Source organism: Candidatus Amarolinea dominans (assembly GCF_016704685.1).
In the GTDB taxonomy this organism is placed as follows: domain Bacteria; phylum Chloroflexota; class Anaerolineae; order SSC4; family Amarolineaceae; genus Amarolinea; species Amarolinea dominans.
Genome location: NZ_JADIZS010000002.1, coordinates 1 through 57,671 on the forward strand (window position 1 = coordinate 1; position 57,671 = coordinate 57,671).

Annotated in this window: 47 protein-coding genes, 1 other RNA gene, 3 pseudogenes and 1 riboswitch (1 of these 52 running past the window's edge); of the genes and pseudogenes, 15 read left to right on the top strand and 36 right to left on the bottom strand. The window is 62.7% G+C overall.

Going from position 1 to position 57,671, the window contains the following annotated elements:
• The 8 genes and pseudogenes from IPF85_RS01600 to IPF85_RS01635 form a co-directional block, all read right to left on the bottom strand.
• Nucleotides 1–480: pseudogene (locus tag IPF85_RS01600) on the bottom strand (hypothetical protein); the annotation flags it as partial.
• Nucleotides 481–535: 55 nt separating this feature from the next.
• Nucleotides 536–811 (bottom strand): hypothetical protein, encoded by a 276-nt coding sequence (locus IPF85_RS01605; RefSeq protein ID WP_343406312.1) that lies wholly within the window; start codon nt 809–811, stop codon nt 536–538.
• A gap of 269 nt (nt 812–1,080) precedes the next feature.
• Entirely contained in the window at nt 1,081–1,329 is a 249-nt protein-coding gene (locus IPF85_RS01610) for a hypothetical protein (RefSeq protein WP_343406313.1), read from the bottom strand.
• Between the two features lie 82 nt (nt 1,330–1,411).
• Entirely contained in the window at nt 1,412–1,861 is a 450-nt protein-coding gene (locus IPF85_RS01615) for a hypothetical protein (protein ID WP_343406314.1), read from the bottom strand.
• A 158-nt stretch (nt 1,862–2,019) separates the two neighbouring features.
• Nucleotides 2,020–2,694: a hypothetical protein gene (locus IPF85_RS01620; RefSeq protein ID WP_343406315.1), complete on the bottom strand. Its 675-nt coding sequence runs from the start codon at nt 2,692–2,694 to the stop codon at nt 2,020–2,022.
• Nucleotides 2,691–3,275, bottom strand: a complete 585-nt coding sequence (locus IPF85_RS01625; RefSeq protein WP_343406316.1) for a hypothetical protein — start codon at nt 3,273–3,275, stop codon at nt 2,691–2,693. Before IPF85_RS01625 ends, IPF85_RS01620 begins: the two co-directional genes overlap by 4 nt.
• An 8-nt stretch (nt 3,276–3,283) precedes the next feature.
• Nucleotides 3,284–3,658, bottom strand: coding sequence for a hypothetical protein (locus IPF85_RS01630; RefSeq protein WP_343406317.1), 375 nt, complete (start codon nt 3,656–3,658; stop codon nt 3,284–3,286).
• 75 nt (nt 3,659–3,733) lie between these two features.
• On the bottom strand, nt 3,734–4,396 hold the full coding sequence (locus tag IPF85_RS01635; protein ID WP_343406318.1) for a hypothetical protein: 663 nt from the start codon (nt 4,394–4,396) through the stop codon (nt 3,734–3,736).
• 275 nt (nt 4,397–4,671) lie between these two features.
• Here IPF85_RS01635 and ssrA point away from each other — a divergent pair.
• From ssrA to IPF85_RS01655, 4 genes are all read left to right on the top strand, one after another.
• Nucleotides 4,672–5,095: a transfer-messenger RNA gene (gene ssrA / locus IPF85_RS01640) on the top strand.
• A gap of 86 nt (nt 5,096–5,181) precedes the next feature.
• The gene (locus tag IPF85_RS01645; protein ID WP_343406319.1) at nt 5,182–5,973 is read left to right on the top strand and encodes an SDR family oxidoreductase; all 792 of its coding nucleotides are present in this window, start codon (nt 5,182–5,184) and stop codon (nt 5,971–5,973) included.
• Nucleotides 5,974–5,980: 7 nt separating this feature from the next.
• A complete protein-coding gene (locus IPF85_RS01650) occupies nt 5,981–7,723 on the top strand; it encodes a CapA family protein (RefSeq protein ID WP_343406320.1) in 1,743 nt (580 codons plus the stop codon).
• Nucleotides 7,724–7,734: 11 nt separating this feature from the next.
• Nucleotides 7,735–9,477: a dynamin family protein gene (locus IPF85_RS01655; protein ID WP_343406321.1), complete on the top strand. Its 1,743-nt coding sequence runs from the start codon at nt 7,735–7,737 to the stop codon at nt 9,475–9,477.
• 225 nt (nt 9,478–9,702) lie between these two features.
• On the opposite strand, the gene IPF85_RS01660 is transcribed toward IPF85_RS01655, so the two are convergent.
• The 3 genes from IPF85_RS01660 to IPF85_RS01670 all read right to left on the bottom strand — a co-directional run bounded on the left by IPF85_RS01660 (nt 9,703) and on the right by IPF85_RS01670 (nt 12,101).
• Nucleotides 9,703–9,861 carry a hypothetical protein gene (locus IPF85_RS01660; protein ID WP_343406322.1) on the bottom strand — a complete coding sequence of 53 codons (159 nt, stop codon included), beginning with the start codon at nt 9,859–9,861 and terminating at the stop codon, nt 9,703–9,705.
• 132 nt (nt 9,862–9,993) lie between these two features.
• Nucleotides 9,994–10,638, bottom strand: a complete 645-nt coding sequence (locus IPF85_RS01665) for a response regulator transcription factor (RefSeq protein ID WP_343406323.1) — start codon at nt 10,636–10,638, stop codon at nt 9,994–9,996.
• The gene (locus tag IPF85_RS01670; protein ID WP_343406324.1) at nt 10,635–12,101 is read right to left on the bottom strand and encodes a sensor histidine kinase; all 1,467 of its coding nucleotides are present in this window, start codon (nt 12,099–12,101) and stop codon (nt 10,635–10,637) included. The genes IPF85_RS01665 and IPF85_RS01670 overlap by 4 nt, the downstream gene beginning before the upstream one ends.
• A 162-nt stretch (nt 12,102–12,263) precedes the next feature.
• Between IPF85_RS01670 and IPF85_RS01675 the strand changes: the two genes are divergently transcribed.
• Nucleotides 12,264–14,786, top strand: coding sequence for a DUF3656 domain-containing protein (locus IPF85_RS01675; RefSeq protein WP_343406325.1), 2,523 nt, complete (start codon nt 12,264–12,266; stop codon nt 14,784–14,786).
• A gap of 9 nt (nt 14,787–14,795) precedes the next feature.
• Here the strand turns inward: IPF85_RS01675 and IPF85_RS01680 are convergent, their stop codons facing one another.
• The 3 genes from IPF85_RS01680 to IPF85_RS01690 all read right to left on the bottom strand — a co-directional run bounded on the left by IPF85_RS01680 (nt 14,796) and on the right by IPF85_RS01690 (nt 19,233).
• Nucleotides 14,796–15,542 carry a thioredoxin domain-containing protein gene (locus IPF85_RS01680; protein ID WP_343406326.1) on the bottom strand — a complete coding sequence of 249 codons (747 nt, stop codon included), beginning with the start codon at nt 15,540–15,542 and terminating at the stop codon, nt 14,796–14,798.
• 71 nt (nt 15,543–15,613) lie between these two features.
• Nucleotides 15,614–18,202: a phenylalanine--tRNA ligase subunit beta gene (gene pheT / locus IPF85_RS01685; RefSeq protein ID WP_343406327.1), complete on the bottom strand. Its 2,589-nt coding sequence runs from the start codon at nt 18,200–18,202 to the stop codon at nt 15,614–15,616.
• Nucleotides 18,202–19,233: a phenylalanine--tRNA ligase subunit alpha gene (locus tag IPF85_RS01690; protein ID WP_343406328.1), complete on the bottom strand. Its 1,032-nt coding sequence runs from the start codon at nt 19,231–19,233 to the stop codon at nt 18,202–18,204. The genes pheT and IPF85_RS01690 overlap by 1 nt, the downstream gene beginning before the upstream one ends.
• Before the next feature lie 536 nt (nt 19,234–19,769).
• Here IPF85_RS01690 and IPF85_RS01695 point away from each other — a divergent pair.
• Complete coding sequence (locus IPF85_RS01695; protein WP_343406329.1) at nt 19,770–22,220, top strand: hypothetical protein; 2,451 nt, start codon at nt 19,770–19,772, stop codon at nt 22,218–22,220.
• A gap of 111 nt (nt 22,221–22,331) precedes the next feature.
• On the opposite strand, the gene IPF85_RS01700 is transcribed toward IPF85_RS01695, so the two are convergent.
• From IPF85_RS01700 to IPF85_RS01785, 18 genes and pseudogenes are all read right to left on the bottom strand, one after another.
• Nucleotides 22,332–22,547 (bottom strand): dodecin family protein, encoded by a 216-nt coding sequence (locus IPF85_RS01700; protein WP_343406330.1) that lies wholly within the window; start codon nt 22,545–22,547, stop codon nt 22,332–22,334.
• Nucleotides 22,548–22,716: 169 nt separating this feature from the next.
• Nucleotides 22,717–23,049: a DUF4351 domain-containing protein gene (locus tag IPF85_RS01705; protein ID WP_343406331.1), complete on the bottom strand. Its 333-nt coding sequence runs from the start codon at nt 23,047–23,049 to the stop codon at nt 22,717–22,719.
• Between the two features lie 126 nt (nt 23,050–23,175).
• Nucleotides 23,176–23,538 (bottom strand): DUF3467 domain-containing protein, encoded by a 363-nt coding sequence (locus tag IPF85_RS01710; protein WP_343406332.1) that lies wholly within the window; start codon nt 23,536–23,538, stop codon nt 23,176–23,178.
• A gap of 66 nt (nt 23,539–23,604) precedes the next feature.
• Nucleotides 23,605–24,111, bottom strand: a complete 507-nt coding sequence (gene ssb / locus IPF85_RS01715; RefSeq protein WP_343406333.1) for a single-stranded DNA-binding protein — start codon at nt 24,109–24,111, stop codon at nt 23,605–23,607.
• 135 nt (nt 24,112–24,246) lie between these two features.
• Nucleotides 24,247–25,308 carry an ABC transporter ATP-binding protein gene (locus tag IPF85_RS01720; protein WP_343406334.1) on the bottom strand — a complete coding sequence of 354 codons (1,062 nt, stop codon included), beginning with the start codon at nt 25,306–25,308 and terminating at the stop codon, nt 24,247–24,249.
• Between the two features lie 7 nt (nt 25,309–25,315).
• Complete coding sequence (locus tag IPF85_RS01725; RefSeq protein ID WP_343406335.1) at nt 25,316–26,980, bottom strand: iron ABC transporter permease; 1,665 nt, start codon at nt 26,978–26,980, stop codon at nt 25,316–25,318.
• Nucleotides 26,981–27,043: 63 nt separating this feature from the next.
• Nucleotides 27,044–27,376: pseudogene (locus IPF85_RS01730) on the bottom strand (ABC transporter substrate-binding protein); the annotation flags it as partial.
• Nucleotides 27,264–28,121, bottom strand: coding sequence for a thiamine ABC transporter substrate-binding protein (locus IPF85_RS01735; RefSeq protein WP_343406336.1), 858 nt, complete (start codon nt 28,119–28,121; stop codon nt 27,264–27,266). The pseudogene IPF85_RS01730 and the gene IPF85_RS01735, both read right to left, overlap by 113 nt.
• A 14-nt stretch (nt 28,122–28,135) precedes the next feature.
• Nucleotides 28,136–28,786: a thiamine diphosphokinase gene (locus IPF85_RS01740; RefSeq protein WP_343406337.1), complete on the bottom strand. Its 651-nt coding sequence runs from the start codon at nt 28,784–28,786 to the stop codon at nt 28,136–28,138.
• Nucleotides 28,787–28,845: 59 nt separating this feature from the next.
• Nucleotides 28,846–28,972, bottom strand: a riboswitch (TPP riboswitch).
• A gap of 29 nt (nt 28,973–29,001) precedes the next feature.
• Nucleotides 29,002–31,515, bottom strand: a complete 2,514-nt coding sequence (locus tag IPF85_RS01745) for an ATP-dependent Clp protease ATP-binding subunit (protein ID WP_343406338.1) — start codon at nt 31,513–31,515, stop codon at nt 29,002–29,004.
• A gap of 83 nt (nt 31,516–31,598) precedes the next feature.
• A complete protein-coding gene (locus tag IPF85_RS01750) occupies nt 31,599–32,840 on the bottom strand; it encodes a S1 RNA-binding domain-containing protein (protein ID WP_343406339.1) in 1,242 nt (413 codons plus the stop codon).
• A 158-nt stretch (nt 32,841–32,998) separates the two neighbouring features.
• A complete protein-coding gene (gene secA, locus IPF85_RS01755; RefSeq protein WP_343406340.1) occupies nt 32,999–36,010 on the bottom strand; it encodes a preprotein translocase subunit SecA in 3,012 nt (1,003 codons plus the stop codon).
• Nucleotides 36,011–36,230: 220 nt separating this feature from the next.
• On the bottom strand, nt 36,231–37,328 hold the full coding sequence (locus IPF85_RS01760; RefSeq protein WP_343406341.1) for a ribose-phosphate pyrophosphokinase: 1,098 nt from the start codon (nt 37,326–37,328) through the stop codon (nt 36,231–36,233).
• A 79-nt stretch (nt 37,329–37,407) separates the two neighbouring features.
• The gene (gene meaB / locus IPF85_RS01765) at nt 37,408–38,418 is read right to left on the bottom strand and encodes a methylmalonyl Co-A mutase-associated GTPase MeaB (protein ID WP_343406342.1); all 1,011 of its coding nucleotides are present in this window, start codon (nt 38,416–38,418) and stop codon (nt 37,408–37,410) included.
• A gap of 2 nt (nt 38,419–38,420) precedes the next feature.
• Nucleotides 38,421–38,831 carry a cobalamin B12-binding domain-containing protein gene (locus IPF85_RS01770; protein ID WP_343406343.1) on the bottom strand — a complete coding sequence of 137 codons (411 nt, stop codon included), beginning with the start codon at nt 38,829–38,831 and terminating at the stop codon, nt 38,421–38,423.
• A 63-nt stretch (nt 38,832–38,894) separates the two neighbouring features.
• On the bottom strand, nt 38,895–40,583 hold the full coding sequence (locus IPF85_RS01775) for a methylmalonyl-CoA mutase family protein (protein WP_343406344.1): 1,689 nt from the start codon (nt 40,581–40,583) through the stop codon (nt 38,895–38,897).
• Nucleotides 40,584–40,806: 223 nt separating this feature from the next.
• On the bottom strand, nt 40,807–42,081 hold the full coding sequence (locus IPF85_RS01780) for an aconitase X catalytic domain-containing protein (protein WP_343406345.1): 1,275 nt from the start codon (nt 42,079–42,081) through the stop codon (nt 40,807–40,809).
• 72 nt (nt 42,082–42,153) lie between these two features.
• On the bottom strand, nt 42,154–42,339 hold the full coding sequence (locus IPF85_RS01785) for a hypothetical protein (protein ID WP_343406346.1): 186 nt from the start codon (nt 42,337–42,339) through the stop codon (nt 42,154–42,156).
• 237 nt (nt 42,340–42,576) lie between these two features.
• Between IPF85_RS01785 and IPF85_RS01790 the strand changes: the two genes are divergently transcribed.
• Nucleotides 42,577–43,497, top strand: coding sequence for an FAD-dependent oxidoreductase (locus tag IPF85_RS01790; protein ID WP_343406347.1), 921 nt, complete (start codon nt 42,577–42,579; stop codon nt 43,495–43,497).
• 23 nt (nt 43,498–43,520) lie between these two features.
• On the opposite strand, the gene IPF85_RS01795 is transcribed toward IPF85_RS01790, so the two are convergent.
• Together IPF85_RS01795 and aspS are read right to left on the bottom strand one after the other, a co-directional pair.
• Nucleotides 43,521–43,970 (bottom strand): GNAT family N-acetyltransferase, encoded by a 450-nt coding sequence (locus IPF85_RS01795; protein WP_343406348.1) that lies wholly within the window; start codon nt 43,968–43,970, stop codon nt 43,521–43,523.
• A gap of 57 nt (nt 43,971–44,027) precedes the next feature.
• Nucleotides 44,028–45,833 carry an aspartate--tRNA ligase gene (aspS, locus tag IPF85_RS01800; RefSeq protein ID WP_343406349.1) on the bottom strand — a complete coding sequence of 602 codons (1,806 nt, stop codon included), beginning with the start codon at nt 45,831–45,833 and terminating at the stop codon, nt 44,028–44,030.
• A gap of 173 nt (nt 45,834–46,006) precedes the next feature.
• Between aspS and IPF85_RS01805 the strand changes: the two genes are divergently transcribed.
• Entirely contained in the window at nt 46,007–46,756 is a 750-nt protein-coding gene (locus IPF85_RS01805; protein WP_343406350.1) for a glycerophosphodiester phosphodiesterase family protein, read from the top strand.
• A gap of 6 nt (nt 46,757–46,762) precedes the next feature.
• Here IPF85_RS01805 and IPF85_RS01810 read toward each other — a convergent pair whose 3' ends face one another.
• Together IPF85_RS01810 and IPF85_RS01815 are read right to left on the bottom strand one after the other, a co-directional pair.
• Nucleotides 46,763–47,398, bottom strand: a complete 636-nt coding sequence (locus tag IPF85_RS01810; RefSeq protein WP_343406351.1) for a hypothetical protein — start codon at nt 47,396–47,398, stop codon at nt 46,763–46,765.
• Nucleotides 47,395–49,524 carry a thioredoxin domain-containing protein gene (locus tag IPF85_RS01815; protein ID WP_343406352.1) on the bottom strand — a complete coding sequence of 710 codons (2,130 nt, stop codon included), beginning with the start codon at nt 49,522–49,524 and terminating at the stop codon, nt 47,395–47,397. Before IPF85_RS01815 ends, IPF85_RS01810 begins: the two co-directional genes overlap by 4 nt.
• A gap of 297 nt (nt 49,525–49,821) precedes the next feature.
• Between IPF85_RS01815 and IPF85_RS01820 the strand changes: the two genes are divergently transcribed.
• The 7 genes and pseudogenes from IPF85_RS01820 to mdh all read left to right on the top strand — a co-directional run.
• Complete coding sequence (locus IPF85_RS01820; protein WP_343406353.1) at nt 49,822–50,739, top strand: hypothetical protein; 918 nt, start codon at nt 49,822–49,824, stop codon at nt 50,737–50,739.
• A gap of 28 nt (nt 50,740–50,767) precedes the next feature.
• Nucleotides 50,768–51,538, top strand: coding sequence for a hypothetical protein (locus IPF85_RS01825; RefSeq protein WP_343406354.1), 771 nt, complete (start codon nt 50,768–50,770; stop codon nt 51,536–51,538).
• Nucleotides 51,539–52,069: 531 nt separating this feature from the next.
• A pseudogene (locus IPF85_RS01830) lies at nt 52,070–53,293 on the top strand (Glu/Leu/Phe/Val dehydrogenase); the annotation flags it as partial.
• 358 nt (nt 53,294–53,651) lie between these two features.
• The gene (locus IPF85_RS01835; protein WP_343406355.1) at nt 53,652–54,278 is read left to right on the top strand and encodes a hypothetical protein; all 627 of its coding nucleotides are present in this window, start codon (nt 53,652–53,654) and stop codon (nt 54,276–54,278) included.
• On the top strand, nt 54,178–55,881 hold the full coding sequence (locus IPF85_RS01840; RefSeq protein WP_343406356.1) for a PEP/pyruvate-binding domain-containing protein: 1,704 nt from the start codon (nt 54,178–54,180) through the stop codon (nt 55,879–55,881). Before IPF85_RS01835 ends, IPF85_RS01840 begins: the two co-directional genes overlap by 101 nt.
• A gap of 144 nt (nt 55,882–56,025) precedes the next feature.
• Entirely contained in the window at nt 56,026–56,958 is a 933-nt protein-coding gene (locus tag IPF85_RS01845; protein ID WP_343406357.1) for a DUF1385 domain-containing protein, read from the top strand.
• Between the two features lie 87 nt (nt 56,959–57,045).
• A protein-coding gene (gene mdh / locus IPF85_RS01850; protein WP_343406358.1) for a malate dehydrogenase crosses the window boundary here: on the top strand, nt 57,046–57,671 show its 5' portion. It continues 310 nt past the right edge of the window; 626 of the gene's 936 nt are visible here — the first part of the coding sequence; the start codon lies at nt 57,046–57,048; its stop codon lies beyond the right edge, outside the window.

The window sequence follows — 57,671 nt, forward strand, 5'->3', positions numbered from 1 at the left end:
CTGGGTTTGGCTGCCGCCATACGCCGCTGCATCGGCAATAGCCTGGATGTTGCCATCGTCGTCGTAGGTGTAGCTGATCTTCTGCTGGTTGTCGTAGTTCGGACTCGTACCCGCCTTCAGGCTGACCAGGCGGAAGTTCTCGGCCGCACTGTAGGCATATTGTTGCTTTACCACCCCCGTCGTGCTGCCCAGCCGACGTTCCGTCACCTGCCCGCGCACGTTGTAGAACGTGTCGCCCACATAGGTGTTCCAGCCGCTGACGCTCTTCAGCAAGCCCTGCGCCGTGTACGCGTAGCTGACCTGCTCGCCGATCTGCCCGCCGTTGCCGCCCGGGTATTTCTGCCACATCGGCCGATCCGCCGAGTCATACCCCCACTGCGTCACGAACGTGCCGCCGCCCGTGCCGTTGATCACCCGGCTTTCCTGCGTCACTCGCCCGCGGGCGTCCCAGGTTCCAGGCCACGCGGTTGTTGAGCGCACCGCCCGCATTGTAGATATCCGCCCGCGTCGCCGCCCCAGCCCATTCGTGCCCCCGTCAGTGAGATATGCGACCAGCAAGCCGTTCGTTCCATAGGTCGCTGGCTTTGTTGCGAGGGCAACTCTGATCGTTGCGGTAGTGCTTGCCCACCAGCCGGTTGTGCGAGTCGTAGTAGAAGCAAATCTGTTGCCCCCGCGCATCCGCCTGCCGCTTGAGGTTGCCTGCCCCATCGTACGCATAGCTCCATGCGCCCATGTCCGGGTCGCTCATGCTCGTCTTGCGCCCCAGTAGATCGTACCCGATCGTCGTCACCGCCCCGTCCGGCCTGGTCATCGCGTCAGCCGGTCGGCCACGTCGTAGCTATAGCTGGCCTGCCCGTAGACCGTCGCACCCCATCCGGCGCAGCCCCTGCTGCCAATGTCAGATCGTACTGTTGACGCTCACCAGCCGCCCAAAAGCATCGCTCTCCGAGATCGCCTGATGGTTCGCCGCATCAATCACGGCCGTCTGCGCCTATGGTAGTAGGTGCATCGTCGTGCCGTCCGCCTGCACCACCTGGATCACCCGCCTAACCCGTCATAGGCGGTTTCGTGCTGACCAGGCTACCCCCAGTGCTCCACCGGCTCGTAGGTCCCCAGCCCAACGGTCAGGGTGTAGGGCACGCTCTGCTGCACCACCAGCCCCAGGCGGGTTGGCGTGAGCTGACCACGCTCGACGCCTCCTTCCGCCCTCCACCTGCAGCGCCTGCCCCCAGGCCATCGTAGAAGTTGTAGTCGTAACGCAGACCGTCGCCCCGGACCGTCGTCGCGCAGCCAATGCTCGATCTTGAACGGCTGGTTAACGCCGGCCATATCGGTGTAAGGTGTAACGCTCGCTGGCGCCCTCGCTGAAAGTCACGTTGGGCCGACGCAGGCTACCCCACGCCCGAACGCATCATAGGTGTGGCGCGTCATCGCCGCCCGTTGGCGTCGGTCTCCTTCTGCAACTGGCCCTCAGCCCCACGCCGCCTGCTTCAGCGTTGATGCCGTAGTAGGCATAGCTGGTGGTCAGCGTCACACCGCCCAGGCTCGCAGTCGGTATCACGGTCACGCTCGTCGCATAGGTGGCGAAGGTGGTATCGTAACTGGTGCTGGCAACCGTGCCGTTGGCTGCGGTTTCGCTGACCAGGTTGCCCGTCGCCGCATCATAGCCGTAGAGCGCCGGCCGCAGCCAATCACTCGCGCTGGCGCTGGCGCACACCTTCGCCTGCCAAACCTCCTCAGGAAGACCCTGCGTAGGCGGCGCCTGGTGTTGGTCGAAGCCAGTGGTATCGTAGATGCGTCGCGTCCGGCCCCGGCACACATTGCCCGCGTCCCACAGCTTCTCCTGGCCCAGCCGGTTCACGATGTCACTTGCCGGCGCCGGTGTCCACTTTGGGATAATACCAGCGCTCCGTGCTGCGATAGAGCGTCGTGCTGTCGCTGTACTCCTTGATCCGCGCTCAAATTGCCGGACCTTGCGCCGCCCTGGTGGTCAGGCTCGTAGAGGTACTCGGTCTTGCGTCACGGGGTTGGCCCGTCCTTGTCGTAGGTCGTTTGCAGTTCCTGGCCCAGGTAAACGAACTGCGCGCCGCCATAGACGCCCACCGTGGTTCCGCTCCAGGTGCGCACCCGCTCCGTCTGCTTCTGGTTCCCGCTCGTGCCTATCTGCCGAATCTCCTTGCGCGGAACCTCGCCGGCACTCGCATCCTGATACTGATAACTGGCCCAATGGCCGGTTCCCAGGCTGGAGGGCAGTGTCTCCGTGACATAGCGATAACCCGCGGCGTCAATCTTGCCGACGTAGCTGTAGCTCAGGTGTTCGCCTGCCCTGTCACGGTGTCGGTGACGGTGCGGGTGGCAATGACGTTGTCTGCTCCATACCCCAGGCGCACGCTGCCCCCCGTAGCCGTTGTTCATTTGCTGCACCTGGCTACGTGTGTTGCTGAAAGTCGTCGCCGGCAGGCAATTGCTCAGAGCATCGTCGCTGCAACGCTGCATGCTGCGCAAGGCGTACAGACGCCGGTCGGCCACCCCGTCGTCGAAGAAATCATACCCCAGCTTGTAGGCCGCGACCAAGCTGCCCCCTGTTCCACCTTCACCGCGGTCAGCAAGCGTGGTGTAGTGCGCCCAGGCGCCGGTGTCGGCCGGGTCGCTCAGCGCGGCATCGGTGCGTGTGATGGCGTAGGTGGAAGTCAATCACACTCTGATCGCTCCCGTTGTTGGGATTGTAAGCTGATGCGCACCAGATTCAGCTGCGACAGGTAAGTGACGGTCTCCTCGCCGCCTGCGCCGCCGTTGGCGCATGGCGAAGCTGATGCGCCGCCGCCGCACGCGATCGCCATAGTTGCCGCGGCTATTGACATCCACCGGCCTACCGGCAGGGCCGTATCGTAGGTGTAGTTGATGCGGTTGCCCACCGGGTCCAGCACATACTGCAGCGCCCACTTGTCGCCGCGCTGCTGCCAGGTTGTGCCGCTGCAAAACCAGTCACTCAGCGCACGCTCGAAGTGATAGCGCGTGCCATCCGGCGCATAGGCATCCGCCCCTGTGCCAGCGTACAGGATGCGCCATGTGGGCGCTTCCTTCAGGTACACCGCGCCGCCGGAGCCTGCCTCGCTAAACGCCGCGCCCGCCACACGCCAGGTGTTCGGCGCACTGCCCATCAACCACGGTGTACCGTAGATGAAGCTGTCCGCGCTCAGCTTCCAGCCCGCACCCACGACCGAACTGTGGCCGCCATCTTCCGACCGGCTGCGGCTGTTGAACTGCAGCGCCACGTCCGGCGTCAGCCCACCCGCCCCGGTGGCAGACTGAGCGGGTAATCGTAGCTGGCTGAGCCGCTGAACAGGTCGTTCTGCCAGCCGCGCAGACTGGGCATGATCTCAGGGGCGAAGTTGTTGCCTTCCGCCGTCTGCGATAGGTGCGGCACAACAGCCACCAAGGCTCCTTCCATGGCATCCCAGGTCGTCGGCAGCATCTCCCACGCGCCCGTGTCCGCCGCGGCCACGAACAAGCGCCCGCCGACCGGCTCGCCCTCCGGGTAATGCACGGTCAACGTCACCGGCTGGCTGAAGGTGTGGATCTCGTCGCCGCCCCGCCCGCGCACCACGAACTCATGGCTGCGCTGCACATTTCCCGGCGCATTGATCGGTCGTCCCAACGACCGCGCCCACCATCACCGTTTCCGCCACTGCACCGGGCGCAAAGGTCAGCATGACCCGACCCTCCTCCAGTATCACATGGCCGCCTTCCGGCCCGATGCGGGTGGCTTGCGCGGCTGGAGGCAGCACGCGTACCCCCGCCTCGGCGCTGGAAACCACCGTCCGTCAGCCAGGCGCAGTTCTGCCCGCACCGTCACCACATCCCCCACCCGCCGACCGCTCAGCCGCACCGGAAGCGTCACTGCATCAACGCCGCCCGCAGGCAGCGGGGCCATGACCCAGGTCAGGCGGCGGGTGGCTGCATCGTACACCAGGGGAGGCGGTACTTCGGCCGGCGTCACCAGCAACCCGTCAGGCAGATCCGCCTGAAACGTGATACCCTCCACCACCTGGCGGTCGAGATTCATCACCTCCCAACGCAGCAGCACCCGCTCCCCGGCCGCAGCCGCCTCCGGACTGACCGTGGCCGCCAGGCTCAAGAACGGCTGTGGCTGGTTCGTGTCTGTTGCCGATGGCTGCGTGCGCGCCGAAGTCCGCTGCGTCGCGTCAACCGCGCGCGAGCCAAGCTTGCTCAGTGGCATCGCCGCCGCTGTCGTTGAAAACAGCAGACTGACGATGACCAACAGATGGACGACCAGCAGCGGACGCGGCGCGAGCCGGCCGCGAGCAGAATGTCGGGAGGAGAGAGGAGAGAAAGCAGTAGATAGAAAAGAGAAAATAGAAGAGCGGCGTAACATAACAACGGACTCCTTTCGCACAGCAATCGAAACGGCTGGGGTCAGGGACATTTTCCTGACTGCTGTAAGGAGGTCGCGGGCGGGAGAGAGAACTCTCGCCAGGGACTTCCGAAGGCGGGAGGCGACTCGGAAGGCGGGGGGCAGACTTGTGGCTGGTCACAGCATACCACGGCCGCGGCGCTCTGTCAAGAGGCAAAATATCGAGGGTTGTTTGACCCACTGGCCCTCGCCCGTTTTGAACTCAGACGCGGGATGTGCTATAATACGCGTGCTTTGGGGATGAATGGTTTCGACGGGGCAGGCTGGTTGCAAGTCGCAAGCCGAGGCGCTCTCTCCTCGTTAACAAAGAGCAAAACAATAACTGCCAACACTGGCAAGGCCTTCAACTTCGCTCCTCGTTTCGCTGCTGCGCCCGCAATGGCGCTCGCTGCCTAATCGAGTAGGGAAGCGGCCACTCTCCTCTCGTTAGAGAGGACGGCGTATGGGGCGTGGCGCCGCCTGGTGCTTCATACACCGACACACACAGGAGGGCTGCTGCCGATTCTACACCGATAGAATCGGCCTAAGACTCATCGGTTAGCTTGCATGGCACGCTGTCGTTAGTGGGCCGGCGAGCGAAACTCCAAAATGACGACTAAGCTTGTAGAGACTTTCGGTCGAATGTTTCGGACGCGGGTTCGATACCCGCCATCTCCACCAGATTGTGACACCAGCCTTCGGTTCTCGCTCTTGAGAATTGGGGCTGGTGTCCCTTTTTTTGGGATGCTTTACATGCAGGAGGCGCAATGGATCTTGAACTGCGAGACAAAGTAGCGTGCGTCGTCGGCGCCAGCAGTGGCCTGGGACTGGCGGTGGCCCACTTGCTGGCCGCGGAAGGCGCGCGCGTCGCGATTGTGGCCCGCCGGCCTGACCCGCTCAAGGCCGCGGCCGAACGCATCCGCCAGGGGACTGGCGCCGAGGTGCTGTCCATCACCGCGGACGTCACTTTGCCGATTGCCTGCCAGCGCGCGGTGGATGCCACCGCGGCCCATTTCGGCGGCCTGGACATCCTCATCGCCAACGCCGGCGGGCCACCTTCCGGCGCCTTTACCGAACTGCGCGACGAGCAGTGGCAGCAGGCGGTCAACCTCAACCTGATGAGCAGCGTGCGCCTGGCCCGCGCCGCCATTCCGCACCTGAAGCAGCGCGGGGGCGGCCGCATCATTGTCATCGCCTCGCTGTCAGCCAAACAGCCGCTGCCCAATCTGATCCTCTCCAACTCCATCCGCGCCGGGGTCCTGGGCCTGACCAAGTCGCTCGCCAACGAATTGGCGCCCTTCAACATTTTAGTCAACGCGGTCTGCCCCGGCTGGACTCAGACCGAGCGCGTGCAATACCTGGTGGACGACCGCGCTCGCCGCCAGAACATGACTGCCGAGCAGGCGGCCGCGGCCATCGTCAGCGACATCCCCCTGCGGCGCATGGCGCAGCCGGAAGAATTCGCCGCGCCGGTGGTCTTCCTGGCCTCCGCACGCGCCAGTTTCATCACCGGCATTGCCCTGCAGATTGACGGCGGGCAAATTCGCAGCACATTCTGAGCCATTCATGAAATCATCTCGCCATCAACTTCTGTTCGGCCTGCTGGCCGTCGGCTTACTCGCCCTGGGCGTCGTCTTGATACGAACGCCCGGCGCCCGCCTGGCTGCTGCACCCGTTACTCCCGTTGTCAGCCAACCGACCGCCGCGCCGGCCAGCACGGCCACACCCCTGCCCCCCACCGCGGCGCCGCCCACGTCCACGCCTGCGCCGACCTCCACGCCATCCCCCACGCCCACGCCAACGGTCATCACCCTGGCGCTGGATCTCAGCGCGCCGGCCGGCCTGCGCGCCGTCATCGCAGACTGGGCCGCGGCGCAGGGCATGGTCCTCGTCACAGACACCGTTACCGCCACGCTCAGCGTTGGCCCCCGCGCCGGCGACCAGGCCGTGCTGCTGGCTGAACAGGTCTACGCGGCCGCCGATTGGTTCGCCACGCTGCGCAGCGGCATCTCCAGCGCCGCGCTGCAAGCCTTGTGGCAGGGCCAGCCAACCGACGACGGCCTGCAGGTGCTGCTGGTGAGCGAAGAGACGGCCGCCGCCTTGACCGGGCTGTGGGGCACACCGGGGTCAACCGTAGCGGTGGTCACGCCGGCCGATCTCCTGACGCGTCTGTGGAAAGAAAAAAGCGCGCTGGCTCTGGTTCCCTTCGATGCGCTCATGCCGCAAATGACCAATCTGCTGATAGACGACATGAATGTGCTGGCGCGCGATCTGCCGCTCGATCACTACCCGTTGGTGGTGCGCACCTGGGCCAGCGGGGATGCTGCCCTGGCGCAGGCGCTGGCGCAGGCCATGCAAGCCGATCTGCCGCTGCGCAATCGTCACCCGGAGCACTTGACCAGCCTGGTGATGACCGGCGTGACGGCCATGGCGCGCAACACCGCCTATGCCATCGAGCAGCGCGGGGACCCGGCCTTCCCGGCGCGCCAGATCGCCGAGGTGCTGAGCGCCGCGGACATCACGCACATCAGCAACGAAATTCCCTTCTACGTGGGCTGCGAGGCCCGGCCCATCAGGAACCTGCTGGTGCTGTGCAGCAAGCCCGCGTATATGGCCGCGATCAAGCTGGTGGGCACGGACATCATCGGCCTGACCGGCAACCACATGCTGGACTACGACATCGAGCCATTCCTGTACACCCTCGACCTGTACGACCAGGAGGGGCTGCCCTACTACGGCGGCGGCCGCACCGATGTGGAAGCCAGCCGGCCCTTGACCATCACCGATCACGGCAACAAGCTGGCCTTCCTGGGCGCCAACAGCTTTGGGCCGGAGTGGAACTGGGCCGACAGCAAGTCGCCCGGCGCGCGGCGCTATGACCCCGCGGCCATGGCGCAGTCCATCCGCGACATCCGCGCCTGGACCGATATCGTACTGGTGGAATACCAGGCCGAAGAAACTTACGAGTACGAGCCGAGTTTCAACAACCAGGCGCAGTTCCGCGCCACGTTGGCCGCGGGCGCGGACATCGTCACCGGCGTGCAAGCGCATCAGCCGCAGGCCGTCGAATTCAGTCAGGATGGCCGCGGGATCATCCTCTACGGCCTGGGCAACCTGTTCTTCGACCAGATGTTTGCCGAGAACGTGCGCCAGGGCTTGATCCCGCGCCACACGATCTACGAGGGGCGTCTGCTGCAAACCGAACTGCTGACCACGATCCTGGAAGATTACGCGCAACCGCGCTGGGCCACCGCGGCCGAGCGTGAGCGAATTCTCAAGCTCGTGTTTGGCGCCAGTGGATTCAAATAGAGGGGACCGCCATGTTACGCAACCTGCTCGATCAACAACAAGCCGACCTGCTGCAAAAGGAGCGGGCGCTGCTCGAAGACCTGCGCGTCACCCTGGCACGCCTGGATGCCACGCCAGAAGATCAGCGGCGCCTGACGCTGGCCCTGCGCCAGTTGGAAGAGCTTTTCCTGCTGGTCATCGTGGGTGAATTCAACGCCGGCAAGTCGGCTTTCATCAACGCCTTGCTGGGACAAAAACTGCTTGCCGAAGGGGTGACGCCGACCACCAATCGCATCAATGTCCTGCGCTATGGCGCCGAGCAGTCCCAGACCCTGCGCGAGGAAGATGTGCTGGTGTTGACCCTGCCGGTGGCCTGGCTGCAGGAGATCAACGTCGTGGATACGCCCGGCACCAACGCGGTCATCCAGCGCCACCAGGAGATCACCGAGGACTTCGTGCCGCGCAGCGACCTGGTGCTCTTCATCACCTCGGCCGACCGCCCCTTCTCCGAATCGGAGCGCACATTCTTGAGCCGCATCCGTGACTGGGGCAAGAAAGTGGTGATCGTCATCAACAAGATTGATATCTTCGAGCAAGAGGATGACATTCAGCAGATTACGCAGTTCGTCGAGGACAACGCGCAGACGCTGCTGGGCGTGCGGCCGCAAATCTTCCCGGTGTCGGCCCGCCTGGCGCAGAAGGCCAAGACCGTGACCGGCGTCGAGCGCACGGCGCTGTGGCAGGCCAGCCGCTTCGGTCCGCTGGAAGAGTTCATCCTGAGCACGCTCGATCAGCGCCAGCGTGTGCGCCTCAAGCTGGAAAACCCCCTGGGCGTGGCCGCGCGCCTGCAGGAGCAGTACCAGGCCACGACGCAGGCGCGCATCACCCTGCTGACCGAGGACTTCCGCACGATTGACACGATTGACAGCCAGTTGGGCGCGTACGAAGAGGACATGCGTCACGACTTCAAGTATCAACTGAGCCACGTGGACAACGTGCTGCACGAGATGTCGGCGCGGGGCATGGAGTTCTTCGACGACACCGTGCGCGTGGCGCGCGTGTTCGATCTAGTCAACACCAGCAAGGTCAAAGGCGAGTTCGAGGAGAAGGTCATCGCCAACGCCGTGCAAGAGATCGAGACGCAGGTCGGCGAGCTGATTGATTGGCTGGTCGAGCGCGACTTCAAGCAGTGGCAGGGTGTAATGGACTATCTCAATCGCCGCGCCGAACAGCACCAGGATCGCATCGTTGGGCAACTGGGCGGCCAGTTCGAGTTCAATCGGCGCGAGCTGTTGGCCTCGGTGGGACGCGCCGCCCGTGAGGTGGTGGCCGGCTATGACAGGATCGGCGAGGCGCGACAACTGGCCGATTCGGTGCAGATGGCGGTCGCGCAAACGGCCATTGCCGAGGTGGGCGCGCTGGGGTTGGGCACGGTGTTGGTGGTGATTCTGCACACCACGCTGGCCGATGTCAGCGGCGTGCTGGCCGCGGGGGCTGTGGCTGCGCTTGGGCTTTACATCTTGCCCACGCGACGGCGCAAAGCCAAGGCCGACCTCAAAACGAAGATGGAAACCTTGCGCGGTAATCTGGCTGCTTCCTTGAGCACCGAGTTCGAGCAAGAACTGAGCCGTTCCGTGCGCCGCATTCGCGAGGCCATGGCGCCCTACACGCGCTTCGTGCGCAGCGAGCGCACCAAGTTGAGCGAGATCGAAAGCCATCTCCTGCAAGCGGCCTCTGACCTGCGTGCCTTGCGCGCGCAGGTGCAGGAGCTGTGAGCGCCGGCGGGGAAGATGGGGCAGCGAAGCTCGTATATTCGTATGCAGTTTCGTGGATGGCTTGCCCGAAGTAGTGACCGCAGGACAAAAAATTCAGGGGTTGTGTGAGAGGGTTCCGAACTCACACAACCCCTTTGGTTTGGGGGGTAGTTATCTGAACTGCACCGGTGTGCCATCAAGCCGGTGCAGCCGGACGGCGTCGAGCGCGTCTGCGACCCGCTTTCGTTACCTTGCCGGGGCCTGGCGAGCAGCATCCGCTTCGGCCTGCCAGCGTGCGTCCAGGCGGCTCAACGCGTAACCGAGTGCAATCATGACCAGCAGCGGCACGCCCACCCGCACCAGGAACATACCCAGAATCAGCAGACCTTCCATGAACGTCAACATAGTAACCTCCTGAGGCGGCCCGAACCCGGTTGGGGTCCGGCTGCCTTTCTGCCTCAAGTGTACTCCTGCTGGCCAGGCAATTCAATTGGGTAAATCACCCATCCTGGTTGTGGGTGAGGGGTGCGGGATGCCTTACGCCACCCCCTTCTCCATCGCGTAGCGCGTCAACTCCACGCGCGTGTGCAGGTTGAGCTTGCGCATGATGTTCTCGCGGTGCCGGTCCACGGTCTTGACGCTGAGGACCAGGCGCTCGGCGATCTCCTTGTTGGAAAAACCGTCGGCGATCAGAACCAGGACCTCCCGTTCACGCGCGGTGAGTTCGTCCAGGCTGTCGCCGCGGCCGGCCGCGGAACGCTGTAAGAAATCGTTGACCAGCAGCCGGGCCAATGAGGGGTGAATGAAGACATCGCCCTGACTGACCGTTTGAATGGCCGACATCAACTCATCGGGCGCGGCGCGCTTGGGCACGTAGCCGGACGCGCCGGCGTCGAGCATGGCAAAAAAGTAGCGCTCATCTTCGTGCATGGTGAGCGCCAGCACCGCCACGTCGGGAAAGGCCTCCTTGATGCGCCGCGTGGCCTCCATCCCGTTCATGTCCGGCATGGCCGCGTCCATCAGCACAATGTCGGGCCGGCAGCGGGCCACCGCGGCCAGGGCTTCCGCGCCGTTACTGGCCTCGCCCACAATTTCAACGCCAGGCTCGGCCATGAACAACATACGCAGGCCGGCCCGCACGATCTCGTGATCGTCCACGAGTAGCAGTTTGATCTTAGTCATGGGTGACTTCCTGCAACACCGGCAGCTTGACCTCCACAAGGGTGCCATGTCCCGGCGTCGCGATGATCGAGCAGTCGCCGCCCATCAGGATGGTGCGTTCTTGAATTCCCAGCAAGCCCCAGGCCGTGCGTGAGGCGTTGCTGGCCAGCAGTTTGCGCATCGAAGCCTATGCCATCGTCCTCGATGACCAATGAAACCCGGGTCGGTGCCATTTCTAGTTGCACCGTAACCTGGCTGGCGCGCGCGTGCTTCGCCACGTTGGTCAGGGCTTCTTGCGTGATGCGAAAGAGCACCGTTTCATACTCGGATGGCAGGCGTTTGATCGAACCCTGCACATCCAGGAATGTTCGAATGTCGTGGCGTCGTTGAAAATCTTGAATGTACCAGTCCAACGCGGCTTCCAGCCCCATATCGTCTAGCAACGCCGGCCGCAGGTCGGCGATGATCTGGCGCAGCTCGCCGATGGCATCGGTGCTGAAGTTCTTCAACTCACGAACTTGGGGCAGCAGCGTCGCGGGAATGGCTGTCCCCGTTGCCAGCAGCGTTTCCACGCCCCGCAGACCGAGGGCAATGGCCGTCAACGATTGGCCGGTAGCGTCGTGCAGTTCACGGGCCACGCGTTGGCGCTCCGATTCCTGGGCATTGACCACCTGGTGCAGAGCCTGCAAACGGGCCTCATTGGCTTTGACCAGGCGCAGACGACTCTCCAACTTGAAGGCTTCCAGCGTGCGCACCATGAAGAACGCCCACAACGCGGCCATCATCCCGCGGAAGAGCTGCACCGGGATGCCAAACCAGCGTAAGAACAGGGCTGTGTTGATCACGGTCGAAGGAAAGAGGGCGGTTTGACGCACAAAAATCTGGCCGAGGACGCCATAGAGCAAGAGGGCCGTGGCACACCACACCAGGTTGCGACCAAATTGAGGCATGCCGTAATCGCGGAATTCGTGCTGTTGGGACATCATCGCCCACGCGCCAATGACGGCGCCAGGCATCGCCAGCACGTAGCGTCCCAACACGTCGGCCAGGGCCACAAGCTGCGGCAACGTCGGTTTGGCAACCAGTTGCACCATCAACACGCTGATCGCCCAAACACCAACGAGCAGGCCCAACGGTTGCGCGACGCGCCGCCAGTTTGGCGCCTCGCGCCGCAAGAGCACGATGCCAAAGGCGTCCAGGGCCACAAACGATACGATCAGGAGCAAGAGGCGCATGATCTCATGGCTGACCGGCGCCTGATAGCCGTCGGTTACCGCGGCGATCTGCTGAAACATCTCCACCCACTCGTGCGCGCCGTGCAGCAGGCCGAAAACGGCCAGCGGCCCGATGGCGCGGGCAAAGCTCAGCTCGGACGTGCGCCGGCTGGCGAGCGCCAGCGCCAGCCCCATCGTGAAGAAGGCCAGGCCGTAGAAAAAATAAACCTCGATGATGTTGTCCACAAAGAACTGCGTAATTGGGTTCATGATGCTCATTAAAACCTGCAAGCGGGCACGAATTGCGCCTGTTTCCGTAGGCGGATCAGTGAAGTCCATTCCCGCTGACAGTATAGCAGACGCCGGGCCGCAGCGTAATGCTCTCAATCATGTTTTGCCTATCGCTCTCTTTTCTTCTACAATTACCCTGTCATGAACCAACCAATCCGCCTTGTCAAACCAGAAATCATGAGCCCGGCCGGCTACTGGCCGCAGATGCAGGCCGCCATCGAAGCGGGCGCCGATGCAGTCTACTTCGGTCTCAAGCACTTCAGCGCGCGGGCCAAAGTAGGATTCGCCCTGGCCGAGCTGCCTGAGGTCATGTCTACCCTGCACCGCCGCGGGGTCAAGGGTTATGTCACCTTCAACACCCTGATCTTCGATCATGAGCTGGCCGAAGCGGTGCAGACCCTGACCGGCATCATCGAGGCCGGCGCGGATGCCATCATCGTGCAGGATGTGGGCATGGCTCACCTTGCGCATCAGATTGCGCCGGCGCTCGAAATCCACGGCAGCACGCAGATGAGCCTGACCAGCGCGGAAGGCATCCGCCTGGCGCAGCAGTTTGGGGTCAGCCGGGTGGTCATGGCGCGGGAACTTTCGCTGGACGAGGTGCGCGTCATCCGCAGCCAAACCGACTGCGAGCTGGAGATGTTCGTGCATGGCGCGCTCTGCGTTTCCTACTCCGGCCAGTGTTTTTCGTCCGAAGCCTGGGGCGGCCGCAGCGCCAACCGCGGTCAATGCGCGCAGGCCTGCCGCCTGCCCTACGAGCTGCTGGTGGATGACCGCCTCACGCCGCTGGGCGCTGCGCGCTATCTGCTCTCGCCGGGCGACCTCTACGCCTTGCAGCAGATGCCGGAGATCGTGCAGATTGGCATTGCCGCGCTCAAGATCGAAGGTCGCTACAAGGACGCCAACTACGTGGCGCTGACCACCGCCGCCTATCGCAAGGCCGTGGACGAGGCCTGGGCCGGCCTGCCGCTCAGTGTGACGCGGCGCGAGGAATTGCAGTTGGAACAGGTCTACTCACGCGGGCTGGGCGCCCATTTCATCACCGGCGTCAATCACCAAACTGTCGTCAGCGGCCGCGCGCCGCGTCACCGCGGGGTGTTGATGGGCCGCGTGGCGGGTGTGCTGGCCGATCGCATCCTGCTGACGCCCTCTGCCGACGCGGCCGTGGCGCCGCTGAAGCCGGGCGATGGCGTGGTTTTCGATGCCGCAGACTGGCGCAGCCCGCAACTGACCGAGGAAGGCGGCCGCGTCTACCAGGTCAGCCCGGACCGCGGCGGTCAATTGGAAGTGCAGTTTGGCAACGGCGCGCTCGATTTTAGCCGCATTCGCCCCGGCGATTGGCTCTGGCGCACGCACGATCCGGGGCTGGACAAGGTCGTGCAGCCGTTCATCGAACCGGCATCTCCGCGGCGCAAACAGCCGCTGGCCGTGCAGGTGTGGGCGCACGAGGGTGAACCGCTGCGCCTGACCTGGACGCTGCCAGCGCGGCCGGGCCTGGCGGTCAGCGTGCAGAGCGACAAACCGCTGGTCGCGGCGCAGGAGCGGGCGCTGACAGAGGAGTACTTGCAGGCGCAGTTGGGCCGCCTGGGGCAAACGCCGTTCACCCTGGCCGAGCTGCGCCTCGATGTGCAGGGCAACCCGTTCGCGCCCAGTTCCCTGCTCAACCAACTGCGCCGGCAGGCGGTGGAGCAGTTGAGCGAGCGCCTTAGCCAGCCGCGCGTGCCGGAGATTCACGATCCGCAGGTCATGCTGGCCGCAGCCCTGGCGCAGATCGCGCCGGCGCCCGCACTCAACCTGGCGCCGCAGCTGCATCTGCTGGTGCGCACGCCGGAACAGCTCGCCGCCGCGCTGGAACTGCGGCCGGCCAGCATCACGCTGGACTATCTCGATCTCTACGGGCTGCGGCCAGCCGTGGAGCGGGTGCAGGCCGCGGGCATCACCGCGCGCGTCGCCAGCCCGCGCGTGCTCAAGCCCAACGAGCAGCGCATCGTCAGTTTCCTCCTGCGCCTGGAGTGCGCCATCCTGGTGCGCTCAACCGGCCTGCTCATGGCCTTGCAGGAGGGCGCGCATCCATCGCTGATCGGCGACTTCAGCCTGAACGCGGCCAACGTCTTGACGGCCGACGCCTTTTTGCGCCGCGGCTTGCAGCGCCTGACCCCCACGCACGATCTGAACGCCGCGCAGGTGGCCGATCTGGCCCGCGGCATCGGCGCGGACAAGATCGAAGTGGTAGCCTATCATCATCTACCGGTTTTCCACACCGAACACTGCGTCTTCTGCCGTTTTCTGTCCAGCGGCACCAGCTACAAGGATTGCGGCCATCCATGCGAAACCCACCGCGTGGCCCTGCGCGACGTGGCCGGCCGCAGCCATGCCGTCATGGCCGACGTCGGCTGCCGCAACACCGTGTTCGGCGCGGAGGCGCAGGAAGCCAGCCAGCACCTGGAAGCCTGGCGCCAAGCCGGCATCCAGCACTGGCGCCTGGAGTTCGTGCATGAGACAGCCGACCAGGTGACGCGCATCGCCGCCGCGTTCAACGCCACCCTGGCCGGCGCCGCCTCAGCCTTCGATCTCAACCGGCAACTGGCGCACCTGGCCCCGCAAGGCACCACCCAGGGCAGCCTCTTCATCCCGGATGATTATCTGAACTTGCCGCTGCTGTAATCAAGGAATTCAGCCGGGGGGCGTGATGCCCTTTTCTTGCAGCTTGCGGTTGATCACTTCTTTGAACTGCTCGACGGATACCGCACCCAGCACCCGTTCATCGTTGATGAACATCGTGGGCGTTGAATTGATCTGCTTGGCCACGCCTTCGCGCGCATCTGCGTCCACCTGCGCCTTGCCCTGTTTCCCATCGAAACAGGTATCGAACGCGGCCGTGTCCAATCCCAAGTCCACCGCGTACTGCTTCAGCTTGGCGGCGCTCAGCTCACTGCCCTGTTGGTTCTTGAACAGGACATCGTGATACTCCCAGAACTTGTCCTGGCCGGCCGCACATTCGGCCGCGATGTGCGCGCCGTAGGACGAATCGCGCAGCGGGAAGTGCTTGAACTCGATGCGCAGCAGCCCTTTGTCCACGTAATCCTTCACCAGTTCCGGCGCACGATCCAGCGCGAAGTCACGGCAGTGGCTGCAATAGAAATCGGAGAAATCTTTCAGCACCACCGGGGCATCGGCCGGCCCCAGGGTGGCGCCCTTGCCCGAACGGGCGATGCCGCCGCTGTTGCGTGAGGCATTGCTGATCAGCACCACCGCCAGCACACCGACGATCGCAACGCCCACGATGATCAGGAGCAGATTGCGACGCTGTTCCTGCTGTCGCCGTTTGCGCGTCGCCTCGCGCGCGATCTGCTTGGACGTTTTCTCCCGCTGTCCTTCCAGTTTCTGTGGGGGCGGGGGTGTGCCAGGTTTGTTTGCCACGTGTCTTGTCCTCCAGTAAATTGATTTCTTCTCGTTGCTCTGACCAGTCAGCAGGCCTGGTCAACTACTCCTCAGTTTGCCGTGCGCAGCCTGCCGCCGATGGTCTCTTGCAGGCGGCGCACGATCTTGGCCCGCACCCTGGCCGCATCGGCATCGGTCAGCGAGCGGTCGGCCGCCTGATAGGTCACGCGGTAGGCCAGGCTCTTCTGCCCCGCGCCGATCTGATCGCCGCGGTACACGTCGAACAGGCGCAGGCCCTGCAGCAGCTCACCGCCCGCGGCCATAATGGCTTCCGCCACCTGGTCGGCCCGTATCGCTTCATCCACGATCACCGCCAGGTCCTCCTTGATCGCAGGATACGCGGAGATGGACTGCATCTGTGCATCGGCCTGATGGGCGACGAACAGCGGCGCCAGCGCCAGTTCGGCAGCGACGACGCGCCCCTGCGCCGGCAGCTCGAAGGCTCGCCGCACGGCCGGGTGTAGTTCACCCACGATGCCGATGTCCTGATCGTTGACCAGGATACGCGCCGCACGCCTGCTGAATGTTGGATGATCTGCCGCTGTGAAGCGTACTGCCGCCCGCGGCACACCCATGCGTGTCAGCAAGGTTTCCACCACCCCCTTGAGGTCGTAGAAATCGAGTTCCTCAGCGCTCGCCCCCTGCCACCAGGCCGGCGCGCGTGGCCCGGCCATCACCAGGCTGACATGGCGCGCTTCGTAGGGCAGCGCCGCGCCGGCCAGCGGCCAGTAGACGCGGCCGATCTCGAACGCGGCCCAGCGCTCGCGATAGCGCAGATTGGCGGCCATCACCTGCAGCGCGACCGGCAGCAGGCTGGAGCGCAGCACGCTGCGTTCCACACTCAGCGGGTTTGCCAACTGCACGCTGTCGGCCGGTCGCAGCAGGCTGGGCAGCAGATAGCCGGCCGTGGCCTGCGCTTCTGTCCAGCCGACGCCGTTGGTCGCCGCTAACAGGCGGGCGTTGTCGCTCTCGCTGATCAGCGGATAGTTGATCGTATCCTGCAAGCCGCAGCCGGCCAGCAGCGTGCGGATCGCCTCTTCGCCTTCGATCGGCCAGTTGTGCCACTGCTCCGGCAGCGCCGAGGCCAACAGGGTGGCCGGAATTTTATCATAACCAATGCCACGCGCCACTTCTTCCACCAGGTCGGCCGGAATTTCCAGGTCGAGCCGGTGCCAGGGCGCCGTCACGCGCAGCGCGCCGGGGTCGCCAGGCGTCAGTTCAACCCGGCACTCCATCGCCTCCAACGTGCGCAGCAGATCGGCTGACGCCACGGGCATGCCCAACAGCCGTTCCACCTCAGCCTGGGTCAGTTCGATGCGGATGTCGCGCTGGCGCCGGGGATAGGCATCCTGCACACCGGCCGTCACCTCGGCGCCGGCCAGGTCGGCCATCAACTGGGCGGCGCGGCGATTGGCCAGCGGCGCCAGGGTGGCCGGGATGCCGCGTCCAAAGCGAGTCGAAGCCTCGCTGAACAGCTTCAGCGCCTGCGCGGTGCGCCGATTGTTGATATTGTTGAAGCAGGCCGATTCCAGCAGCACGTTGACGGTCCCTGCGTTGACTTCCGTCTCCTGCCCGCCCATGACGCCGGCTACGGCAATCGGCCCCGCGCTGTCCGCGATCAGCAGCATGTCGGCGGTCAGCGCCCGATCTACGTTGTCGAGGGTGGTCATGCGCTCGCCAGGTTGGGCGCGGCGCACGTGGATCGTGGGCAGCGTCTGACCGCTGCGCTGTGCCCGCGCCAGCAGCGCGTCGTAATCGAACGCGTGCAGCGGCTGGCCCCATTCCAGCATCACGTAATTGGTAATGTCCACCACATTGTTGATGGGGCGCTGGCCGGCGCGGCGCAGACGGTCCTGCAGCCAGGCCGGGGACGGCCCGATCTTGACATTGCGGATCAAGATTGCCGTATAGCGCGGGCACAGGTCAGGCGCTTCGATGACAATCTGGCAAAATGGCTCCGTCACCGGCGCCGGATCGGGCACCTCGGAGGGCGCCACCTTGCCTGCAATCTCCTGCAGCAGCGGCTGATCGCGTTTGAGAGTCAACGCCTCCAGCGCGGCCACTTCACGCGCAACGCCCAGCATGGAGAGGCAGCGGCCCAGGTTGGGCGTCAGTTCGATCTCCAGAATCGTGTCGCCCAGGTAATCCACCAGCGGCATGCCCACCGGCGCATCGGCCGGCAGGATGATGACCCCGTCATGGTTGTCGCTCAGGCCCAACTCCTTTTCGGAGCAGACCATCCCCTCCGAGCGGACGCCGCGAATTTTGCCGGGCTTGAGGCGCATGATCCGCTTCTCCGCGCTGTGCCCATCAATCAGCCGCGCGCCGCTGATGGCAAAGGGCGACTTCAGACCCGGATTGGCCTGGCCCTTGTACGGGAACAGATTGGGCGCGCCGGTGACGACGGTCATCGCCGCGTCGCCGCCGTAAACCACGGTTGCCAGCACCAGGCGGTCCGCGTCCGGGTGCGGCTCGATGCGTACGATTTCGCCGACGAAAATTTTGTCGCGCTCCCACTCCGCGCCGATGCGCTCGATGCCTGCCACCTCGATCCCCGCCAGGGTCAGGCGCTGCCCCAGCTCCTCGGCGGACAGTTGGATATCTACATAATCACGTAACCAGCTCAAAGGTATTTTCATCAGAACTGCTCCAAGAAGCGTACATCGTTCGAGAAGAAGTAACGAATGTCGTCAATGCTGTGTTTGAGCATGGTGATGCGCTCTGGCCCCATGCCGAAGGCGAAGCCGGTGTAGATGGCGGGGTCGTAGCCGCCGTTGCGCAGGACGACAGGGTGGACCATGCCGGCGCCGCTGATCTCCAGCCAGCCGCTGTATTTGCACAGACGACAGCCGCGACCGCCGCACAGGATGCAGTCCATGTCCACCTCCACGCCTGGCTCCACGAAGGGGAAGTAGGAGCAGCGGAAGCGTAACTGCCGGCCTTCGCCGTAGAGTTGATTGGCAAATTCCTGCAGCGTGCCTTTGAGATCGGCCATGGTGATGCCTTTGCCCACCGCCAGCCCTTCCACCTGGTGGAACATGAATTCGCTGCGGGCAGTGACCTGTTCGTAGCGGAAGCACTTGCCCGGCAGGATGACGCGCAGCGGCGCGGGTGCGAACTGGCGCATGGCGCGAATCTGCCCAGGCGAGGTGTGCGTGCGCAGAAGCACGGCTGGGTCCTTCGTGTAGAAGGTGTCCTGCATGTCGCGCGCCGGATGATCGGGCGGGATGTTCAGCAATTGGAAGTTGATCTCATCGAGTTCCACATCGGGCGCGTCGTAGACCTGGAAGCCCATCTGGCCGAAGATGGCGTAGATGCGGCGCAGCACCGCGTTGCTGGGATGGATGCGCCCCAGGCTCGGCGGCCGGCCGGGTAGGGTGACATCCACCGCTTCGGCGGCCAGCGTGGCCGCGATCTCAGCCTGTTGCAGCACCTCCTGATGCGCGCTGAACGCGGCTTCCAGGCGATCCTTGACGCGGTTGGCCTCCGCGCCGGCCGCGGGGCGCTCGTCGCGCGGCAGTTGACCCAACCCGCGCAGTGCGTGGGTCAGGCTGCCCTTGCGCCCCAGCACCGCCACACGCCAGCCCTCCAGGCCAGCCGCATCGTGTGCGGCCGCCAGCGTGGCCAGCGCGTCCTCTTCGATGGTTTTGAGTTGATCGAGCATCTTCAATCCTTTCCTCTTTTGGCCGCTTTTTGGCAACAAAAAACCGCACGTGTCAGGGACGACGTGCGGTCAGGCACATTCCGTGGTACCACCCTGGTTGAGGATCAGCCAGGCTGATCGCTCCGCTCAAGCCGGCGAACGGGGTTTACCGGCGGCCCGTGTAACGGTGGGCATCCGGGGCGAACTACGCGCCGGTCAGGTGACCGGTTTCCCTCACCCGGCTCAGGAGCGAACTTCCGTGGAGGCGCACCCGGTTGAGCTTACAGCCTATGGCTCAACCTCTCTGAGAGTCGCGGTTCCGCGTACTTTTCTCCTTCACAGCCATTATTGGTGTCAATGCAATTGTGGCGTGATTATCGCCGAAAGGGCAGGGTTTGTCAAGCCGCGCGGCTTACAAACAGACGACAGCCGTTTTTCGGCCTTTGTTGCCGGTTCAGGGATGAGGTGGTAGAATAGCTGTACTGGTACGCGGCCAAATGTCGTGATTCATGCAGCGCCCCATGTGATGCGATCGGAAGTGCGCTTCGATGAGGAGGTGAACCATGTCGGTGCAACGTTGGCAACTACTGTTCGTGGTCAGCCTCTTGACCATTGGTTTTCAGGCCACGCCGCCTCAGAATTCTGCACCTTCTCCGCCCAACGGCGAGCCTACAGGCGTGACGTCGCCTGCGAACCTGAATCTGACGCCCATTGCTCGCACGTGGGTGCGTTGGACTCCCTGGATGTTGGCGTTAGCGGAACATGATGGGAGCATCTGGATTGGCGGTGAAGTTGGCCTGTTGCGAGTTGACAAAACGACCGGGGTCTATCAACGCTTCACGGGCCTTGATGGTCTTCCGCTGACGACGATCGTGGCATTGGCCGAAGATCCTGCGGGGCAACTCTGGGCAGGCGGTGATGGCGGTCTGTCGCGCATGACCTCAGATGGCGCATGGCAGACCGAGACGCCGGCAAACAGCGGTCTCTACAGCGCCTGGGTAGATGGCATCGCCATCACGACAGATGGCGCCCTATGGTTGAGCCACGGCTTACCCGACTCTGTTGTCAGCCGTCGCAACCCGGATGGCTCCTGGTTTACATATCCGAACCGATTTGCGGTCGTGGCGGAGGAATACGCAAACATTCTCACAACACGGAATCGCAACCCGCTGTGGACTGTGGCAGGTTCAGAAATCTGGGTTGGGTATTGGGTATTCGATGGCACACGCTGGGCTTATCGTTTGCCTTCGTCAACGCAAACGATAGGGCTGCCTGTTGGTACGAGACCGACCTACTCAGATGCGGATTCGATACCTCGTTCGATGGATGTAGAAAGCAACGGTCGTGTTTGGATCCTTGAGAGCGATCAGCATAGGATCGCTTCCTGGGAAGGCGATCATTGGTTGTCACATCCCGTTTCCTTCCCGTTCCACGGCTCTGTGCAGCTACTCACGGTAGCATCGGATGATAGAGTGTGGATTGCATTCATCAGGGACACGAACCCGTACGGGAACGAATGGGCAGGAGTAGCGCCTCTGGGCAGTTCCTTACCGATCGTTGGACGTTCAGGCCCGGTCAGGGCGCTCTTGCCAACCGCAGACGGCGTCTGGGCTGCCGGGCCAGCGTGGTTCAAGATGGGTAATGACACCGTCGTTGATCTTCGCGGCCTGCCAGCGCGCCTCTGGGTCAACGGCGTCGCTGTCGGCGGGGATGGCAAAGTATGGATTCACTCAGAAGTAGGTGGATCGAACACCTATGGCAACCTGCAAGGCCTCGATGATCGCGGAACATCATCGTTGTTGGACGATCGCTGGCAGTATGCAGATACCGATCTGGAAGTGATGGAGCTAACCGCAATGGCTGGCGGACCAACGGGTGATGTTTGGGTCGCCAGTGGTACGCGCTGGCGTTATTGGTTCTCCTTCAACGAGTTGCTGCGCCTGTACAACGGCGCATGGTATCCGAGCGGCAGACCTTCAGGCAACTACGAGCGCCTGACCAATATCTTTGTCCAGGATGAACGTCATGTATGGTTTGTTAGCAATGGCGATGGCGTCTATCGCCTCGACGATGGCGGCACACCGACGAGTACGGCGGACGATGATTGGACTCACTACGAATTACTCACCGTTGATAGCAATGGTATAGTGGCGGTGGACGCGCAAGGCTACCCCTGGTACGGAGACAATACCGGACTTTATCGCTATGAAGGCTCTGACTGGCGCATTGTTAGCGATAACATTTCCGTGTGCGGTCTCGTACCCTCCACGGCCGGCCCCCTCTTTGTTTTTCGTCACGATGACCACGGCGTTTGCCAACCGTCGCATCATGACATGCTGTATGTCATGGCCGATGGAACAATTCAAATCGGGCCGTTGAGACAAATCTTCCGCGATCATCCTGAATGGTTGCGCACAACCACCCGACGCAATCAACTCTGGGCAGTAACCGCTGACGGAGGACTGTGGATCCGCTTCTATTCCTCCTCCCAGTCAGAAACGCTCGAGTATTTCGACTCCAGGGGACGTTCGCTGGTCTACCCCTGGCCGCTCGATAGCCACTTCATTCCATCGCTGGAAGTGGATCCTCACGGTCATCTCTGGGTGTTGGTATTTAGTCAGATCTGGCGCTTCTCGCCCACGCCTGATTTTGGCTTGAACCAACTGCCAACCGCCTGGTTGCTACCGCCAGATACAGCGACGCAACGCCGGGTTAGCATCGAAGCACAGGGAGGTTGGGCAGAGCCAATCAGCGTAACGGTCCGCGGATTACCGGCCGAGTTGACGTTGGCGCCGACTCCGGCCATTGTGCAACCTGGCGAAGTCTTTACCCTGACGCTGACAAGCGCTCCTTCGATAGCGCCAGATTCCTACCCAGGTTTTCTTGTTGCCACCAGCGGCATTCTATCGCATACCCTTCCGTTTACCGTTACGATCAGTAACCAGCTTTGGGAATGGTATTTTCCTGGTATTGGACCTGATGCAAACATGCAGAAACGCACAGGGAAAAACTGATGCTCATACAGTTACATCGTACCGGTTGATTTCGGGACGCAAAACGACGCACCTTCACAGGTGCGTCGTTTGGTGTTGGGGGAAATTCGGACAGGCGATCCTGACTCCGGCCTAGTCGCCGGACTCGTACTTGAACGACACCTTCAGCTTGGCGCGATAGGCAACGATCCTGCCTTCGTCCAAGTGCATGTCCAACTGCACGACCTCGGCGATGCGCAGTTCGCGCAGGCTCTTGGAAGCCGTCTCGACCGCGTTAGTCGCGGCTTTTTCCCACGACTCACTGCTCGTGCCAATGAGTTCTATAACCTTGTACACACTCTCAGCCATGATGTTCTCCTTCAAGGGGCTGTGTGAATACGCACGGGTAAACTCGCAACCTCTGTACGCAACCGGCTTCAGCGGCCGTTTCATCAGAGGTTGTATTGTTATTATACGCCAATGGGCGTGCTTTTTCAATTACCGCGCCTGGAGCGGCGCGTCCAGCGGATCGCGCCGCTCACATCGGCGATGGGTTGACCTTATCGGTGTTGGCAATGAGCGTCGTGACCACGGCTGCTACTTCGGGCAACGCCTCCGCACTCAGCGCCACATCCAGTAAGATAGGCAGGTGCGGGCTGGGCAAGCCGCAAATGGACGCCGTCAGGTCAGCAGAAATCATACCGAAGCGTCGGTTCAACACACGCAACACCATTTCTGCCTGACCCTGCTGCACGCCTTGCTGCACGCCTTGTTGCACGCCTTGCTGGATTCCCTGCTGGATTCCTTGCTGGATTCCTTGCTCCAGGCCTCTCTGCATCCCCATTCGTTCGACACTGGTGATGTACGGCATCTGTTCTGCCTCCTCTAGCTCAGCGACCTCTCGCCAAAAGATCTCATCCAATCCCTGCGGTAATTGTATCACCCAATCAATGAACCGATAACTGGACACATTGGAAAGGCCTGGCGGCCTGTTTACTTACCCTGCACCAGGTTCGCTTGACTCATTACCCACCTTCCACTGCACGCCGCCCAGGAATCCCTGGCTGGGGTCGAAGTCCTGCGGCGTTTTGATCTCGCCAAAACGGCGCTCGTAGTTTACCAGGTTTTCAGACAGGGCGCGCAGGAGCAGCTTGGCGTTCATTGGGGTGAGCATGACGCGGGCGCGCACTCGTATCTGCTGTGGTGTGTTGGGCATCAACTGTCCGAAGTCAATCATCACCTCCGACGGTGCATGGTTGATGATGGCAAAGTTGGAATAGACAAGCTCAAGGTTGCTGGGAACTTCCACGTTGAACTGGCGCGCAGGCTGCGGCGCCTCCGGCGGGCGATTGGCTGACATAGTCAACTCCTTGTAAATCACGGCCCGATCAGATGACCGGGCCGTGGTTCTTGCGGCAAATGCCTGTTAGAATGGGATTTCTTCGTCGTGGATTTCAGGCGGCGGCGGGCCAAAGCTGCCCGGCGCGCCAGGTGCAGTCGAAGCCGGACGCGGCGCTGCACGCTGCGGAGCCGCATTGTAGGCGCCCCCACCGCTGCCGGCACTAGCGGCACTAGCGCCTGTCCCCGCGCCGGCGACCGGCGCGTCTGTGCGGTTGCCCAGGAAGCGCACGTCACGTGCGGTCAACTCCAGCGACGCCCGCGGTGTACCATCCTGCGCCATATAGGCCGAGGCCTCGACTTCGCCTTCGATTAGCACCATGCGCCCTTTGCTCAGGTACTGACTGCATGTTTCGGCCAGTTGCCGCCAGGCCGTGACGCGAAACCAGGTGGTTTTGTCCTGCAACGAGCCATCCTGCAGCTTGACTTTGCGGTTGACGGCGACGCTAAAACTGGTGACGGGGACGCCGCTGGGGGTGTAACGCATGTCCGGGTCGGAACCGAGGTTACCGACGATCGTGATCTTCTGCCACATCGTTCTGTGTCCTTTCCGGTCGTAATGTGCTCAATCCAAAGTGGCCCATCTGCCACTGTGGCAGCAACCTGTATTGTAGGGGAAACGGCGGGAGTTGTCAAAATAGCACAGGTGTTCGTGTGAATTGCATACTGCTCACGCCAGGATCAGCGTGAGCGCGCTGGGCGCCAGGGCCAGGCTGAGATGGGCGCCGCCCATCACTGCTTCGGCCAGCGGCAGTTCCAACTGGAGGGGCGTTGCCAGCCCTTCAGCCTGGAACTCGATGGCGTAGTGACCGCCGCGGAAGGTGCGCCGCAGCACCTGGCCATGGACGATGTTCGGCCCTGACGCGCGGATGGGCACGATGGCCGCGGCTTCCGGCCGGATCAACAGCATGACCGCGTCACCAGCCTGCGCCGCGTCGCTCAAGGCCGGAGAGAGCCGCAAGGGGCCGAGGTCGGTCTGCAGCACTGCGCCCTGGGGGCCAACCGCCCAGCGTCCGGCGATCAGATTGCTGAGACCCAGGAACTGGGCCACGAAGCGGTTGGCCGGTTGCTGATAGACCGCCTCAGGCGCACCGCGCTGTACGATTTGCCCCTGGCTCATGATGAGCACCTGGTCGGCGATGGCAAAGGCCTCCTGCTGGTCGTGCGTGACGTAGAGCGCGCTCAGGCCCACCTGCTTGAGTATGGTGCGCAGTTCGCCCAGCAGGCCGGCGCGCAAGGTGCGGTCGAGCGCGCCGAGCGGTTCGTCGAGCATGAGAAACTGGGGCTGCGGCGCCAGGCTGCGTGCCAGGGCCACCCGCTGCTGTTCGCCGCCCGATAGTTCATGCACGCGGCGCTGGCCGTAGCCCGGCAGGTTGACGAGCGTCAGCATCTCAGCCACGCGCCGGCGCCTATCAACCGGCGCCAGGCCCTGCATGCGCAGGCCAAAAGCGACGTTGTCGGCCACGTTGCGATGCGGAAAGAGGGCAAAATCCTGGAACATCAGCCCGAAGCCGCGGCGATGCACCGCCACCCCCGCCAGGTCCTGACCGGCGTAGCTGATCGTGCCCTGATCTGCCTGTTCCAGCCCGGCCACGATGCGCAGCAGCGTCGTCTTACCGCAGCCGCTCGGCCCCAACAGGCAGGCGATTTCCCCGCTTGTCACGGTCGCCGAAACTTCATGCAGCACCCGCGTCGGCCCAAACGCCTTCGATACCCCATCTATAATCAACATGTCTCTCCTAAAACTCCCCCACTTCCTCATATCTCACCCGCTCCAGAAGGATGAAGCCGGCGGCGCAGACGAGCATGAGGAGAGTGCTGGCGGCCAGGGCCTGGCCGTAGTTTTGCGCGCCTGGTTGGCCCAGGAAGCGGTAGATGACCAGCGGCAGGGTTGGGGTCTCTGGCCGGGCGATGAGCGCGGTGGCGCCGAATTCGCCCAGGGAGACGGTGACGGCAAACACCGCGCCCACGATCAGCGCCGGCGCCAGCATCGGCAGGTCAACCTCGCGCCAGACACGGCGCGGAGAAGCGCCTTGCACCGCGGCCGCTTCACGCAGGTGCGGGTTGAGGCCGCGCAACACCGGCAGCAGGCTGCGAATGACGAACGGCAGGGCCACCAGGGTGTGGGCCAGCGGCACCAGCAGAGGCGAGGCGCGCAGATTGAGCGGCGGTGCGTCCAGGGCGACCAGGAAGCCCAGGCCGAGGGTGACGGCCGAGGCGCCCAGGGGCAGCATGAAGATCGGGTCGAGCCAGGCGCTGACGCGCAGGCGCGGGCGGGTCAGCAGATAGGCGCTGAGCACGCCGAGGATCAGCGCCAGGGCCAGCGTCAGCAGGGCGAAGATCAGGGAGTTGCGCATCGCGGCAACCGGCGGCACAAAGAGGATGGATTGGCGTTGATTGATGAACAGCGCCTGGTAGTAGGCCAGGCTGACGCCGCCCGGTGTGCTGACAGAGCGCACGATCAACGCGGCCAGGGGGGCCAGAAGCAGCCAGAAGAGCAGCGTGATGCCGCTGCCTACCACGGCGAACTGGCGCCAGCCGCGGATGCGACGCTGCGTGGCCTGCTGTGGCTTGAAGTTGAGCACCACGACGTTGCGGGCTTGCATGCGGGTGTAGAGCGCCATGATGGCGAAGGTGAGAACCATCTGCACCAGCGCCAGCGCCGCGGCCATCGGCAGGCGAAACAGGTTGACCGCCTGGCGATAGATTTCGACCTCCAGGGTGGCGAAGCGCGGCCCGCCCAGGATCAGGATGACGCCGAAACTGGTGAAGCAGAAGAGAAAGATCAGCAGGCCGGCCGCGGTCAGTGAGGGCAGCAGCAGGGGAAGCGTAATCTCGCGGAAGGCGCGCCAGCGACTGGCGCCCAGCACGGCCGCGGCCTGTTCCAGGCGCGGGTCCAGGTTGGCCCAAAAGCCGCCCACCATGCGCAGGACGATGGTGGCGTTGTAGAAAACGTGCGCCAGCAGGATCATCCAGATCGTCTGCTGGAGCTGCAGCGGCGGTTGGCCCAGGTGCAGGGCCTGCATGAGCCAGCGGTTGACGGCGCCGTTGGGGCCAAGCAGCGCGCTGAAGGCCGCGGCCACTACCACCGTCGGCATGACGAACGGGATCGTGCTCAGCGCCCGCAGCAGCGTCTTACCGGGAAAGGTGTAGCGGGCGAAAACATAGGCCGCGGGCAGCCCCAGGGCCAGGGTCAGCAGGGTGGAGATGACCGCTTGCCAGGTGGTGAACCAAAGCACGCGGCCATAGTAGGGCTGCTGCACCAGCGCGGCCAGGGGCGCCAGGTCGAGTTTGCCCTCCGGCGCCAGGCTGAGGCGCAGAATCTCGAACAAAGGGTAGAAGAAAAAGACGGCCAGGAACGCCAACGGCGTCCATGATACCCAACCCAGGTTCCATTTTCTCATCTCCGATCTCCAATCTCCGGTCTCCAATCTCCGCTCTCCAATCTCCGGTCTCCAACCTCCACCCTACCTCAGCACCGCGGTCGTCCACGCGTCAAGCCAGGCCTCGCGCTGCTGGCTGATCGTCTCCGCGGGCAGGCTGGCGGGCGTCTCTGGTAGCAGGGCAAACTGTTGAAAAAGATCGGGCAGCCTGGCCGTGCGGTTGGCGGGGTAGACGAACATCTGCAAGGGAATGTCCTCCTGGAAGGCCGGGCTGAGCATGAAGTCAATCCACTTGGCGGCCAGGTCACGGTTGGGCGTGCCCTTGAGGATGCCGGCGAATTCGATCTGGCGGAAGCTGGCGCCGGCGGGCAGAATGTTGCCGGTGAGCGGCGTTGTCAACGCGCCTTCGCTGAAATAGACCTCGGCGGCCGGGCTGGTGGCATAGCTGACGACGAGGGGGCGCGGGCCTTTGCCGCTGCTGCCGCTGAACTGCGTAGTACGCGTCCTCCCAGCCGTCGCTGACTAACACGTCGTTGGCGCGCAATCCCTGCCACCAGGCCAGGTAGTTGTCCGGACCAAAATGTGCGATACTGGCCAGCAGAAAGGCCAGGCCTGGCGAGGAAGTGGCCGGATTTTCGACCACCAGTAACCCCTTGTATGCCGGTTTGACCAGGTCTTCCAGCGTCTGCGGCGCAGGGATCTGCTTGTCAGCAAACCACTGCTTGTCGTAATTCAGGCAGACGAAGCCAAAGTCAACCGGCAGTAGACGGAACTCCGGGTCGAGCTGCAGATCGGCGGGGATGTCGGCCAGAAGCGGGGACGGGTACGGCTCGAAGATGCCGCTGTTCAGCGCACGGCTGAGGAAGGTGTTGTCCACGCCGAAGAAGACATCGGCCAGCGGGTTGCCCTTGCTCAGGATGGCCTGGTTGAGCGCACTGCCGGCGTCGTTGGCCTTCAGGATTTTCACGGTGGCGTTGTTGGCTGCCTCGAACTGCTTGATGATGGCTTCACTGGCGGCAAAGCTGTCATGGGTCATGATGGTCAGGGTGCGCGGGGCAGGCCCCGATGTGCCTGGCGGGGTTGTTGCGGGCGCACAGGCCGCAACGGTCAGCACGACCAGCAGGACGGCGAGCAGGGAGGTCGGTAAAAATTGCTTGAGCATGTCCGTTCTCCTCGTTAGATTGATGCATTCTTTGTGATGTGTACAACGAGCAAGAGACCGTGCTCGATGTAAAGTTCAGCGGAGGGGCCGCACAGCACATTGCTGACGCCACGTGCCACGCCCAGGGGCAGGGTTGCCGCAGTCAGCGGCCATTCAACGTGGTGCGCGGTGACCCCCGTGGCATCACCGCCGATTGGAATGAGGGACAGGGTGTCGCCGGGCTGGCCGGCGATAGTGAGCGGATGCCCAGGTCGCAAGAGACGCACGCTTTGGCTGCCGTCCACCATGCAGACATCCAGCGCGGCCAGATCAACGCGGGTGAGGAGGAGAAGATTGGCCAGGGTATGGTCAATGCGGCCGCCCAGTACACCGACGATGACGATGATGGTGGCGCCGGCCTGCAGCGCGTGGTTCAAGGCCAGCTCCAGGTCGGTCTCATCCTTGCGGGTGGGCATGATGATGAATGGGCTGCCCTGAGCAGCCAGGACGACTTGTGCAGCTGCCGGCAGCGAATCCAGGTCGCCGATCACCAGGCTGGGCCGCCAACCCCAGCGCAGGCAGTGCGCGGCGCCCAGGTCCGCGCCAATAACCAGGTCACCCGGTTGGGGCCGTAGCCCAGGTGGTCGTATGACCTCCGGGCTGCCAGCAACGATAATGGCTCGCATGCGTTCCTCGTTTCTCGATGCGCACAAAAAAGACCGCCTCACCTGAATGAAGCGGTCTCATGCGCCATAGCTGCATCTCCCTACGCCGGCATTATCCAGGTCAGGTTCAAAGGGTCGAAGTCAGTGACCGGATGGCCAGGGACTTCCTCTCAACCGGGCTTACTCCCAGCTCCCCATCGTGTAGATTGGTAACGTCTGCTGTCGCTGTGCGGCCCCTAGGCCAGGACTGGCTCCAGTAGTTGCTCAATGACAAGATCGTCCAGCACGCTTGGCAAGGCGGGCGTGGAGGCAATCACCTTGAACTCGATTTGCTTGGTCTCCGGGTTGTAGTCGGCGAGCACGCAATCGCCGGGGCCGAATCGTCCGGCCAGGACACCCTCACTCAGGGGGTCATCGAGTAGGTTCTGAATCGCGCGACGCAGCGGGCGCGCGCCGTAGTCGGGATCATAGCCGATGTTGACGATGAACTCTTTGGTTGCCTCGCTGACCTGCAGGGTGATGTTGTGCTCGCTGAGCTGCCAATGCACCCGTTTCATTTCCAAGTCAACGATGTCGGTGATCTGCGGCTTCGTCAACGCCCGGAAGACCATCACGCCATCAATGCGGTTGAGGAACTCGGGTCGGAATGTCTTCTTGAGGTCTGCCGTCACCCGCTCGCGCATGGATTGGTACTCATCCTCAACCTTCTTCTCTTCATCCCGGTTTGGGATGAAGCCCAGGCTGGTCGCGCGCTTGATCAATTGTGCGCCCACATTGGAGGTCATGATGATGATGGTGTTGCGGAAGTCCACGCGGCGGCCCTTGGCATCGCTCAAATGCCCATCTTCCATGATCTGCAGGAGCATGTTGAACACTTCAGTGTGGGCCTTCTCGATTTCGTCGAGCAGGATGACCGAATAGGGGCGACGGCGCACCGCCTCGGTCAGCTGGCCGCCTTCTTCATAGCCAATGTAGCCGGGCGGCGCGCCCACCAGGCGGCTGACATTGTGCCGCTCCATGAACTCGCTCATGTCCAGCTTGATGAGCGCTTCGTCGCTGCCAAACAGGAATTCGGCCAACGTTTTGGCGAGCAGGGTCTTGCCAACGCCGGTGGGGCCGAGGAAGATCAGAGAGGCGATGGGGCGTTTGGGGTCCTTCAGCCCGGCGCGTGCGCGGCGCACAGCCTTGCTGACCGCTTCGATGGCCTCTTGCTGCCCCACGACGCGCTGGTGCAGTTCGCGTTCCATTTCGAGCAGGCGCGCCGATTCTTCGCCGGCGATGCGCATCAGCGGGATGCCGGTCCACATCGAAACGACCTCGGCAATGTCTTCGGCCCCGACCTTGGGACGGTTGTCCACATCTTCCCAGCCCATGCGCAACTGGTCAAGCTCATGCCCCATCTCCACCTCGCGGTAGTGCAGGTCAATGGCTTCATCATAGCGCTGCGTGTTCAGGGCTGCGTCTTTTTCTTTCTGCAGGGACCTCAGGCTGACGAAGGTCTCGCGCAGGCTGCGCGCAAAGGGCGCCTTATACATGCGCACGCGGCTGGCCGCCTCATCAATGACATCAATGGCCTTATCGGGCAAGAAGCGGTCCACCACATAGCGCGCCGCCAACGTGGCTGCGGCGTGGATGGCGTCTTCAGTGATTTCCAGTTTGTGATGGGCCTCGTAGGCGCCCTTGACCCCGCGCAGAATCTCAACCGTCTCTTCGATGGTTGGCTCGAATACCTGCACCGGCTGGAAGCGCCGTTCCAACGCGGCGTCACCTTCGATGTAGCGGCGGTATTCATCGAGCGTGGTGGCGCCAATGCACTGTAATTCCCCGCGTGACAGGGCCGGTTTGAGGATATTGGCGGCATCCACTGAGCTGCCGGCCGAGCCGGCGCCAACGAGCATGTGTACTTCGTCAATGAAGAGGATGTTGGCGCTGTGCTTGATCTCTTCGATCACCTTCTTGAGTCGTTCTTCGAACTGGCCGCGGTACATGGTGCCGGCCACCAGGGAACCGACATCGAGCGTGAGCACGCGTTTGTCGAGCAGCAACTCTGGCACGTTGCCTGCCACGATGCGCTGGGCCAGGCCCTCGACGATGGCCGTCTTGCCCACGCCTGGTTCGCCGATGAGTGCCGGGTTGTTCTTGGTACGTCGGCACAGAATCTGAATGACGCGCTCGATCTCTTTCTCCCGGCCAATGACCCGATCGAGTTTGCCTTCTTCGGCTTGCGCGGTCAAGTCCATGCCCAGTTGATCGAGCATGGGCGTCTTGCGTTCGGTTTTCTGTTTTTCTTTGGTGATCTGAGTTTGGCTTTGCAGGAGACTGCGTGCGGTCTGGGTGCGCACCTTGTCCAGGCTAACGCCCAGGCTGCGCAGCACATTGACTGCGATGCCGTCACCTTCACGCACGAGGCCCAGGAGGAGGTGTTCGGTGCCGATGTAATGATGCCCCAACAGGCGTGCTTCATCAACGGCCAGTTCAATCACGCGCTTAGTGCGGGGGGCCAGGATGGGTTTGCCGGTGATTGGGCGATCGCCACGGCCCACGGTGCGCTCGACGGCGCGCACCACATGGTTGGTCTCCACGCCCAGCTCCCCCAATACCTTGACGGCGACGCCGTTTTCTTCGCGCACCAGGCCTAACAGCAGGTGCTCGGTGCCGACGTAATTGTGATTCAGGCGCTGCGCTTCATCGTGCGCTAATTGCAGCACACGACGTGCGCGCTTGGTAAACCGATCGAACTTGTCTGCCATGGTGGCAATTCCTTTGGCCCATCAAACAAAAACAAACCTGCCAGGCTTATGCCACCTGACAGGTTTGCTCGCGGCCGATGGGTCTAGTTTTCAGTCTCGAGACTGTCTTCGGTGGTGACTTGCTCGTCATCCATTTCAGCCAGTTGCTCGCGCCAGTCCATTTCCGTGTATTCTTCCTCGGGCGCTTGCTTGAGGCTGAGGCCGATGCGCCGGCGTTGGGGGTCAATGCGAATGATCCGCAGTCTCATGCGCTGGCCCTCGCGCAAGATGTCGCGCGCATGGCCGACGCGTTTGTCGGAGAGTTCCGATAGATGGATCAAGCCTTCGATGCCGTCATCCAGGCGGGCGAAGGCGCCGAAGTTTGTCAGCTTGGTGACCGTCGCGTCCACCAGTTGCCCCACCGCGTAGCGCTCATGCACCACGCTCCAGGGTTCTGGTTGCAAGCGGCGCAGGCTCAGGCCGATGCGCCGGCGATCCATGTCCACATTGAGAACGTAAGCTTCGACCCGCTGCCCCACCTTCAAGGCCTCGCCGGGATGATTGATATGACCCCAGGTGATCTCCGATAGATGCACCAGGCCATCGGCGCCGCCCAAATCAATGAAGGCGCCGAAATCGGACATACTGGTGACGATGCCGCTGCATTTATCACCCTTTTTCAATTCAGACAGCAGGCGTTCTTTGGCCTGCTTACGCCAATCGCGGTTGGCCTGGCGTTCAGACAGGATCAGTCGGTTGCGTTTTTGATCCAGTTCAACGACCTTGAGCCTGAGTTTCTTGCCGACCAGGTCGGCCAGGCGTGCTTCCAGGTTATCGCTGGCGCTCTCCTGGGACATGGCTTGCACGGAAACCAATTGCGATGTGGGGACGAAGCCGCGCAGCCGGCCAACTTTGATGGTGACACCACCGCGGTTGAAACCTGCAACCAGACCTTCGAACACTTCCTGGCTCTTCAACAGCTCTTCAGCCTTGAGCCAATCGCGTTCTTGCTGGGCACGGCTAAACGACAAGACCACATGACCTTCTTCATCCTCTGGGCGAACGACGTAGACCAAAATCTCATCGCCAACGGTGAGCTGGGCAAGCGCTTCCTTGCCCACGCGTTCCAGTTCGCGATCAGAAATGATTCCTTCGGACTTGGCGCCAATGTCTACGAGAATCTCGGTTGGCGACATACGGACGATAATTCCCTTGCGCACGGAGCCACTCGACAGCGGCTCAAACCCAAACGAACTATCCATCAACTCAGCCATTGGATTAACGTTTTCGGCCTGTGGCACCTCCTGTTCGGCAGTCAACGTGGGCGATAAATCGAGGTTTTCCATCCTAACTTGCGACATCTCCTCTTTGGTGGGTGAGAACTATTATAATGGATGTAGCGCCGAAACGCAAGAACGTTCGCCAGGTGGTACAGCGTGAAATAAAACTTCCGAAGTCTGGGAGACTTCGGAAGTTTGGGTCTGCAGGAGTGGCTGGCCGACGACTAGCGTCGCGCCCGTTTGACCGGCGCGGCCGGTCGCGCCTTCACCGCCGCTGGCGCCGGCGCCGGCGGGCCGCCTGGCGTTGCGCCGCTTTCGTGGTCGCTTGCCATGTGACATTGCTTGTACTTCTTGCCACTGCCGCACCAGCACGGATCGTTGCGGCCGATCGTGCTGCCGCTGCGCCGCACGGGGCGGGCTTCACCCTCCTGGCGGTTGGTCTGCAGTTGTTGCACCCGCCGCACCGGTTCGGGCCTGGCTTGCTGCACGTGGAAGATGGCGCGCACAATGTCGTGCTGAATGTCCGCCATCAACCCCTGGTACATCTCGAACGCCTCTTTCTTATAGGCGAGCAGTGGCTCAACCTGGGCAAAGGCGCGCAAGCCAATGCCTTCGCGCAATTGGTCCAGGTCGGTCAGGTGCCGCTGCCAGCGATGATCTACAACGCTCAGCATGACATGGCGTTCCGCGTGACGCATCCACTCGGCGCCCAGTTCGGCCTCTTTGGCGTCATACGTCTGCTCGGCTAACTCACACAGGCGGTCGGTCAGCTCATCTGGCGCCATTGCCTGCCAGTCCGCCGCAGTATCCGGCACAGGCATGATGCCGATCACCGTTTGATGCAGTGCGGTGATGTCCCAGTCCGCAGGATCCTGTCCTGACGTAAACGACTTGACAACTGCTGTTAGATCGTTTTCGATCATGCCGAGGATGGTGGGGCGCATCGTGGACTTGGTCAGAATCTGTCGGCGCTGATCGTAGATGATCTCGCGCTGCTTGTTGACCACATCATCATATTCGAGCACATGCTTGCGAATGTCGAAGTTGAAACCTTCCACGCGCACCTGGGCGTTGGCGATGGTCTTGCTCACCAGGTTGTGCTCGATCGGCATGTCATCTTCGACGCCCAGCCGATTCATCAGGCTGGCTACATTCTCCCCGCCAAAGCGACGCATCAGATCATCGCTCAGCGAAAGATAAAAGCGCGAGGACCCCGGGTCGCCCTGGCGGGCCGCACGCCCTCGCAACTGATTGTCAATGCGCCGCGCCTCATGACGTTCGGTGCCGATCACGTGCAGACCGCCCAACTCCCATACCACTTGCCGATTCCGCTTGACTTCCGCCTCGGCTTCCGCCAGCGCTTGTTCCCACATGCCCGGCTCCAGGTTGATCAGATCATGGCCTTGCTTGCGCAGATGGTCGCGTGCCATGCCTTCAGCATTGCCGCCCAGCAGAATGTCAACCCCGCGACCGGCCATGTTGGTGGCAATGGTCACATTGCCCGGGCGCCCGGCCTGCGCAATGATGATGGCTTCGCGCTCATGCTGCTTGGCGTTGAGCACGCTGTGCGGCACACCATGGCGCTTGAGCATGGACGCCAGCATTTCCGAGGTTTCGATGGCAACCGTGCCCACCAGGACCGGCCGTCCTTGCTTGTGCATCTCGGCCACATCTTTCACCACGGCCCTGAACTTGGCTTCCTGGTTCTTGTAGATCAGGTCGGGTGAGTCCAAGCGCTTGAAATAGCGATCGCCGGTGGCGGGGGCCTCGTAGGTGACCAAGTCCGCGCCACCGACTTTTTCGGTTCGGGTGGTCAATTCGCCCTGCTTGGCGCGATATTCGATGTTTGTAGGGATCATCGTCACATCGAGCTGATAAATCTTGGAGAATTCCTCTGCTTCCGTCGCCGCTGTACCGGTCATACCGGCCAGCTTATGGTACATGCGGAAGAAATTCTGGAAGGTGATCGTCGCCAGGGTCAGGCTCTCACGCTGCACGCGCACCCCTTCTTTGCCTTCGATCGCCTGGTGCAGGCCCTCTGAGAATCGCCGCCCATGCATCAAGCGCCCGGTGAACTCATCCACAATGATGACTTCGCCATCCTTGACGATGTAGTCGCGGTCAACGCTGTACAGCACATGCGCACGCAGGGCGTTGTCCAGGTAGGGCGTTTTTTCGAAATGCTCGGCCGAGTACAGGTTGTCAATTCCCAGCCAGCCCTCGATCTTGTTGACGCCTTCTTCGGTCAGGGTGACCACGCGCTCTTTTTCTTCAACCAGGTAATCTTCGTTGAGACGCAAGCGTTTCACCAGCCCGGCAAAGATGCGGTACAGGTCGGACGACTCTTGCGCCTGGCCGGAGATGATCAGCGGCGTGCGCGCTTCGTCAATCAGGATATTATCCACCTCGTCTACGATGGCAAAGTGCAGTTCGTTCTGCGCGGCTTCTTCGCTGGCGAAGATCATGTTGTCGCGCAGATAATCAAAGCCAAACTCGTTGTTCGTGCCATAGGTGACATCAGCCTCGTAGGCTGCGCGCCGGCTGACCGGTCGCAAGAACTGATAGCGATCATCGGCCGACTGAAATGTATGGTCATAGACGAAGGAACCCAGGTCAGGGTTGGCCGCGGCCGACTGAATGACGCCCACGCTGACGCCGAGCAGACTATAAACAGGGCCCATCCATTGGGCGCCGATCTTTGACAGATAATCGTTGGGCGTCACCAGGTGGGCGCCGTGCCTGGCCAGCGCGTTGAGATACAGCGGCAGCGTGGCCACCAGCGTCTTGCCTTCGCCGGTGCGCATCTCGGCGATCTTGCCCTGGTGCAGCACGATACCGCCGATCAGTTGCACATCATAGTGACGCAGGCCGATCGTGCGCCGGGCCGCTTCGCGCACCGCCGCAAACGCGGTCGGCAGGATGGCATCCAGCACCTCGCGTTCGCCAGCCTTCACCGCCTTCACCGCTGCCTCCCATTCGGCACGGAGACCCTGCTGCGCGCTGGTATCGGTTTCCTGCAGATACGCCTCGCGCGCCTCCGCTGCCTCTTGGGCCAGGGCCGCGGTCTCGGCTGCCACCCGGCGACGGAATTCCTCCGTCTGGCCGCGCAAGTCAGCGTCGCTGCGCGCCTTCATCTCGTTTTCGAGTTGATTGATCTCGTCAATGATGGGCTGCAGGCTCCGCACCTCGCGTTCGTTCGGATCGCCCATCACCCTCGTCAGTAGTTTCTTGAACATCTCAGCGTTTTTTCCTCAGTCCCCAATAAATTTGCCGGGCCATGACAGATTGCAGGCGGGCACGAATTGCCCACGTTTCCTCAGGCGGACAAGCGAAGCCTGTTCCCGCCCGCAGTATAGCATAACAACAGCGCAGGGGATAGGAACGATCATACCCATTGCGCTGTTGTGCTCGTTCGTTGGGACGTCAGGCGCCCCCGTGACGACTCGCGGGTCGCGCTCAGGCGATGCCGCTGTCTGGCAGGTTGTGATCCAGGGCATCCCATTTGTCGAACAGGGCGCCGACAGATTCACCGTTATGCGTGCGCAGAATGACATCGGCCAGCATTTCGGCCACCGAAACCACCACCAACTTGCAACCGATGATTTCAGACTTCTCAGACGGAATGGCAACCGTATCGGCCACCACCACCTGCTTGAAGACCGAATCGCGCAGGTTGACCGCAGCAGCATCAGATAAAACGGCATGGGTAGCGCAGGCATAGACTTCAATGGCGCCTCTGTTAGGAAGAAAGGCGCCAGCCTTGCACAATGTTCCTGCGGTGTCAATCTCATCGTCCACAACGATGACGTTTTTGTGGTCCACATCGCCGATCAACTCAAACATCTCGGTCTGTTTGCCATCGAGAGAACGCCGTTTTTCGATCACGGCCAGCGGCACAGCGAACCGATCCTGAATCTCAGGATCAGATGTGGTGACGCTGCCGGTGGCGGCAAAGCACAGCTTTTGAGAAAGCCGTTCGGCGAAGTTGCGCGCCCGGCGCACGCCGCCCACGTCCGGTGAGACGACAACCAGGTTGGGAATCTGCAGGCGCGCGAAATGATCCACCAACGGATAGAGCGCGGTCAGCTCATCGGTTGGAATCGTGAAGAAACCCTGAATCTGGCCGGCGTGCAAATCCACCGTCACAAAACGATCGGCGCCGGCCACGGTAATCAGATCCGCTACCAGCCTCGCCGTAATCGGCACGCGGGGCTGATCCTTCTTGTCGGTGCGCCCATAGCCGTAGAAGGGCAGCACCGCCGTGATGCGACCGGCTGAATCGCGGCGCAGCGTGTCCAGAAAGATCAACAGCTCCATCACGTTGTCATTGGTGGGCGCGGAGGTAGATTGGATGAGGAAGACATCTTTGCCGCGCACGCTTTCGTCGAGTTTACAAAAGGTGTTCCCATTGGCGAACTTAGTAATCTCGGCTTGGCCCAGCCTGAAATCGGGGGCCTCCTTGAGTCGCAGGAAGCGACAGATGGCGTTAGCGAGCGGGGGACTGGCGCTGCCCGAAAAGACGGCCATTTTGCCGTACATGCTCAGTCCGGCCATGGCGCCGTTCGTCCTTTGGTTGCTAATAAAATGGACATGGTGGGTCTTAGCTCCCTTGCTTGCATAGGGCCGTGCGCCATCAGGCGAGCGCGGCCAGCAACTGCTCGGCCGCGGTGTACGGGTCGAGCACGCGGCGCGCGATCTGGTCAACAAGTTCTTGCAGCGATCCCTGCGGGATGAGTTGGGCCAGTTTCTGCAGCAGGCGCCGGCGCACAATGCTTTCCAATTCGCTGGCAGCCCGCACACGCTCACGCGCGCCCCACAGGTCACTCTGGATCAGGAAGGCGCGATGCTGTTCCACTGCGGCCACCAGTTCGAGGATCCCCTGGTCCTGCAGAGCAACAGTCTTGATGATGGGCGGCTCCCAGGCCACGGCGCGCTGCCTGCTCGGCGTTTCGATGGTCAGCAACTGGCCGTGGTGTGAAATGCCACGCACCTCTTCCGGGGCGATGCCGAGCATCATCCTCAACGCCATCACCGTGCGGTCGGAGCCTTCGCGATCCGCCTTGTTCACCGCGAAGACATCGGCGATTTCGAGCACCCCCGCCTTGATGGCCTGCACTTCATCGCCCATGCCCGGCGCCTCCACCACGATGGTGGTGTGCGCGGTGCTGGCAATTTCCACCTCAGCCTGACCAACCCCAACCGTCTCCACCAACACACGCTCGAAGCCGGCCGCGTCCAGCGCGAGGATGACATCGGCCGTGGCGCGGGCCAGGCCGCCCAGGCTGCCGCGCGTCGCCATGGAGCGTATGAAGATGCCGGGATCGCCGCTCAGGTCGCGCATGCGCACGCGGTCGCCCAACAGCGCGCCGCCGGTGAACGGGCTGGTGGGGTCAACCGCCACGATACCCACGGTTTTGCCTTGCTGACGGTAAACCTTAGCCACGGCGTTGACCAGGGTGCTCTTGCCCGTACCGGGCGAGCCGGTTACACCGATGACGGTCGCCTGGCCGGTGAACGGGTAGAGGCGCGTCAGCAGCTCATGGGCGGCCGCGCCGCCGGTTTCGATCAGGGTGATGGTACGCGCCAGCGCGCGGCGGTTGCCCTGGCACAGTTGCGCGACAAGCTCAGTGGGCGATTGGTTCATGATTACGCCGGAGCCGCAGCCCTTACCTGCTGATGGATGAAATCAACGATGTGCTGAGTTGGGGTGCCGGGGCCAAAAACGCCCTTGACGCCCATCTTTTTGAGGCTTTCTACATCTTCGTCCGGAATGATGCCGCCCATCAGCACGACAACATCGTCGAGGCCGTTCTGCTGCATCTCTTGCATGATTTTGGGGGCCAGGGCCATATGCGCGCCGGAGAGAATGGAGAGACCAATCACGTCCACATCCTCTTGCAGCGCGGCCTCTACGATCATCTGCGGGGTCTGCCGAATCCCGGTGTAGATCACCTCGAATCCGGCATCGCGCAGCGCCCTTGCCACCACTTTGGCCCCACGGTCATGACCGTCCAGGCCTGGCTTGGCCACTAAGACACGAATCTTACGTTCGCTCATAACCCCTCTTTTCTCCTTTTTTTGTGCTGGCGACACGCGCCAGCAGCCGTTGCCGTTCAGGAATTAGAAAAACACCGGTTCGTGATAAATGCCGAGCACCTCGCGCAATACGTCGCACATTTCGCCCAGGGTGGCATAGGCCTTGACCGCTTCGATGATCGGCTCCATCAGGTTGACCGTGGGCGCACGCGCGGCAGCGGCCAGACGGCGCAGCGCGTTCTGGGTGGCCTGGTTGTCGCGCCCGCTGCGCACCGCGTGCAGGCGCTGCAGCTGGCGTTCATAGCCCTGCGGATCCATCTCCAAAATGGGGATGGCTGGCGTTTCCTTGTTGGCGAATTCGTTGACGCCCACGATCGTGCGGCGGTGGCTGTCAATTTCTTGCTGATAGCGGTAGGCCGCCTCGGCAATCTCACGCTGCATGAAGCCGCCTTCGAGCGCAGGGATGACGCCGCCCAGGGCCTCGATGCGCTTGAGGTAGTGCAGGGTCGCGGCTTCGGTCTCGTTGGTCAGGGCTTCGACGAAGAACGAACCGGCCAGGGGATCAATCGTGTGGGCGACGCCGCTCTCGTGCGCGATGACCTGCTGCGTGCGCAGGGCAATGGTGACCGCTTTGGCGCTGGGCAAGGCCAGCGCTTCATCCATCGAGTTGGTGTGCAGCGATTGCGTGCCGCCGAGCACCGCGGCCAGGGCTTGAATGGCGACGCGCACGATGTTGTTCTCCGGCTGCTGCGCGGTCAGGCTGACGCCGGCCGTTTGGGTATGAAAGCGCAGCATCCACGAGCGCGGGTCCTGCGCGCCGTATTTTTCGCGCAGGATGCGCGCCCAGATGCGGCGGCCGGCCCGGTACTTGGCAATTTCTTCGAAAAAGTCGTTGTGCGCATTGAAGAAGAAAGACAAACGCGGGGCAAAATCGTCCACCTTCATGCCACGAGCCACACAGGCATCCACGTAGGCCAACCCGTCGGCCAGGGTGAACGCAAGCTCCTGCACAGCCGTGCTGCCGGCCTCGCGGATGTGATAGCCTGAAATGCTAACGGTGTTCCACAGCGGCATCTGCTGCGTGCCAAATTCGATGGTGTCCACCACCAGGCGCATGGAGTGATCGGGCGGGAAGAGGAATTCCTTCTGCGCGATGAACTCCTTGAGAATATCGTTTTGCAGGGTGCCGCGTAATTGCTGGCGTTGGTAGCCCTGCTTCTCAGCCGCCACGATGTACATGGCCCAGATGATGGCCGCCGGGCTGTTGATGGTCATCGAAGTGCTGACTTCGCCCAGCGGAATCCCAGCGAAGAGGATTTCCATGTCGGCCAGGGAGCTGATGGCCACCCCGCATTTGCCGAATTCGCCCAGGGCTTCGGGCGCGTCGGAGTCATAGCCATAGAGCGTGGGCATGTCGAAGGCCACCGAAAGGCCCATGTTGCCCTGGCTCAGGAGGTACTTGTAACGGGCGTTGGTCTCCTCGGCTGTGCCGAAGCCAGAGAACATGCGCATGGTCCACACGCGGCCGCGATGCATGGTGGGGTAGACGCCGCGGGTAAAGGGATATTCTCCCGGCAGCCCCAAATCCTGGCCGTAGTCCATGCCGGCCACATCCAGCGGTGTGTACAGGCGGCCGATCGGCACACTCGACGCGGTGATGAACTCAGGCTGGCGCTCCGGTGTTTGCGCCAGCGTTTGCTGCAGGGTGGTCTCTTCCCACTGCTCCACAGCCTCCCGGATGTTGGTCAGGCTGACTCGGTCGTACAGTTCCATTACCTCTCCTCCATCGCCTCTCCTTCATCGCCTCTCCGTTGCCTCCAGTTATTCTATACTGCAAGCGGAATAGACTTCACTCTTTCGCCTAAGGAAACAGGCGCCATTCGTGCCCGCTTGCAGTATACAACGCGGTGCGTCATCGCCGTGCGTCACTCATTCATTGTACCCGAAGAGAGCGCCGCGCGCCAGTTGGATCACCATCCTGGAATGGCTGCCCCGGTCAGAGCGCGGCCGGCCACAGGCCACTCAGCGCGGCCTCAATGCACTGTTCCAGCTCGCCAAAACGCATGGTGACGCCGCTGTGCGCCGGGGCATAGCAGGCCATCTTGCCCGCGTTGGTCGCCATGCTCTTGATGCCCAGTTGCTTGATGGGCGCTACCACCGCGCAGGTGTCGGCCACCACCAGGCCGCCGGCCGCCTCGATGTCATGCACCCAGCCGGCCACCTCGGCGTGCTGGCGAATCGAGCGCCCGGTTGTCACCCACAACTGGGTGGCCAATTTCTGGCCGCGCACCGCCTGCGCCACAGCCTGGATTTCGCTCAGGCTGGCATGGGGGCAGCCGATCGTCACCAGGTCAATGGTGGACACCTCTGGGTTGGCGTCCATGACCGCGTAGGCCGGCGCCAGGCTTTCCACGCGCAGGCGGCGGGCGTCAGGTCGGATCAAGGTCTCGCCCAGGGCCGCGGCTTCCGGCGTGTAGCCGGCGATATGATAGAGTGCCACGGCGCCGTAACCGGCCAGGGCCGCGCCCAGGGTCTTGAGGCGATCGGCGGCGGCGCCGCCGGCGGTCACATCGGCCGGCAGCGGCGGCAGCCAGGCGCCCAGGTCGCTGAACCAGAGACAGCCGTTGCCCACCTCTTTGCCAACGAGATAGCCCAGGGCGCCAAAATCGGCAATCGAGCGTACCGGGCAGGCCACTTCGATCACCCAGTTGGCTTGGCGCCCCTGGTCGAGGTGATAGCCATAGCGGGCCGTGCGCCCCACAATGGCGGCCGCCAGCGCACTGGGGCCACCCTCGCGGTTGGTGCGCAGCGCCAGGATCGAGCTGCCAAAGGCCACCGCGCTCGATTCGGCCCAGGCCACGTGATCACCCCTCTGCAGGCCCGCTTCGGGGAGGAGATAGGGCACACAGGTCAAGGTCTGCTGGACGCCGAGTTTACTGAACGCGCCGATCGCTTCCAACTGGGGTTTGGCAAAAGCCTCGGCGACGCCCATCTCCTGCCAGCGCGCCTCTTCCATGCCCATGGGGTTAAGCATGGTGGGTACACGCACGCGCGCACCCTCCGCCGCCCATGCGCTGAGAAAGGCGACGCCGGCGTCGCCAATGTTTTTGTAACTGACGCCGGCAATCTGGGCATGCGTAATGGGCGCCAAATCAGGCGCACCGTAGATGCGGCCCAGGGTAGCCACAATTTCCATCGCGCGCTGCACACCAGGGCCAAACGCCCCGTTGAGCATCGCTTGTTCTTCGTCATTCAAATACAGGTTGGTCATCGTGTGTGCTTTCTGCGCTGGCAGGCGCTGTCGGTCCCCGCGGTTGCCTGGGCGGACGCGGGCCGGGCTACCCTAGCGGCTGCGGTTGAGGAGGTGATCGAGCAGCAAGAAGATGACGACGGCAAAGATCAGGATCATGGCGGCAAAGCCAACGGGGGTCAACGGGACAAAGAAGACGATGCGTACTTTTTGCCAGATGACAAAGAGGGCAATGCCCAGCGCGAGGGCGAAAAGCAGGGAGCGCGAACGTAAGTTCATGGTGATCCTCCAGGTGAGCTAGGTGCAACCCTATCTTAGCACCGGGAATCCGAAAGCGACAAACTGATGCACGTCATAGTTTGGCTTGCCCTGGTTCACTAGACTGTGTATCATCCTCTTGGCGTTTGGCTGCGTGGGCGCCAGCCAGGCGATCTGGGCGGAATAGACCAGCGGCGACCCACTGCACGGTATAGACATGTTCGATTGACACTCCCGCGCACTGGTGGAGGTACGACGGTGTACGATCTAATCATTATCGGCGGCGGGCCGGCGGGCCTGGCGGCTGCGGTTTATGCCCTGCGCCAGCATCTCAAGTTGCTGCTCATTGGCGACCAAATGGGTGGGCGCGTCGGCTGGCGCCTGGATGTGCCGTGGCTGGAGAATCGTCATAGCATCAGCGGCGAAGAAGTGGTGCGCACCCTCAAGGCCGAACTGCAGCTGCGCCATCTGCCGCGCGTGCTGGACCGGGCGATACAGATAGACGCGCTCGAGGATCATTATCGGGTGCGCACAGCCACCGGCGAATTTACAACGCGGGCGTTGTTGCTGTCCACCGGAGCCTCTCCCCAGCGCTTGGGGGTGCCCGGTGAAGAAACGTTCTACCTGCGCGGGTTGTCGTACTCAGCCATTACCTATGCGTCCGCGATGTTGGACAAGACGGTGGCCGTGATTGGCGATGGGCCGCTGGCGCTGCGCAGCGCCGCGGAGCTGGCGCGTGCGGCCGCGCGCGTCTACCTGGTGGCCGGCGATCCTGCCTGCCGGGCGACTGCCTGGGGACAATGGCTGGCCGCGTTGCCCCATCTCACCTGGCTGCTCGACTACCAGGTGGAGGCCATCTACGGTGACGATTATGTCGAAGCCCTGGCCGTACGCGGCCCCGCCGGCCTGCAGACCCTGAAGGTGAACTGCATCTTCGTGGAAATTGGCCTGCAGGCCAACGCGAGCCTGGTGACGGAGCTTGTTGACTGCGACGCCCAGGGCCATGTCAGGGTGGACAATCGCAATCGCACCAGCCGGCCCGGCATCTTTGCTGCCGGTGATGTAACCGATGTGCATGCCGAGCAGGTGCTCATTGCGATCGGCGAAGGCGCCAAAGCCGCGTTGAGCGTTTCGGAGTATTTGGCAACGTGGGAGTCAGGCGCAGGTTTGCACCGGTAGAGGGCGGGCCTTACCTGCATCTCTTACGCTTCCGGGCGTTCACGCTTACTGACGTAGGTGATGTCGGCATGACGGGTGTAGCCGGCGGCCGCGAAGATGGCAAAAGAGGCATCGTTCCAGTTCTCGATCAGCGCGCTCCAGACTTCGATGCCCAGGCTGGCGAACCAGGCTTCGCACGCGGCAATCAAGCGCCGGCCCAGGCCATGACGGCGATAGGTCGGCGCCACGGCCAGACGATTGATGTAACCCCGGCGGCTGTCGTGGGTTGCCAGCACCACGCCCACCAACGCCGGCCCTTGCCACAGCCCGATGGCGCGTTGAACCTGGCCGGCCGCCTGCTGGGCAAATGCTGCACGGCTGTCGCGGCCGGTGGGGCGAATGTGCAGACCGGCCAGTTCCCACAGGGCCAGGAGCTGATCATAATCGGCCGCGGTCAGCGGCCGCTCAGCCAGGGTATCGAAGTTCGTTGTCATGCTCCAGGGGCGCACCCTTGCGGTCGCCCACGCGGGCAGGCGCAAGGCCATGCCCTACTAATCGTTGACGATGCGCAGGTGCAACTCCGCCAACTGAGCCTCGGCAATGGCCGACGGCGCCCCGAAAAGCAAATCGCCGGCCGCAGCCGTCTTGGGAAACGCGATCACTTCGCGGATGTTGCCGGCGCCGGCAAAGAGCGCCACCAGTCGCGCCATGCCCAGGGCGATGCCCCCGTGCGGCGGCGCGCCAAACTCGAAGGCGTCGAGCAGTTGGCTGAACTGCAGTTGCTGCGTCTCCTCGTCAATGCCCAAGCGCGTGAACAGGCGGTTTTGCAGATCCCGGCGGTGGATGCGGATGCTGCCGCCGCCCACTTCCCAGCCGTTCAGGATGATATCATAGGCTTGGGCGCGCACGCTGCCCGGATCTGACTCCAGGCGCGGCCAATCCTCATCGAGCGCGGCGGTAAACGGGTGATGCACGGCCGTCCAGCGTGCCTCTTCGGCGCTGAACTCCAGCAAGGGAAAATCGGTGACCCAGCAGAAAGCAAAGACGTTGTCGGCCAGCAGCCCCAGGCGCCGGCCCATTTCCAGGCGTAGATTGCTGAGCGCCTGCGCCACCACGGCCGGTGCGGCCGCCACCACCAGCACCAGGTCGCCGGGTCGGGCGCCGGTTTGCTGCAGCAGGCCGTCGAACTCGGCCTGGCTCAGGAATTTGGCAAACGATGAGCGCACGCTGCCCAGTTCAGGCGCGATGCCCTCAGGCAGCGCCAGCCAGGCCAGGCCTTGCGCACCGTAACGCTTGACCTGCTCGGTCAGCTCATCCAACTGTTTGCGCGAGTAGCCGGCGCAGCCCGGCACACAGATCGCCTTGACCTCGCCCCCGCCGGCCACCGCGTTCTTGAAGACGCTGAAGGCGCTGTCGGCGAACAGGTGGCCCAGGTTGCACAACTCCAGACCAAAGCGCAGATCAGGGCGGTCGTTGCCAAAGCGTGCCATCGCCTCGGCGTAGGTCAGGCGCGGGAAGGGCATCTGCTGGATGCGCTTCCCGGTGATGCTGGCCTCGCCGGGCTGCGCCACGCTGTGTACCAGGTGAATCAGCATCGCTTCGATCAGCCCCATCACGTCGTCGCGATCTACGAACGACATTTCCAGGTCGAGCTGGGTAAACTCTGGCTGACGGTCGGCGCGCAGGTCTTCGTCACGGAAGCAGCGGGCAATCTGGAAGTAGCGCTCGAAGCCGGCCACCATCAGCAGTTGCTTGAGCTGCTGCGGCGACTGCGGCAGCGCGTAGAATTCACCGGGATGGACGCGGCTGGGCACCACATAGTCACGCGCGCCCTCCGGCGTGGACTTGATCAGAATGGGGGTCTCGATTTCCATGAACTGGCGCTCGTGCAGGAAGCTGCGGATGGTGCGCACGATGCGGTCGTAGAGAATGAGGTTGCGCTGCAAGGTGGCCCGCCGCAGGTCAAGGTAGCGGTACTTCAGGCGCACCACTTCGTCTACCGCGCTCTCCTCGTTGATGTAAAAGGGTGGAGTCTTGGCCGTGTTGAGCACGATCACCTCGTCGGCGATTACCTCGATGTCGCCTGTTGCCATGTTGGCATTGCGCAATTCGGCCGGCCGCGCGGCCACCGTGCCTTTGATCTGCAGGACAAACTCCACGCGCGTCTGACTGGCACTGGCGTGTGCGGCCGCGGTGCGGTCAGCGTTGATCGTCACCTGCACCAGGCCACTGCGGTCGCGCAGGTCAAGAAAAATCAGGCCGCCGTGATCACGGCGGCGGTGCAACCACCCGGCCAGGGTGACGGTCTGGCCGGCGTCGGTCAAGCGAAGATCGCCACAACGGTGCGATTTGAGCATGGTCTCTGTCCTTTGTATTCTGCAACTTGTGAGTCACGGCCGCTGCGACGCCTGCCGTGCTGTGTTGGCTGACATTATACGCAAGTGGGGCGATGTCTCAAGTTGACGCAGCGCGCTCATCAGCTTTTGGCAAAACGACAAACCTGCGGTATCTTTTGTGTAAGGAGAGGACGATGCGACACGATGGGACGCGAACATTGAATTTTGCCCACCGGGGCGCGCGGCAGGCGGCGCCCGAAAATACCCTGGCCGCGTTTGGCCGGGCCGTTGACCTGGGCGCGGACGGCATCGAGCTGGATACGCTGCTCAGCCAGGATGGGGCGCTGGTGGTATGTCACAACTTCGATGTGGATGAAACCAGCAACGGCAGTGGCCGCGTCCACGATCTACCGCTGGCTGCGCTGCGTGAGCTGGATTTTGGCGGCTGGTTCGATCCCGCGTTTGCCGGCACGCAGATTCCGACGCTGGATGAAGTGTTCGATCTGGTGGGGAGCCGTGCGCTGGTCAATGTCGAGATGAAGACGCTCAGCCTGCGCTCTGACGGCCTGGAGGCCGCACTGGCGGGTCTGGTGCGCCAGCGCAACCTGTACGATCAGGTGATCGTGTCGTCGTTCAATCCTTTCGCGCTGATCCGCCTGCGTCGTCTTGATCCACGCATCGAAACCGGCCTGCTCTATTCCACCGACCTGCCGTTTTACCTGCGCCGGCCCTGGCTGCTCCCCTGGGTGCGGCCGCAGGCCCTACACCCTGAGCACGTCTTGGTGGGTGCGGCGTACATGGCCTGGGCGCGGCGGCATGGCTACGGCGTCAACGTGTGGACGGTGAACGAAGAGGCGGACATGCGCCGTCTGCTGGCGCTGGGCGTGACCAGCATCATCACCGATGTGCCTGACCGCCTGCGGCGCGTGCAAGCCGGGCGCTAACCCGGATTACACGCTCGATTCCCGATACGTGATGGGCACGCCGTCGTGGGCGCCATCCGCGCTGCGCACCCCGCGCGTGCCCAGGCTGGGGATGGGCGCCAGCAGCAGGCTGACCGCCTGGCCATTTTCCGCAAAACCCAGGTCGCTGAGCAGACCGAGCGTCACGCCGGTCAGGCCGGCGGCCTCGCACGCGACGCGGAAACAACCCCAGCGCGCGGCCACGGCCAGCGCTTCGGCCAGCAGGTCGTGACCAACCTCGCCCGCTTCGCCATCGGCAATAGCCATATCTGCGATCCACAGCTCCGGCGTGAGCCAGTTGGCGCGCGGGCGCAACGCGCCCAGCAGGACGCCCACTACCTGATCCTGTCGTTCGGCGACGCGTGCCAGCGCGCTGGCCTGGCCCAGCCATTCGCGGTAAATGGCTGCCACGGCCGGGACCTGGTCAGGCGTCGGCCTGGGCCGGCCAGTCTGGGCCAGCAGGGTCATCATCCCGACGATGTCCTGCTCGGCCGCCGGCCGGATGAGCAGCGGGGCCGGGGCATCCTCCATCTCAGCCTCCATTGCAGCCCCCATCGCAGCCGCGGTCAGGACATGCAAATCTGGTTGCTCGCTCAATTTTCCGCGCAGTGACTGTCGTTTCATGGCTGACGTTCCTTTCTCGCTGGCGCCTGGCGGGTGAGCTGCTGGCGCAGGGCGCTGGCGGTGTTCACCGGCAGTTGACAGGTGTGGTTTTCGCACACGTAGGCGGTGGCCTGACCGCCCACCTGGTCGCGGCCGGCGAGCATGGGGATCAAGGCACGGGCGGCGCGATCATCGGCCGGGGCCACGGCCACCAGGGTGTTGGGCAGATAGGTCCGCCAGACTTCGGTGAGCAGGGCCTGGGTGTCTGGCGCAGAAGCGGCGCCGATGATGGCGATTTCGGCCGGGGGAGCCAGATAGGAATCAAGCACGCACAGCAGGCGGCTAAACGCGCCGGGCGCCTGCATCATACCTTCGTGTAGAAGTTGCAGCACCGCGACTCCGTGGCGCTCATACGTCTCGTGACCCAACAAACGTCCCAGGTGCAGCAGCACCCCGGCGGCGCTGGCATTGGCCGACGGCATGGCGTTGTCCACCACCTCCTTGGGGCGGGCGATGAGGGTTTCATGGTCATCGCTGGTGCTGAAGAAGGCGCCCAGGTCGGCATCCCAGAAATGCTGAAGCATGAGGTCGGCCAGGGTCTGTGCTTCATGCAGCCAACGCAGGTCGAAGGTGGCCTGATAGAGCGCCAGGAGGCCTTCGGCCAGCAGCGCGTAGTCTTCCAGATAGGCGCTGAGTTTGGCCTGACCATCCCTGTAGGTGCGCAGCAGGCGGCCGTTTTGCGGATCGCGCAGGCGGCTGAGCAGGAAGGTGGCCGCGGCCAGGGCCACCTGGCGATAGTCGTCGCGTCCCAGGATGCGCGCGGCATCGGCAAAGGTCGCCAGCATCAGTCCGTTCCAGGAGGTCAGCACCTTGTCGTCGAGACCCGGCGCCACTCGCTGCTGGCGGGCGGCGAAGAGCTGCGCGCGCCCGCGTTCGATCACGGCTGCCAGGTGCTCCGGCGTGATCCCGGCCTGGCTGGCAACCACAGCCAGTGGTTTCTCGACGTGCAGGATGTTCGTCATCTCGAAGTTGCCGCGCGCCGTCACATCGTAATAGCGGCCAAACAGCTCCGCGTCCTTCTGGCCCAACAGGTCGCGTACTTCGGCCTGGGTCCAGACAAAAAACTTGCCCTCCTCGCCCTCGCTATCGGCGTCCTGCGCGGTGTAGAAACCGCCCTCCGGGCTCGTCATCTCGCGCAGCACGTAGGCCAGGATTTCTTCGGTGATCTGGCGATAAAGAGGCTTACCGGTGATCTGAAAGGCCAGGGCGTACACGCGTGCCAACTGGGCGTTGTCGTAGAGCATCTTCTCGAAGTGGGGCACCAGCCAGTGTTCGTCGGTCGCGTAGCGATGAAAACCGCCGCCAAGCTGGTCGTAGATGCCGCCGCGTGCCATGTGCTCCAGGGTCTGTTCGGCCATCGCCAGGGCGTTGGGCTGACCGCTGCGGGCATGATAGCGCAGGAGGAATTCCAGGGCCATCGAGGGTGGGAACTTGGGCGCCTGGCCGAAGCCGGCGTCGCGCGTATCGAAACGGGCGGCCAAGTCCTGGTAGGCGTGATCGAGCACCTGGGGGGTTAGCGCCGCGCTGGAGGGCTGCACGAGCGTGGCCTGGCGCAGCATCTGACGAATTTGTTCAGCGTTGCGCTGAATGTCCTGGGGACGACGCTGGTACGCGGCGGCCAGGTTCAGCAGGAGTTGGCGAAAGCTGGGCATACCGTAGCGTGGGGCCGGCGGGAAGTAGGTGCCAGCATAGAACGGCACACCGTCGGGCGCCAAGAACAGGGTCATGGGCCAGCCACCGCTGCCGGTCATGGCCTGCACCGCGTCCATGTAGATCGCGTCCAGGTCGGGGCGTTCTTCGCGGTCCACCTTGATGTTGATGAAATGGCGGTTCATCAGCGCGGCCGTGTCGGGGTCCTCGAACGATTCATGCGCCATGACGTGGCACCAGTGACAGGTGCTATAACCGATGCTCAGGAGAATCGGTTTGTTTTCGTCTCGGGCGCGGGTCAGGGCTTCCTCGCCCCAGGGATACCAGTCCACCGGGTTGTGCGCATGCTGGCGCAGATAGGGACTGGTTTCGCTGCTCAGCCGGTTGCTGAACAGTGGTTCGCTGCCAACGTGCTGGACGGTCCGCTGTGATGTCATCCTTGCTTTTCCAACGAGTGAGATAACGAGTGAGATATTGAGGCGTTATTGTACCACAGCCACACGGCGGCGGCAACGGAGGGCCGTATACCTCTGTGATCTCAATTTCAGGTTTTGCCTCCCCTTCTGGTAAACTAGGAGTAACAATCGCGATCACGTCGCTTCATCATTGTGCCGCCGCTCCCCGACAGCGGATGAATGCAAGGCCGGCCATCCTGGACACCTGCGCCAGCAGGTTGAGTGCAGTGTTTTGCATCTGCTGGTACGGGTCTGTTGGCCTTTTCAGAGGAGGCACGCATGCTGGAAAAGATCAATCTCAGCAAAGAACTCAAGCGCAAAGAATGGAAAGAACTGCGACGCCCGCTTCAGCATCGTCTGTATGAGCTGGCGCAAGCAGCATTCGACACCGGGATACCAACCATCGTCGTTTTCGAAGGATGGGATGCTTCGGGCAAGGGCACCAGCATCAATTTATTGACCCAGCGGCTCGACCCGCGCGGATTCAAGGTGTGGCCGGTGCGCGCGCCGCGCACCCATGAACAGGCCCACCCCTGGTTGTGGCGCTTTTGGAACAAGCTGCCCAACCGCGGCCAGATTGCCATCTTCGACCGCAGTTGGTATGGCCGTGTGTTGGTGGAGCGGGTGGATCGCCTGACGCCTGAAAGCGAATGGCGCAAGGCTTACCGGGACATTGTGGATTTCGAGCGCACCCTGGCCGATGACGGTCACATCCTGGTGAAGTTCTGGATGCATATCAGCAAGAAGGAGCAGCGGCGGCGCTTCAAGGCCCTGGAGAAGGACCCGCTGCAAAGCTGGCATGTGCAGCCGGAAGACTGGGAGCATCATCACCAGTATGACAAGTATCTGTTGGCGGTGGAAGAGATGCTGGAGCATACGGAGACCGAGTGGGCGCCCTGGACGATCATCGAGGCGACTGATCAGTATCACACCTGGTGGCGTGTTTTCACCGAGGTGGCCGATGCGCTGGCCCGGGGGCTGAAGCTGCGGGGCATTGACCCCGAGTCGGTGATTTCACCGCTGGCGGCCGCAGGCGCGGAGTCAACGACAGATTCGCCGATGGCGATGAAGACGGCGGCTGAAGAGGCGGCCACGGCCGATGTGGGCACGCCGGGCATTACACGGATGACAGACAACGATGGCGACGCGCCGAACGGCGACGCGCTGGCGCAGGACGACGATGACGACGTTGATTGAGCAACAGGGAAACCACGGAGGTGCAGCCATGTCTTCGATTCTATCACAGGTAGATCTGACACTCAGTTTGAGCGAGGATGAATACGTGGAACAGGTGGTGCGCTACCAGGTTGCCCTGAGCCAACTGGGCTACCAGGTTTATGTGCAAAAGCGCCCGGTCGTCATGGTCTTCGAAGGCTGGGACGCGGCGGGCAAGGGCGGGGTGATCAAGCGCATCACGGAGAAGCTCGATCCCCGCGGCTATGCGGTGTACTCGATTGCCGCGCCGCAAGGCGAGGACAAAACGCATCATTATCTATGGCGTTTTTGGCGCCGTTTGCCGGAGCGGGGGCAGACCGCCATTTTCGACCGCAGTTGGTATGGCCGGGTGATGGTGGAACGGATCGAGGGCTTTTGCCAGGAGGCCGATTGGAAGCGGGCTTATCGCGAAATCAACCAGTTCGAGCGCCAACTCGTGGACTTCGGCGCCATCATCTTCAAGTTCTGGGTTCATATCAGCCCGGAAGAGCAACTCAAGCGCTTCGATGAGCGCGCGGGCACGCCGTACAAGGTGTGGAAGCTGACGGAGGAGGATTGGCGCAACCGCGATAAGTGGAATCGTTACGAGGAAGCCGTGGATGAGATGCTGCTCAAGACCAGCACCCTGTCCGCGCCGTGGACGATCGTCGAAGGGAACAACAAATGGTGGTCGCGCGTCAGGGTTTTACGCACGGTGGTTGACAGCCTGGTGCGCGAGTTGAACTATACGCCCGACATTCTCAAGGTCAAGGGCGCGAAGAAGGGTTCGAAGAAGAAATAGGAGCGCATGCCGGCCGGCGCCGCGTGGCGACATGACTTATATCATTGGCACGCCGCGCGGCCCCGTGCTATAATTCGCCTGCAAGCAGATGCCGTGCGGTGGCGCGTGAAACCACCCGAATGGCTTGTCGAGGCCTGTCGAGGCATGTCAAGGCCTGTCAATGAAGCCAAGGCCCGTGAACGTTGCGAGGTGTGTTTTGCAGGATACCCTCATTGGGCGCCGCTTGAACGCAAGCGGCGCTGCTTTCCATCTTGTGGACTGGCCGACTCTTTCCTCCTGCGGCCTGCCGCTTGGGCTACCCAGGCCCAAGCGGACCTCTTTTTTCGCTCCTCTCGCTGGCAGCACGTCCGACGGCTTTCACTTCTTGTTGACGCGTACCCCAATGAACCCTCGCCACCGCGACCGATATCTGATTCACTGTGATTGTTGCGCACGGTTGTGCGCATTGCGCACGGTTGTGCGCACCGCTTGCCCCGCACCATCCGGGTGAGGCGAGTTCATCTTTGTACAACGATGTATGAGGAACAACGTATGGATAACAACAAGCCCAACCCCTTCGAGATTGCACAGCGCCAACTCGACGAAGCCGCCGCGATTCTAAAACTCGATCCGGCGGTGCATGAACTTCTGCGCTGGCCGCTCCGCGAATTGCATGTCACCCTGCCAGTCAGGATGGATGATGGCATCACCAAGATCTTTCACGGTTTTCGCGTGCAATACAACGATGCACGCGGGCCGACGAAGGGCGGTCTTCGCTTCCACCCTGAGGAGACCATTGACACGGTGCGTGCCCTGGCCGCATGGATGACCTGGAAGACGGCCGTGGTAGATATTCCGCTGGGCGGCGCCAAGGGCGGCGTCATCTGCAATCCCAAGGAGATGTCGGCCGGCGAACTGGAGCGCCTGAGCCGCGCCTATATCCGTCAGGTGGGCCGCATTATTGGACTCGAAAAGGACGTGCCCGCGCCGGATGTCTACACGACACCGCAAATCATGGCGTGGATGGTAGACGAGTTCTCATTCATGCAGGGCTACAATGAGTTTGGCGTCATCACCGGCAAGCCGCTGGCCCTGGGTGGCTCGGCGGGCCGCGGTGACGCGACCGCACGCGGTGGCATCTTCACCTTGCGTGAGGCCGGCAAGGTGCTGGGCATTGACCTCAAGGGCGCCACAACGGCGGTCCAGGGCTATGGCAACGCCGGCTCCTTCGGCCACAAGCTGGGCGAGGAACTGCTCGGCCTCAAGATCGTGGCCGTCTCAGACTCGCGCGGCGGCATCTACAGCAGCCAGGGCCTTGATTACGGGAAGGTGATGGCCTTCAAGCAGGAGACCGGCTCTGTGGTGGGCTTCCCCGGCACCGACAAGCTGACCAACGAAGAGCTGCTCGAACTCGATGTGACCGTGCTCATGCCCTCCGCGCTGGAGAACGTCATCACTGAGGCGAACGCGGCCAACATCCGCGCCAAGATCAGCGTCGAGCTGGCCAATGGCCCCACGACACCAGAAGCCGATCGCATTCTGCACGACCGTGGCGTCTACGTCATCCCGGACTTCCTGTGCAATGCCGGCGGCGTCACCGTCTCCTATTTCGAGATGGTGCAGAACGCGTATGACTACTACTGGGATGAGGACCTGGTGCATGAGCGCCTCGACCGCAAGATGACGACCGCGTTCCATGCGGTGCATAAGATGGCGCAGGAGCGTGGCGTCCACAACCGGCTGGCGGCCTACCTGGTAGCCGTCAATCGTGTGGCTGGCTGCGGGCTGGGCTCCTCTCGCTGGGCGGAGGGGGGAGGGCCTCACCTCAACCCCGGCCCCTCCCTCCGGGGAGGGGGACCCTTCTCTGGAGGAGAAGGGGGGAGAGGCTCACCTCCCCGGCCCCTTCTCCTCTCCGCTGGGCGGAGAGGAGAAGGGGGGGAGTATCAGAAACAATTTCACATCAGGGGGTGTGCCGATGCACCGAGTGTCAGCACACCCCTTTCTCGTTTTCCACAGATGCTTGTGAGCAGGCAAAAAAACGATGCCAGAACTGCCATCAGATGCACCTCCGATCTTAGAAGTCTATCTGCAGTTGTCGCAATATCCGATTTTGGCGCGGCAGATCCGGCGGCGTATGCGCGAGGAGATCTATCGGCGCGGCATTACCACCTCTGAAAAATTCGAAAATGAGGCCCGCGACAAGGCCATCAAATCGCAGCGCCGCGAAGGCATGATGAACCCGCTGAGCGAAGAGGATGCCGATCAGTGGGAACAGCGGCTGCAGCACATTCGCAATTATCTGACCGATTTCTACTTCGCCTATAACCTGCCGTTCGACCTTTTGCAGCGCCTGATTGACGAGGCGATCGCGCAGCGCCTGCCCGGCGGCGACAGCAGCACGCGTTTGACCTTCAACCCGGAGTTGGCGCCGCTCGATTTCCTGTTGCGCAAGGCGCAGCAGTACGAAAACTTGCCGCCGGAGAAACTGGAGCAGGTGAGCCACCACCTGGAAGAGGTCATTGTCGTGCTCACCAAGACGATGATCAGCGACCAGTTGAGCTTCGTACACCTGGCCAAGGCCTGGTTCACCGCGGCTGACTTTCGCTACATCCAGGCGCGGCGCATTGGGGGGAGGCAAAATTGGGGGCAAAGCCGCGGGCATGCTGCTGGCATGGAAAATTCTGCAGACTGCTGCCCCGCACCTGGCGCGCCAGGTGCAGATTCCGCGCTCCTACTTTATCGGCGCGGATGTGTTCTATGACTTCCTGTCGCTCAACGACATCGAGTACATCAACCAAAAGTACAAGACAGCCGAGGAAATTGCCGCGGACTACCCGGTGATCGAGCATGCCTATGCACAGGCTCATTTGCCCGAAGCGGTTACGGCGCACCTGAGCGATATTCTGCGTGAGGTGGGCAAGCGGCCGCTCATTGTGCGATCTTCCAGCCTGTTGGAGGACAACTTTGGCACGTCGTTTGCCGGCAAGTATCACAGCTACTTTTGCCCCAACCAGGGCACGGCCGAGGAAAACCTGGCTGCGCTCACCCTGGCGATCCGCCGCGTCTATGCCAGTGCGCATAATCCCGACGCGTTGCTCTATCGCCGGCGCATGGGCCTGCTCGACTATGATGAGCGCATGGCGATTCTGCTGCAAGAGGTGCAGGGCCAGGCCTACCGTGACTATTTTTTCCCGGCGGCGGCCGGTGTCGCGTTCAGTTTTGCCCCCATCGTTTGGAACCCGCGCCTGCGCCGCGAAGAAGGCTTCGTGCGCCTGGTCATGGGCCTGGGCACGCGGGCCGTCGAACGCGTGGGTGAGGATTACCCGCGCCTGGTGACGCTCAGCCATCCCTTGCTGCGGCCTGAAGTCTCCCCCAGCGCCATCCGCCGCTACTCGCAGCGCCTGGTGGATGTCATTGATCTCAAGAAGAACGAACTGACCACGCTGCCGCTGCGCCAGGTCATTGATTGGCAGTATCCGCCCCTGCGCTGGCTGGCTTCGGCCGACAAGGGCGACACGCTGCTGCCGATCTTCTCGCTTGGCCCTGAGCTGGCCTCCGAACGACTGGTGCCGACGTTCGACAACCTGCTGCAGCGCACAAGTTTTGTGCCGCTCATCAAAGAGGTGTTGGCCACCCTGGAACAGCACTACGGCGCGCCGGTGGACATGGAGTTTGCGCTCAGCTTCATACCCGGCGCCAAGCAGCCAGAAATTGCCTTTCACCTGTTGCAGTGTCGCCCGCAAAGCACGATGAACGGCGAAGTGATCAGCGCGGCGCCTGCAGACCTGAATGAGGCCGATCGCTTCTTGCTGGCCCACCGCATGGCGCCCAAAGGCCGCGTGCCCAAGATCGAGTATGTTATCTTTGTGGACCCCACTGCCTACGGGAATCTGCGCCAGCCTACCCAACAACTTGAGGTGGCGCGCTGTGTCGGGCGTTTGAACCGGGCGCTGGCGAAACACCCTTTCATGTTGATCGGGCCAGGGCGTTGGGGTTCGGCCAATCTCGACTTGGGCGTGCCGGTGACCTATGCGGATATTTTCAACGCCAGGGCGCTCGTCGAAATGGCCGTGGCGCATCGGGGCATCACGCCGGAGCCGTCCTACGGCACCCACTTCTTTCAGGACCTGGTCGAGTCGCGCATCTACCCGTTGGCGCTTTATCCGGATGACGGCCGCGATTGGTTGAATCAGGCTTTCCTGAACCAGGCGCCGAATCAGTTGGTCGCCCTGACGCCCCAGGATGCCGCCCTGGCCGGCTGTGTCAAGGTCATTCACATCCCGACAGCGCGCGACGGACAGGTGATGGAGCTGCGCATGGATGGCAAGCTGGGCGTGGCCTATTTCACCCGCGCCACGGAATAGGGGCCGGCCATCGCCCCGGCGCAGGGTAGACAGCACGCGCCTCGTTGCTTTGACGGGCTGCACTTCATCGGGTAAAATCTCCACACCAGATTGTGTCAATCCCCCCATCTGGCGTGTGCGTAGATTTTTGATCGAGGTGTTAGATTGAGTAAATTTTACTACGGCGGGCAGGCGGTCATGGAAGGGGTGATGATGCGCGGACGCCAGCGCATGGTCGTTGCTGTGCGTAACCCCAGCGGTGAGATCGTGATACACGAAGAGCCGTTGACGGCTCGCATCTATACCAGTTCGTGGGGCCAATGGCCGTTCGTGCGCGGCCTTTCATTGCTCTGGGATACCCTGGGCCTGGGCATGCGCGCGCTCATGTGGTCGGCTGACGTGGCCATGAGCGAAGAGGAACAGAAGATCGAGTTCAGCGGCCCCGTGGCCTGGACCACGGTGGCTTTCTCCCTGTTGGTTTCCATCGGCCTCTTCTTCCTCTTGCCGACATCCATCGCCCATTTTCTGGAACGCTGGTTCCCCGGGCAGCTCGCCAGCGCCGCCATCGAGGGTGTTGTGCGCCTGGGGCTATTCGTGGCCTATTTGTGGGCCATCGGTCTTATGCCAGACATCCGCCGGGTCTTCATGTACCACGGCGCCGAGCACAAGACGATCAACGCGTACGAGGCCGGCGTTGCCCTGACCCCGTCCGAAGTACGCAAGTTCACGGTGCAGCATCCGCGCTGTGGCACCAGTTTCCTGTTCATCGTGGTGGCGCTCTCGATTGTGCTCTTCGCGCCGTTCCATTTCGACCAGTGGTATCTGCGCCTGGCCTCGCGCCTGCTGCTGATTCCGGTCCTGGCCGGGATCGCGTATGAATTCATTCGCTACACCGCCAGTCATCTCGATAATCGCCTGGTACGCGCGCTCATTCAGCCCGGCCTGTGGCTGCAAGGGCTGACCACGCGCGAGCCGGATGACTCGATGCTGGCCTGCGCCATCGCCGCCCTGGTTCCGGTGCTGGCTGCCGATGGCATTCAGGTTGAAATGCCGGCCAGGACGGCGCCCGCAGCGATGCCGGCGCCGCTGGCCGCGTAAGCGATAAGTGCTCACGCGTTTTAGCGTACAACCCGTGCTAAAACCCTGACTCAATCACGAAATCATCGTCAACAAAGGAGTATCACGATGCGCAACAAAATTACAATTGTCGGCGCCGGTATGGTCGGCGCTTCCTGTGCAGCCTGGTTGGCCGAGCGCGAGCTGGGCGACATTGTCCTGGTGGACATCCCTCAGACCGAGGATATGCCCAAGGGTAAAGCCCTGGACCTGCTGCAGGCCGGCCCGATTGTCGGTTACGACACGCGGGTGACTGGCGCCACCTCGTATGATGCGACGGCCAATTCCGACGTGGTGGTTGTCACCGCAGGCGTGCCGCGCAAGCCAGGCATGACGCGTGAGGACCTGGTCGGGATCAACACGCGCGTCGTGCGCGCCGTGGCCTCACAAATTGCGGCCACCTCGCCCGACGCGATCATCATTATTGTCACCAACCCGCTTGATACCATGACCCATGTGGCCTTCCAGGCATCGGGCTTTCCCAAGAACCGTGTGGTGGGACAGGCCGGCATCCTGGACAGCGCGCGCATGCGCACCTTTGTGGCTCAGGAACTGGGCGTCAGCATCGAAAACGTGCAGGCGTTCGTCCTGGGCGGTCATGGCGATGAGATGGTGCCCCTGGTACGCTTCTGCAACGTGGCCGGCATTCCCATCAGCGAGCTGATGCCGGCCGAGCGTGTGGCAGCGATCGTGGA

Coding starts and splice junctions, on each gene's coding strand:
- IPF85_RS01750 (WP_343406339.1), bottom strand. CDS start 32,840: ATGGAAAACCTCGATTTATCGCCCACGTTGACTGCCGAACAGGAGGTG.
- IPF85_RS01805 (WP_343406350.1), top strand. CDS start 46,007: ATGCGACACGATGGGACGCGAACATTGAATTTTGCCCACCGGGGCGCG.
- IPF85_RS01745 (WP_343406338.1), bottom strand. CDS start 31,515: ATGGCAGACAAGTTCGATCGGTTTACCAAGCGCGCACGTCGTGTGCTG.
- meaB (WP_343406342.1), bottom strand. CDS start 38,418: ATGAACCAATCGCCCACTGAGCTTGTCGCGCAACTGTGCCAGGGCAAC.
- IPF85_RS01760 (WP_343406341.1), bottom strand. CDS start 37,328: ATGGCCGGACTGAGCATGTACGGCAAAATGGCCGTCTTTTCGGGCAGC.
- IPF85_RS01795 (WP_343406348.1), bottom strand. CDS start 43,970: ATGACAACGAACTTCGATACCCTGGCTGAGCGGCCGCTGACCGCGGCC.
- IPF85_RS01780 (WP_343406345.1), bottom strand. CDS start 42,081: ATGACCAACCTGTATTTGAATGACGAAGAACAAGCGATGCTCAACGGG.
- IPF85_RS01650 (WP_343406320.1), top strand. CDS start 5,981: ATGAAATCATCTCGCCATCAACTTCTGTTCGGCCTGCTGGCCGTCGGC.
- IPF85_RS01675 (WP_343406325.1), top strand. CDS start 12,264: ATGAACCAACCAATCCGCCTTGTCAAACCAGAAATCATGAGCCCGGCC.
- IPF85_RS01635 (WP_343406318.1), bottom strand. CDS start 4,396: ATGTTACGCCGCTCTTCTATTTTCTCTTTTCTATCTACTGCTTTCTCT.
- IPF85_RS01720 (WP_343406334.1), bottom strand. CDS start 25,308: ATGTTGATTATAGATGGGGTATCGAAGGCGTTTGGGCCGACGCGGGTG.
- IPF85_RS01610 (WP_343406313.1), bottom strand. CDS start 1,329: ATGGCCGGCGTTAACCAGCCGTTCAAGATCGAGCATTGGCTGCGCGAC.
- IPF85_RS01695 (WP_343406329.1), top strand. CDS start 19,770: ATGTCGGTGCAACGTTGGCAACTACTGTTCGTGGTCAGCCTCTTGACC.
- aspS (WP_343406349.1), bottom strand. CDS start 45,833: ATGCTCAAATCGCACCGTTGTGGCGATCTTCGCTTGACCGACGCCGGC.
- IPF85_RS01815 (WP_343406352.1), bottom strand. CDS start 49,524: ATGACATCACAGCGGACCGTCCAGCACGTTGGCAGCGAACCACTGTTC.
- pheT (WP_343406327.1), bottom strand. CDS start 18,202: ATGAAAATACCTTTGAGCTGGTTACGTGATTATGTAGATATCCAACTG.
- IPF85_RS01670 (WP_343406324.1), bottom strand. CDS start 12,101: ATGAACCCAATTACGCAGTTCTTTGTGGACAACATCATCGAGGTTTAT.
- IPF85_RS01740 (WP_343406337.1), bottom strand. CDS start 28,786: ATGCGAGCCATTATCGTTGCTGGCAGCCCGGAGGTCATACGACCACCT.
- IPF85_RS01725 (WP_343406335.1), bottom strand. CDS start 26,980: ATGAGAAAATGGAACCTGGGTTGGGTATCATGGACGCCGTTGGCGTTC.
- IPF85_RS01775 (WP_343406344.1), bottom strand. CDS start 40,583: ATGGAACTGTACGACCGAGTCAGCCTGACCAACATCCGGGAGGCTGTG.
- IPF85_RS01835 (WP_343406355.1), top strand. CDS start 53,652: ATGCGCGAGGAGATCTATCGGCGCGGCATTACCACCTCTGAAAAATTC.
- IPF85_RS01820 (WP_343406353.1), top strand. CDS start 49,822: ATGCTGGAAAAGATCAATCTCAGCAAAGAACTCAAGCGCAAAGAATGG.
- IPF85_RS01840 (WP_343406356.1), top strand. CDS start 54,178: ATGCTGCTGGCATGGAAAATTCTGCAGACTGCTGCCCCGCACCTGGCG.
- secA (WP_343406340.1), bottom strand. CDS start 36,010: ATGTTCAAGAAACTACTGACGAGGGTGATGGGCGATCCGAACGAACGC.
- IPF85_RS01660 (WP_343406322.1), bottom strand. CDS start 9,861: ATGTTGACGTTCATGGAAGGTCTGCTGATTCTGGGTATGTTCCTGGTG.
- IPF85_RS01605 (WP_343406312.1), bottom strand. CDS start 811: ATGACCAGGCCGGACGGGGCGGTGACGACGATCGGGTACGATCTACTG.
- IPF85_RS01710 (WP_343406332.1), bottom strand. CDS start 23,538: ATGTCAGCCAATCGCCCGCCGGAGGCGCCGCAGCCTGCGCGCCAGTTC.
- IPF85_RS01700 (WP_343406330.1), bottom strand. CDS start 22,547: ATGGCTGAGAGTGTGTACAAGGTTATAGAACTCATTGGCACGAGCAGT.
- IPF85_RS01645 (WP_343406319.1), top strand. CDS start 5,182: ATGGATCTTGAACTGCGAGACAAAGTAGCGTGCGTCGTCGGCGCCAGC.
- IPF85_RS01770 (WP_343406343.1), bottom strand. CDS start 38,831: ATGAGCGAACGTAAGATTCGTGTCTTAGTGGCCAAGCCAGGCCTGGAC.
- ssb (WP_343406333.1), bottom strand. CDS start 24,111: ATGTGGCAGAAGATCACGATCGTCGGTAACCTCGGTTCCGACCCGGAC.
- IPF85_RS01825 (WP_343406354.1), top strand. CDS start 50,768: ATGTCTTCGATTCTATCACAGGTAGATCTGACACTCAGTTTGAGCGAG.
- IPF85_RS01655 (WP_343406321.1), top strand. CDS start 7,735: ATGTTACGCAACCTGCTCGATCAACAACAAGCCGACCTGCTGCAAAAG.
- IPF85_RS01810 (WP_343406351.1), bottom strand. CDS start 47,398: ATGAAACGACAGTCACTGCGCGGAAAATTGAGCGAGCAACCAGATTTG.
- IPF85_RS01735 (WP_343406336.1), bottom strand. CDS start 28,121: ATGCTCAAGCAATTTTTACCGACCTCCCTGCTCGCCGTCCTGCTGGTC.
- IPF85_RS01785 (WP_343406346.1), bottom strand. CDS start 42,339: ATGAACTTACGTTCGCGCTCCCTGCTTTTCGCCCTCGCGCTGGGCATT.
- IPF85_RS01665 (WP_343406323.1), bottom strand. CDS start 10,638: ATGACTAAGATCAAACTGCTACTCGTGGACGATCACGAGATCGTGCGG.
- IPF85_RS01705 (WP_343406331.1), bottom strand. CDS start 23,049: ATGCCGTACATCACCAGTGTCGAACGAATGGGGATGCAGAGAGGCCTG.